This window comes from Pseudoalteromonas sp. APAL1, assembly GCF_021532475.1.
Taxonomy (GTDB): domain Bacteria; phylum Pseudomonadota; class Gammaproteobacteria; order Enterobacterales; family Alteromonadaceae; genus Pseudoalteromonas; species Pseudoalteromonas lipolytica_C.
In genome coordinates this window covers 1-57,671 of the sequence record NZ_JAKGAW010000003.1, presented here as the reverse complement: position 1 = coordinate 57,671, position 57,671 = coordinate 1, and the positions used below count along the sequence as shown (strand labels likewise).

56 protein-coding genes and 1 tRNA gene (1 of these 57 running past the window's edge) are annotated in these 57,671 nt (G+C 40.4%); 33 read left to right on the top strand and 24 right to left on the bottom strand.

All coding sequences use genetic code 11. The annotated features are described in order from the left end of the window. The 4 genes from L1264_RS02485 to L1264_RS02470 form a co-directional block, all read left to right on the top strand. A protein-coding gene (locus L1264_RS02485) for a TonB-dependent receptor (protein WP_199525911.1) crosses the window boundary here: on the top strand, positions 1-1,743 show its 3' portion. It extends 876 nt beyond the left edge of the window; only the last 1,743 of its 2,619 coding nucleotides appear in the window; the start codon falls outside the window, past its left edge; the stop codon is at positions 1,741-1,743. A gap of 70 nt (positions 1,744-1,813) precedes the next feature. Beyond that, positions 1,814-3,325 carry a glycoside hydrolase family 10 protein gene (locus tag L1264_RS02480; RefSeq protein ID WP_199525913.1) on the top strand — a complete coding sequence of 504 codons (1,512 nt, stop codon included), beginning with the start codon at positions 1,814-1,816 and terminating at the stop codon, positions 3,323-3,325. Positions 3,326-3,389: 64 nt separating this feature from the next. Further along, positions 3,390-4,142 carry a hypothetical protein gene (locus tag L1264_RS02475; protein ID WP_199525915.1) on the top strand — a complete coding sequence of 251 codons (753 nt, stop codon included), beginning with the start codon at positions 3,390-3,392 and terminating at the stop codon, positions 4,140-4,142. Between the two features lie 49 nt (positions 4,143-4,191). Next, entirely contained in the window at positions 4,192-4,425 is a 234-nt protein-coding gene (locus tag L1264_RS02470) for a hypothetical protein (protein WP_135924040.1), read from the top strand. Here the strand turns inward: L1264_RS02470 and L1264_RS02465 are convergent. The 3 genes from L1264_RS02465 to L1264_RS02455 are packed head-to-tail and all read right to left on the bottom strand — an operon-like array spanning position 4,422 to position 8,407. Beyond that, entirely contained in the window at positions 4,422-4,802 is a 381-nt protein-coding gene (locus L1264_RS02465; protein WP_135924041.1) for a diacylglycerol kinase, read from the bottom strand. The genes L1264_RS02470 and L1264_RS02465 overlap by 4 nt on opposite strands. Positions 4,803-4,822: 20 nt before the next feature. After that, positions 4,823-6,448, bottom strand: coding sequence for a phosphoethanolamine transferase (locus L1264_RS02460; RefSeq protein ID WP_425343231.1), 1,626 nt, complete (start codon positions 6,446-6,448; stop codon positions 4,823-4,825). Between the two features lie 15 nt (positions 6,449-6,463). Continuing rightward, complete coding sequence (locus L1264_RS02455) at positions 6,464-8,407, bottom strand: LTA synthase family protein (protein WP_199525918.1); 1,944 nt, start codon at positions 8,405-8,407, stop codon at positions 6,464-6,466. A gap of 174 nt (positions 8,408-8,581) precedes the next feature. Between L1264_RS02455 and L1264_RS02450 the strand changes: the two genes are divergently transcribed. From L1264_RS02450 to L1264_RS02435, 4 genes are all read left to right on the top strand, one after another. Next, entirely contained in the window at positions 8,582-9,256 is a 675-nt protein-coding gene (locus L1264_RS02450) for a response regulator transcription factor (RefSeq protein ID WP_138556989.1), read from the top strand. Then, positions 9,256-10,665: a sensor histidine kinase gene (locus L1264_RS02445; protein WP_199525920.1), complete on the top strand. Its 1,410-nt coding sequence runs from the start codon at positions 9,256-9,258 to the stop codon at positions 10,663-10,665. The genes L1264_RS02450 and L1264_RS02445 overlap by 1 nt, the downstream gene beginning before the upstream one ends. A gap of 78 nt (positions 10,666-10,743) precedes the next feature. Next, a complete protein-coding gene (locus L1264_RS02440) occupies positions 10,744-10,932 on the top strand; it encodes a DUF3185 family protein (RefSeq protein ID WP_135924046.1) in 189 nt (62 codons plus the stop codon). Positions 10,933-10,998: 66 nt separating this feature from the next. Next, complete coding sequence (locus L1264_RS02435) at positions 10,999-13,173, top strand: exonuclease domain-containing protein (protein WP_199525922.1); 2,175 nt, start codon at positions 10,999-11,001, stop codon at positions 13,171-13,173. 28 nt (positions 13,174-13,201) lie between these two features. Here L1264_RS02435 and queC read toward each other — a convergent pair whose 3' ends face one another. Next, positions 13,202-13,882, bottom strand: coding sequence for a 7-cyano-7-deazaguanine synthase QueC (gene queC, locus L1264_RS02430; RefSeq protein ID WP_281546462.1), 681 nt, complete (start codon positions 13,880-13,882; stop codon positions 13,202-13,204). 122 nt (positions 13,883-14,004) lie between these two features. Here queC and queE point away from each other — a divergent pair, with 122 nt between their 5' ends. Beyond that, a complete protein-coding gene (gene queE / locus L1264_RS02425) occupies positions 14,005-14,670 on the top strand; it encodes a 7-carboxy-7-deazaguanine synthase QueE (protein WP_135924049.1) in 666 nt (221 codons plus the stop codon). 299 nt (positions 14,671-14,969) lie between these two features. Then, positions 14,970-15,575 carry a peroxiredoxin C gene (locus tag L1264_RS02420; protein ID WP_135924050.1) on the top strand — a complete coding sequence of 202 codons (606 nt, stop codon included), beginning with the start codon at positions 14,970-14,972 and terminating at the stop codon, positions 15,573-15,575. A gap of 68 nt (positions 15,576-15,643) precedes the next feature. On the opposite strand, the gene L1264_RS02415 is transcribed toward L1264_RS02420, so the two are convergent. Further along, entirely contained in the window at positions 15,644-18,169 is a 2,526-nt protein-coding gene (locus tag L1264_RS02415) for a TonB-dependent receptor (RefSeq protein WP_425343233.1), read from the bottom strand. A gap of 264 nt (positions 18,170-18,433) precedes the next feature. Next, positions 18,434-18,913: an SsrA-binding protein SmpB gene (smpB, locus tag L1264_RS02410; RefSeq protein ID WP_063700124.1), complete on the bottom strand. Its 480-nt coding sequence runs from the start codon at positions 18,911-18,913 to the stop codon at positions 18,434-18,436. 133 nt (positions 18,914-19,046) lie between these two features. Between smpB and L1264_RS02405 the strand changes: the two genes are divergently transcribed. Then, positions 19,047-19,487: a type II toxin-antitoxin system RatA family toxin gene (locus tag L1264_RS02405; RefSeq protein WP_135924052.1), complete on the top strand. Its 441-nt coding sequence runs from the start codon at positions 19,047-19,049 to the stop codon at positions 19,485-19,487. Next, positions 19,484-19,810, top strand: coding sequence for an RnfH family protein (locus L1264_RS02400; RefSeq protein WP_135924053.1), 327 nt, complete (start codon positions 19,484-19,486; stop codon positions 19,808-19,810). The genes L1264_RS02405 and L1264_RS02400 overlap by 4 nt, the downstream gene beginning before the upstream one ends. A gap of 43 nt (positions 19,811-19,853) precedes the next feature. On the opposite strand, the gene L1264_RS02395 is transcribed toward L1264_RS02400, so the two are convergent. After that, complete coding sequence (locus L1264_RS02395) at positions 19,854-20,216, bottom strand: outer membrane protein assembly factor BamE (RefSeq protein ID WP_135924054.1); 363 nt, start codon at positions 20,214-20,216, stop codon at positions 19,854-19,856. A 117-nt stretch (positions 20,217-20,333) separates the two neighbouring features. Here L1264_RS02395 and L1264_RS02390 point away from each other — a divergent pair, with 117 nt between their 5' ends. Beyond that, a complete protein-coding gene (locus L1264_RS02390; protein ID WP_199525924.1) occupies positions 20,334-20,663 on the top strand; it encodes a GIY-YIG nuclease family protein in 330 nt (109 codons plus the stop codon). Here L1264_RS02390 and L1264_RS02385 read toward each other — a convergent pair. The 4 genes from L1264_RS02385 to ilvC all read right to left on the bottom strand — a co-directional run bounded on the left by L1264_RS02385 (position 20,652) and on the right by ilvC (position 26,304). Next, positions 20,652-21,563 (bottom strand): M28 family peptidase, encoded by a 912-nt coding sequence (locus L1264_RS02385; protein ID WP_235403610.1) that lies wholly within the window; start codon positions 21,561-21,563, stop codon positions 20,652-20,654. The genes L1264_RS02390 and L1264_RS02385 overlap by 12 nt on opposite strands. Next, positions 21,505-22,689, bottom strand: coding sequence for a tetratricopeptide repeat protein (locus tag L1264_RS02380; protein ID WP_235403608.1), 1,185 nt, complete (start codon positions 22,687-22,689; stop codon positions 21,505-21,507). The genes L1264_RS02385 and L1264_RS02380 overlap by 59 nt, the downstream gene beginning before the upstream one ends. Positions 22,690-22,773: 84 nt before the next feature. Next, a complete protein-coding gene (locus tag L1264_RS02375; protein ID WP_199525930.1) occupies positions 22,774-24,687 on the bottom strand; it encodes a methyl-accepting chemotaxis protein in 1,914 nt (637 codons plus the stop codon). A gap of 144 nt (positions 24,688-24,831) precedes the next feature. Beyond that, on the bottom strand, positions 24,832-26,304 hold the full coding sequence (ilvC, locus tag L1264_RS02370; protein WP_135924059.1) for a ketol-acid reductoisomerase: 1,473 nt from the start codon (positions 26,302-26,304) through the stop codon (positions 24,832-24,834). A gap of 146 nt (positions 26,305-26,450) precedes the next feature. On the opposite strand from ilvC, the gene ilvY reads away from it, so the two are divergent. The 6 genes from ilvY (at position 26,451) to L1264_RS02340 (ending at position 31,957) form a co-directional block, all read left to right on the top strand. Continuing rightward, positions 26,451-27,353 carry an HTH-type transcriptional activator IlvY gene (gene ilvY / locus L1264_RS02365; RefSeq protein WP_199525931.1) on the top strand — a complete coding sequence of 301 codons (903 nt, stop codon included), beginning with the start codon at positions 26,451-26,453 and terminating at the stop codon, positions 27,351-27,353. A 199-nt stretch (positions 27,354-27,552) separates the two neighbouring features. Then, positions 27,553-28,602, top strand: coding sequence for a GGDEF domain-containing protein (locus tag L1264_RS02360; RefSeq protein WP_135924061.1), 1,050 nt, complete (start codon positions 27,553-27,555; stop codon positions 28,600-28,602). A gap of 178 nt (positions 28,603-28,780) precedes the next feature. Then, positions 28,781-29,614 carry a MipA/OmpV family protein gene (locus L1264_RS02355; RefSeq protein WP_199525933.1) on the top strand — a complete coding sequence of 278 codons (834 nt, stop codon included), beginning with the start codon at positions 28,781-28,783 and terminating at the stop codon, positions 29,612-29,614. Position 29,615: 1 nt separating this feature from the next. Continuing rightward, a complete protein-coding gene (locus tag L1264_RS02350) occupies positions 29,616-30,002 on the top strand; it encodes a DUF3019 domain-containing protein (protein WP_135924063.1) in 387 nt (128 codons plus the stop codon). A gap of 14 nt (positions 30,003-30,016) precedes the next feature. Next, positions 30,017-30,709, top strand: a complete 693-nt coding sequence (locus L1264_RS02345; RefSeq protein WP_135924064.1) for a response regulator — start codon at positions 30,017-30,019, stop codon at positions 30,707-30,709. 6 nt (positions 30,710-30,715) lie between these two features. Then, complete coding sequence (locus L1264_RS02340) at positions 30,716-31,957, top strand: ATP-binding protein (protein ID WP_138556979.1); 1,242 nt, start codon at positions 30,716-30,718, stop codon at positions 31,955-31,957. Between the two features lie 243 nt (positions 31,958-32,200). Here the strand turns inward: L1264_RS02340 and L1264_RS02335 are convergent, their stop codons facing one another. The 3 genes from L1264_RS02335 to L1264_RS02325 form a co-directional block, all read right to left on the bottom strand. Continuing rightward, positions 32,201-32,416: a DUF3820 family protein gene (locus tag L1264_RS02335; protein ID WP_199525935.1), complete on the bottom strand. Its 216-nt coding sequence runs from the start codon at positions 32,414-32,416 to the stop codon at positions 32,201-32,203. A 135-nt stretch (positions 32,417-32,551) separates the two neighbouring features. Beyond that, positions 32,552-32,833: a hypothetical protein gene (locus L1264_RS02330; RefSeq protein WP_135924067.1), complete on the bottom strand. Its 282-nt coding sequence runs from the start codon at positions 32,831-32,833 to the stop codon at positions 32,552-32,554. Positions 32,834-33,116: 283 nt separating this feature from the next. After that, positions 33,117-34,688 (bottom strand): cation:proton antiporter family protein, encoded by a 1,572-nt coding sequence (locus L1264_RS02325; RefSeq protein ID WP_199525936.1) that lies wholly within the window; start codon positions 34,686-34,688, stop codon positions 33,117-33,119. 223 nt (positions 34,689-34,911) lie between these two features. On the opposite strand from L1264_RS02325, the gene L1264_RS02320 reads away from it, so the two are divergent. Beyond that, entirely contained in the window at positions 34,912-35,655 is a 744-nt protein-coding gene (locus tag L1264_RS02320; RefSeq protein ID WP_199525938.1) for a sporulation protein, read from the top strand. 69 nt (positions 35,656-35,724) lie between these two features. Next, on the top strand, positions 35,725-36,162 hold the full coding sequence (locus L1264_RS02315; RefSeq protein ID WP_138556976.1) for a GNAT family N-acetyltransferase: 438 nt from the start codon (positions 35,725-35,727) through the stop codon (positions 36,160-36,162). Between the two features lie 24 nt (positions 36,163-36,186). Here the strand turns inward: L1264_RS02315 and L1264_RS02310 are convergent, their stop codons facing one another. The 6 genes from L1264_RS02310 to L1264_RS02285 form a co-directional block, all read right to left on the bottom strand. Continuing rightward, complete coding sequence (locus L1264_RS02310) at positions 36,187-37,539, bottom strand: sodium-dependent transporter (RefSeq protein ID WP_138556975.1); 1,353 nt, start codon at positions 37,537-37,539, stop codon at positions 36,187-36,189. Between the two features lie 172 nt (positions 37,540-37,711). Further along, positions 37,712-39,001, bottom strand: coding sequence for an ATP-binding protein (locus L1264_RS02305; RefSeq protein ID WP_199525940.1), 1,290 nt, complete (start codon positions 38,999-39,001; stop codon positions 37,712-37,714). A 6-nt stretch (positions 39,002-39,007) separates the two neighbouring features. Next, a complete protein-coding gene (locus L1264_RS02300; RefSeq protein WP_135924073.1) occupies positions 39,008-39,715 on the bottom strand; it encodes a response regulator transcription factor in 708 nt (235 codons plus the stop codon). 16 nt (positions 39,716-39,731) lie between these two features. Further along, a complete protein-coding gene (locus tag L1264_RS02295) occupies positions 39,732-40,130 on the bottom strand; it encodes a DUF3019 domain-containing protein (RefSeq protein ID WP_135924074.1) in 399 nt (132 codons plus the stop codon). Beyond that, positions 40,120-40,959, bottom strand: a complete 840-nt coding sequence (locus L1264_RS02290; RefSeq protein ID WP_235383494.1) for a MipA/OmpV family protein — start codon at positions 40,957-40,959, stop codon at positions 40,120-40,122. Before L1264_RS02290 ends, L1264_RS02295 begins: the two co-directional genes overlap by 11 nt. Before the next feature lie 169 nt (positions 40,960-41,128). Further along, positions 41,129-41,932: a hypothetical protein gene (locus tag L1264_RS02285; protein ID WP_135924076.1), complete on the bottom strand. Its 804-nt coding sequence runs from the start codon at positions 41,930-41,932 to the stop codon at positions 41,129-41,131. Positions 41,933-42,047: 115 nt separating this feature from the next. On the opposite strand from L1264_RS02285, the gene L1264_RS02280 reads away from it, so the two are divergent. Further along, positions 42,048-43,199 carry a serine hydrolase domain-containing protein gene (locus tag L1264_RS02280; protein WP_199525944.1) on the top strand — a complete coding sequence of 384 codons (1,152 nt, stop codon included), beginning with the start codon at positions 42,048-42,050 and terminating at the stop codon, positions 43,197-43,199. A 96-nt stretch (positions 43,200-43,295) separates the two neighbouring features. Here the strand turns inward: L1264_RS02280 and yhbY are convergent, their stop codons facing one another. Then, a complete protein-coding gene (gene yhbY, locus L1264_RS02275; protein WP_135924078.1) occupies positions 43,296-43,592 on the bottom strand; it encodes a ribosome assembly RNA-binding protein YhbY in 297 nt (98 codons plus the stop codon). A gap of 89 nt (positions 43,593-43,681) precedes the next feature. Between yhbY and rlmE the strand changes: the two genes are divergently transcribed. The 8 genes from rlmE (at position 43,682) to L1264_RS02235 (ending at position 51,083) form a co-directional block, all read left to right on the top strand. After that, positions 43,682-44,311, top strand: coding sequence for a 23S rRNA (uridine(2552)-2'-O)-methyltransferase RlmE (rlmE, locus tag L1264_RS02270; protein WP_135924079.1), 630 nt, complete (start codon positions 43,682-43,684; stop codon positions 44,309-44,311). Between the two features lie 66 nt (positions 44,312-44,377). Next, complete coding sequence (ftsH, locus tag L1264_RS02265; RefSeq protein ID WP_135924080.1) at positions 44,378-46,318, top strand: ATP-dependent zinc metalloprotease FtsH; 1,941 nt, start codon at positions 44,378-44,380, stop codon at positions 46,316-46,318. Between the two features lie 98 nt (positions 46,319-46,416). Further along, positions 46,417-47,265, top strand: a complete 849-nt coding sequence (gene folP, locus L1264_RS02260; RefSeq protein ID WP_199525945.1) for a dihydropteroate synthase — start codon at positions 46,417-46,419, stop codon at positions 47,263-47,265. Further along, the gene (gene glmM / locus L1264_RS02255; protein ID WP_135924082.1) at positions 47,258-48,613 is read left to right on the top strand and encodes a phosphoglucosamine mutase; all 1,356 of its coding nucleotides are present in this window, start codon (positions 47,258-47,260) and stop codon (positions 48,611-48,613) included. The genes folP and glmM overlap by 8 nt, the downstream gene beginning before the upstream one ends. A gap of 69 nt (positions 48,614-48,682) precedes the next feature. Continuing rightward, positions 48,683-49,432 carry a triose-phosphate isomerase gene (tpiA, locus tag L1264_RS02250; protein ID WP_235403606.1) on the top strand — a complete coding sequence of 250 codons (750 nt, stop codon included), beginning with the start codon at positions 48,683-48,685 and terminating at the stop codon, positions 49,430-49,432. Position 49,433: 1 nt separating this feature from the next. Further along, positions 49,434-49,781, top strand: coding sequence for a preprotein translocase subunit SecG (gene secG, locus L1264_RS02245; protein ID WP_135924084.1), 348 nt, complete (start codon positions 49,434-49,436; stop codon positions 49,779-49,781). A 77-nt stretch (positions 49,782-49,858) separates the two neighbouring features. Continuing rightward, a tRNA-Leu gene (locus L1264_RS02240) sits at positions 49,859-49,943 on the top strand. Positions 49,944-50,138: 195 nt separating this feature from the next. Next, positions 50,139-51,083, top strand: a complete 945-nt coding sequence (locus L1264_RS02235; RefSeq protein WP_199525949.1) for a general glycosylation pathway protein — start codon at positions 50,139-50,141, stop codon at positions 51,081-51,083. Between the two features lie 16 nt (positions 51,084-51,099). On the opposite strand, the gene L1264_RS02230 is transcribed toward L1264_RS02235, so the two are convergent. Together L1264_RS02230 and L1264_RS02225 are read right to left on the bottom strand one after the other, a co-directional pair. Beyond that, the gene (locus L1264_RS02230) at positions 51,100-51,258 is read right to left on the bottom strand and encodes a hypothetical protein (RefSeq protein ID WP_199525951.1); all 159 of its coding nucleotides are present in this window, start codon (positions 51,256-51,258) and stop codon (positions 51,100-51,102) included. Then, positions 51,258-52,100: a VOC family protein gene (locus tag L1264_RS02225; protein WP_235403605.1), complete on the bottom strand. Its 843-nt coding sequence runs from the start codon at positions 52,098-52,100 to the stop codon at positions 51,258-51,260. The genes L1264_RS02230 and L1264_RS02225 overlap by 1 nt, the downstream gene beginning before the upstream one ends. 387 nt (positions 52,101-52,487) lie before the next feature. On the opposite strand from L1264_RS02225, the gene L1264_RS02220 reads away from it, so the two are divergent. Beyond that, entirely contained in the window at positions 52,488-54,710 is a 2,223-nt protein-coding gene (locus L1264_RS02220) for a TonB-dependent receptor (protein ID WP_199525955.1), read from the top strand. A gap of 42 nt (positions 54,711-54,752) precedes the next feature. Here the strand turns inward: L1264_RS02220 and L1264_RS02215 are convergent, their stop codons facing one another. Further along, positions 54,753-55,121, bottom strand: coding sequence for a hypothetical protein (locus tag L1264_RS02215; RefSeq protein WP_138556968.1), 369 nt, complete (start codon positions 55,119-55,121; stop codon positions 54,753-54,755). A gap of 44 nt (positions 55,122-55,165) precedes the next feature. Here L1264_RS02215 and L1264_RS02210 point away from each other — a divergent pair, with 44 nt between their 5' ends. After that, on the top strand, positions 55,166-55,732 hold the full coding sequence (locus L1264_RS02210) for a GNAT family N-acetyltransferase (protein WP_135926257.1): 567 nt from the start codon (positions 55,166-55,168) through the stop codon (positions 55,730-55,732). A gap of 64 nt (positions 55,733-55,796) precedes the next feature. Further along, entirely contained in the window at positions 55,797-57,455 is a 1,659-nt protein-coding gene (ggt, locus tag L1264_RS02205; protein ID WP_199525957.1) for a gamma-glutamyltransferase, read from the top strand. Positions 57,456-57,671: the final 216 nt, after the last annotated feature.

The following is a 57,671-nucleotide window of genomic DNA, read 5'->3' as shown; positions in this document are numbered from 1 at the left end:
GATTTTGTTTTCAATAACTTATATTCAAAGTCAGAACATGAATCATATGGCACGTATTCAAGCGGTTTTATCCTGCAAAATATTGCTAACATTGAGAACCCCGTTATCGTTGACGGTACGGTTGTCGCCGGTGATTTACCAGCACACAATAACTTGGGTTATTATGGTAATGCGGGCTACCGTGGTGAATTTAAGACTCAAGCTCATGATTTAAAAGTGACTTACAAAGCAGATGATTACACTGTTACAGGTCAGCTAGGTTACAGTAAAGCTGACGGTGAGGTGAGTGATGTTTATTCAGAGTACTATGCCAATACAAATGCGTCATTTACGTTAGAAAATGGTACGCCAGATGTGACTTTATCAGCAGACTTAAGCCCACAAGATTACCGTTTAGATTACAACCATAAAAATGACATACTCAATGACTCTGATGAGCTTTATGCGCAGTTTGATGTTGAATATTTACTAGACACTGGTTTTTTCACTGCAATTAAAGCGGGTGTAAAATACCGTGAGCATACAAAAGCTGCCAGTTTGATGAAAGCTAACTATCCAAAAGTGTCAGCAGCAGGTGAGAGCTTTAATTTGGGTATGTTTGCAAGCGATTCTACTAGCGACGGCATTTTATGGCAGTTTGATAATAACCAGTATGCAGACTGGATCTCGTCTACGAGCCCAACATCAGGTCCTTATGAGCACCTTGACTACACCTTCGACCTTGAAGAAACCGTTACAGCTGGCTACGTCAAAGCCGTGTTCGAGCACAATAAGTGGCGCGGTAATATGGGCGTACGCGCGGTTAAAACAGAGCTTGACTCTCGTTCAGTTGAGTACACAGGACGTAGTTTTGCGCCTGAAAATATTCAAGATGTATATAGCTCAAATAGCTACGATGACTTCTTACCGAGTGTAAACATTAATTATGACTTTACGGATGATGTTGTGCTTCGCTTTGCTGCGGCTAAAGTAATGTCTCGCCCTGACTACGATTTTTTATCAGCGCGTAAAAGTGGCTACTGTGCAGCGGCAACAGGCTGCAAAGGTTCACAAGGTAATCCAGACTTAAAACCTTATCGTTCGACTCAATATGATTTATCAGCTGAGTGGTACTTTAATGAGTCATCAATATTGTCATTAGCTTATTTCTACAAAGATATTGATTCGTATATCACCAATACAACGATTGAAAAGCAGTGGACATGGACAGACCCTGATACCGGCGTTGAAGAGGTTCGTGATTTCTTAGTGACTCAGCCTCAAAATGGCCTAGGCGGTGAGAATTCGGGCTTTGAAGTGAACTACACTCAAAAGCTTATGTATGGTTTTGGTATTCAAACCAACTATACATATTCAGATGCTGAACTAGAGCAAACACCGGAGCAAAAAGCCGCAGGTGAAGAAGCTGTGTTGCCAAACAACTCAGAAGATACTTTTAATGCGACGGTTTATTATGAAAACACTGCTTTCAGTGCCCGTGTTTCTTATACATATCGTTCAGAATATTTTTATACTAATTACCTTGGCTTAAACCAGTATAAGGATGGTTTTGGTCAATATGATTTAAATGTTAGCTATAACATTTCTGAAGATTTTAATCTTATTTTCCAAGCTATTAACTTAACAAATGAAGAGCAAGAAGCGACTTCAGGTAATAGCACAGGTATGCCAGATGCTAATCGTCCATTAGCAATTCATGATTATGGTCGTCGCTTCTTGATTGGCGCACAAATGAAGTTCTAATACTCATTTGAGTTTAGTGAAATTGAAGGCACAGCAACATGATTGCTGTGCCTTTTTTATGAGGTTGATCATGTATTTAAAAATTTTATCGCTATTGAGCATGTGCTTGGTTTTAAGTGCGTGTAGTTTATTGTCAAAAAATGAAACAACGTATACTGAAAAACAACTGCTTGGTACGATTTACCAACCACAGGTCGCAAGGGAGTTTCGTGCTGCTTGGGTTGCCACAGTCGCAAACATTAACTGGCCAACTGAGCCTGGGTTAGCTGTCACAGAGCAAAAACGGCAAGCGATTCAAATTCTCGATAAATTACAACAGCATAACTTTAATACTGTGATTTTTCAGGTACGCCCGCAAGCAGATAGCTTCTATCACAGTAGTCGTGAGCCTTGGTCTTATTATTTAACTGGCGAGCAGGGCAGAGCTCCAGCACCATTTTATGACCCGCTACAGTTTTGGATTGAGCAAGCACATAAGCGTGGCCTAAAGATACATGCGTGGTTCAACCCTTATCGAGCCCATCATCCTGATGGTGGTCCTGTGTCTGAACACTCTGTGGTCACACGTATGCCAGACCAAGTGGTAAAACTAAAAAATAGTACTTATTGGTTTTTACCAACCGATCAAGATGTGGTTGCTCACACCTTAAATACATTAACGGAACTTGTTAAAAATTACGATTTAGATGGTATTCACTACGATGACTACTTTTATCCTTACCCTTCTTATAATGAAGGCGAAGATTTCCCTGACGCATTACAATATCAGGCTTATGTAAAAGCGGGCGGCAAGTTAACAGTTGCAGATTGGCGTAGAGAAGCGGTCAATCAATTTGTTAAACGCCTTTATGCTCGTGTTAAAGAAACTAAACCCCATGTGTTAGTTGGCATTAGCCCATTTGGTATCTACAGACCCAATAATCCAGACTCAATTCGTGGCATGGATCAGTACGAGAAGCTCTATGCGGATGCTAAGTTATGGCTAATCGAGGGGTGGCTTGATTACTTAACTCCACAATTGTACTGGCCAATAAACCAGTACGCGCAAAGTTATCCACTGTTGGTAAATTGGTGGCAAACACAGAACACCAAACAACGTCATTTATGGCCGGGTATTAACGCACTTCGGTCGTTTGATACAGCGGGTGTCGATGAAGTGGTTAATCAGATCATGATTAACCGAGGATTTTTAGCATCGCCAGGGACTGTTTTTTGGAATGTTGCGGCGCTTGACGGTAGTCGATTAATGAGTGATGCATTAGCAAAAGGCGTGTTTCAGCACCAAGCATTAATACCGCAAACCCCTTGGATAGACATGCCAGCGGTTGAGCCATTTAAAGTTTCATATGAACGTTCAGCAAATTACATTGAGCTATCTTGGCAGCATGCAAATGAACCACAAGTAACGCAGAGCTTGGTGTATTTTAAATACGGTGACGATTGGCATTATCAGCTTTATGCAAACAATAAACATACGCTCAAAGTTGCTACAGAAAAAGAGCAACAAACATTAACAACAATTAAAGTAATAGCCGTTGACAGATTAGGTAATCAAAGTGATGCAGTTCAATTAGAATTTTAGTTGAGGCTGTACTGCGTGTCCCCTAATTTGTTACGCTTTAAAAAACTAAAAAATGGATACTAAAGTGAAAGCAGTTTTGTTAAGTGCAATCGTACTGATTGGTAGCTCTTATTCATCATGGGCTACTGCCGCAACAAAGCATATCAAAATAGTAAAACCTGTGGTTGCAGCGTTTAAAGCAGGGGATAAAGCGGCGATTGCAGAACGAGTCCACTATCCATTGCAGCGTAAAGCCCCTCTTAAAGACATTGAGAATAAGCAAATGCTTATCGATAAATTTGAGCAGGTATTTGATCAGCAATTTGTTGAGTCGATAGCTAACTCAAATATTCGTCATGATTGGGAGATGATGGGTTGGCGCGGTATTATGTTTGATTCAGGCAAACTTTGGTTAGACTTTGATGGTTCTATTTGGGCTGTGCCCTATCAATCAGATGCAGAAAAAACATTACGCGAAGCGCTTATTGAAGAGCAAAAACAAGCTTTACACGAAACCCTTCGCGAATTTACTCAGCCGATACTAACTTGGAAGACAAAAAAGCATTTAATTCGTATTGATGAGTTGGCAGAAAATCAATACCGCTATGCGGCTTGGGATATTGAACAATCAATGCTGGATGAGCCAAGATTGGTGATAACAGGGGGCACGTTAAGCTTTGATGGTAGTGGCGGTAACCATTTTTATACATTTATGAATAACGGCTATCGCTATGTGTGTCATGTTATCGTGCTAGGTACTGAACAATCTCCGACAGGGCAATTAGAAGTATTTAAAAATAATGTACAGATTTTGTCTGAGCCTGCTTTGGTTTTTTAGGTGTTTTTTCTTACTTTGAACTACACTTACTTTTTTAAAGGAGTAAGTTATGAGTACAAAATTTTGGATTTTAAGAGCCACTAGAGTTTTCACGCTGGTGGCTATTTTATTGTTTATGGTAGAAATCCTTAAAGGTCACGACACACAAAGCGCATTAAGTTTTGCGTTACTTTGGTCATTTATTGCAACGGCAATTTTTATCGCAACCCGTTTATATCACTCATCAAAAGGGCGACATTGTGCACTTTGTAATGACACCCCGGATGATAAAAAAGCCAGTTAACTTAGGTTGTAAACAAATACACCGCCCCATACTAGCGCACAAATTGTAAGAGCAATAAGTACGGCTGCTGACCCCAAGTCTTTAGCTAGGCCTGATAACGGATGAATTTCAAGGCCTATGCGGTCTATTGCTGCTTCAATTGCCGTATTGACCACTTCAGCAAACATCACAAATAGCACAGATACAAGCAGCATGATTTTCTCATACAGGGTAATTTGCCAGATAAAAACCACGGCTATGGCAAGGACCAATAGTATCAGCTCTTGTTTAAAAGCAGATTCATGTTTTGCTAACCACGTGAATGCACGTTGGGAATTTTTAAATGCAAGGCGAATACGTTTAATGCCTATGGGTTTGTTAGTGCTATCAAATTGCATAGTATGAAATCTCTATTTCGTTAGCTTTGTTTTGAGCAAGCATAAAAAATGTCTTGCTCAGGATTATATTTAGTACTTCCGACATGGGTTAAGCCAAGTAGGGTGTCAAAAATGTTATCGTGTGAAAAAGCATGGTTACGCTGTTGTTCAATACATTGGTTAAAGCGGCTATCGGCTAGCTTATTACTCCAAAACAGCATAGGCACTTGAGTTTGCTCTTTTGGCGCTAATGCATATGGAAAACCGTGTAAATACAAACCTTTTTCACCTAACGACTCACCATGATCAGAGACATATAACAGTGATTTATCATCCGCTTTACTGTCTTTAAGCAAGTTGATTAGTTTACTCAGCACTAAGTCGGTATAAGCAATGGTATTGTCATAGGTGTTTGTGAGTTGCTCGCTGCTACAATTTTGGATATCGCTACGTGGGCAGTCAGGCAAAAATTTAGTGTCTTTTTTTGGGTAGCGGCGATAGTAGGTTGGCCCATGTGAACCAATCATATGTAACACCACTAGTTGGTGCTTTGCATTACTCTTGGCAAGTGTTGCTGCTAACTCATCAACGAGTACCTCATCAAAACAGTAATGGCCATCACAAAGTGGATTGCTCTTTGTCGGTTCTATCGTTTGTGATTTAACACGTACACAAACCCCTTTGCAGCTGCTGTTATTATCAATCCATGTTACTTCAACTCCACTTCGTTGAATGATATCAAGCGCATTCTCTTGGCTTTGTGCTATACGTGAATCATAGCTGTTGCGGTCTAATCGAGAGAACATGCAAGGTACAGAAATTGCAGTTGCTGTACCGCATGAACTAACATTACTGAAATATTTTACCCCAAGCTTAGGTGTATTTTGATTGGTTGGTTTTTCATAACCTTGCAGTGAAAAATTGGTAGCTCGTGCTGTTTCGCCTACTACCATAATGGTGAGTGAGCTTTGCTGCTTAGCCAATAAATGCGGTGTTTTATCTAATACTTTGAATGGTAAAGGTGGATAAAAATAATTATCGCGCAAGTACTTATAACCTGCAGTGTAAAATGCAAAAGGAGTTATGTAGCTCGTTAATTGGCGGTTATTACGCCCTACAGAGGCATAATCTTTATAAAATGGTACCGCAATAATGGCTACAACGATAACAGCTGCAAGGTTTAATAGCGCAAAGCTTCTTAGGCGTTCGCGAAAGTGGCCAACAATCTTAAAGCGAGAAAACAAATAGGCTGGCAGCACCCCAAGCACACCAATAAAAGCGATAACTTGTACATTCAGGTATGAAAATGCCTCACCTGAATTTGTTTCTAAGACATTTTGCAACATGCTTTTATCGAAGATCACGCCATAGTTTAAAGTGGCATAAAACAGCAGTGACGAGAGCACCACGCTTGTCAAAAGTATGGGCTTTACAAAGGTGATTAACGACAGCCAACTTAGCACCATTGCCGTCAATGCCAATAAGAAAAACGGCACGGTTATTATGAATAACCAGTCGACATGCCCAGGCTTGGCTGCCGCCTCAAACACGTTATATAAAAATAAGCCGTTAAAAGCGATAACTAAATATAAAGACACTAGCCAGACAAATTGGCTGTAGCTAACGGGCCATTTTTTAGTAAAAAGTTGTTTGATTTGCATACTCATAGTCATTCCTCATCGCTATGATTTATTCGGTAAGCGATACAGCTTTTCGGTATAAGCAAGATTGCTAAATAAGACATGAGCCAGCGCTTTTTTGGCAAGGTTTAAGTCAGTGGTTGGTTTATCAATGGCAACTTGGCTTTTATTGGTTGTGTCATAACGCCAATAACTCACTTTTTGGTTTGGCATTAGTATTACCGCCTCACCATTTTCTACATAAGCAAAGTTGTCGTAATACTGCATCATGGCGCGCTCAACAGGGTATTGTTTAGTTAAGTCATAGCCAAGCATGGGAGTTGCTTGCCCTACACCTAATAAAGACAACAAAGTAGCAGGTAAGTCTATTTGGCTGACTAAGCGAGTATCGCGCTTTGCTTTCACATCACTGTTTAGGATCACAGCAGGGATATGGAAGGATTTAAGCGGTACAGGCTCTGAGCCAAACACCCGTACATCATGATCAGCAACCACTAAAAATACCGTGTCTTGCCAGTAATTTTGCGTTTTTGCCTTTGCGATGAATTTACCTAGTGCATAATCAGCGTATTTAATTGCTAGGTCGCGTTTGTAGTTTTCTGGGTCGTGGCCATCAGGTAGCGTTACTTTACCTTCTGGTATATCGAATGGGTCGTGGTTACTTGACGTAAACACAAGGCTGAAAAAAGGCTTGCCCGTTTTATTTAACTCGTTTAGCTCTTTATCAGCTTGATTAAACAAGTCTTCGTCGCTTACTCCCCAAGATGAGATAAACTCTGGGCTTTGTATGTCATTAATATCGACAATATCGCTAAAGCCATTCCCTAAGAAAAAGCTTTTCATGTTATCAAAATGGCTTTCACCGCCGTAGATAAATTGGGTGGTATAACCGGTGCGGGTTAATACATCGGCAAGAGAAAAAAAGTTGCGCTGTGATTTAGAAAGTTTTACCACAGAGCGTGAAGGGGAAGGAGTAAACCCCGTTGTAACTGCTTCGATACCACGAACAGAGCGTGTGCCAGTAGCGTATAAATTATCAAACCCCCAGCCTTGTTGATAAAGCTTATCTAGTTCAGGAGTCACGCCAATGCCACCTAATTCACCAACAAAGCGTGCGCCTAAGCTTTCTTCTAAAATGATAACTAAATTCTTTTGTTTGCCGGTGTTAAACGGCAGGTTGTTAGCAAGAGTAGGAATGCTCTCAGTGATAAATTGCTGTTTATAGGCGGCTTGCTTGACTGTTTGTAAAATTTCATCACGTGGCATGGTGCCATACAAGCTACTGGCATTTTTTTCATTGCCCATATTTTTAATAGCAAATGCGACACTGTAAGTTGAATTAAGGGCCAAGGAGTTAACCAGCGAGTCACTTGAAAAGTACACTAACGCAGGATTTAACGGGCGATGACTTACAGTACCTCTTGCGCTAATTAAACAAACTAATAAGGTGGTAACGAGTATTACAACTTGGCTAACTTTTTTAGTGTTTTGTTGTTTACTAAATGCTGCGCTTATAAAGCGATACGTAAACACACAACTTAATGTTGCAATAATTAAGCTGCTTATCATAGCCAGCAGATGGCCATTTAACAGCATAGAGAATACTTCTTGAGGATAATCTAGGTATTCGACAAATAAGCGATTTGGTCGCACATCGTATTGGTTAATAAACTCGGGTGTCGAAGCCTCAACAACCACGATTAAAGTCACAACTAGGCTGCTATAAAGAGTAAAAGCATGTTGAAATAAAGTGGTCTTACTGCGCAAAAACACGTTAGCAAGTAACATCAAAACAGCTAAGGCTGATAAGTAACCAAGACTACTTAAGTCGATTCTCAGGCCACCCATTAGCACCGCTAAGCTATCGCCATCAACGAGCCGTTGCTGTTGCCATAACAGCAAGCCAATTCTCGACAGCATAAAAACTGCCATTAATAATAAGGTAAAACGAAACAAAGGTTTTAAAACGGAGAGTTTTGCTGTCATAGTCGTACTTACTTAATCGAAACTACGGCTATAGTAGGAAGCAAAACTTAAGAAATCCTTATGGTAATCTTAATATTTTCTAAACCAGAAAAACTTCAGTAAATCTTAAGTGAATCTTAAGTTTGGTGGCGTAACCTGATGACGTAAAAGTGTTTTTACCTATTTGAGTAACATATGAAATTGTTAATTATTGAAGATTCAGTGTCATTAAGACGTAGTCTACGAATTGGCCTTGAAAACCTAGGTTTTACCATTGATGAAACTGGCGATGGTGCTGAAGGACTTAGTATGGCAATGACAGGAGATTACGAATTAATCATACTCGACATTATGTTACCCAGCATTGATGGTATTACCCTATTACAAACAATTAGAGCAAAGCAGCTCGATGTGCGTGTGCTGATTTTATCTGCCAAGCAAGAGCCTGAAGACAAAGTGAAAGGGCTGCTGACAGGGGCTGATGACTACCTAACAAAACCATTTTCGTTTGATGAGCTTCATGCAAGGTTATTAAACTTGATGCGTCGCGGTGGCTTGAAAACAATCAGTGACGTGATCCGCATCGATAACCTGGCTTTGAACTTACAATTAAAACTGTTGCAAGTCGGTGACACTGTCATCGACCTTACACCCAACGAATACAAAATTGTTGAGTGCTTATTTAGCAATCAAAATAAAGTGATTACATCAGAAAAGTTAAGTACTTATATTGCTGGACAATATGACTTGGTTTCGAAAAACTCTATTGAGGCGCATTTATCATCGGCACGTAAAAAGGTTAGAGCGGCAGGTGGTGAGTTACCTATTCAAACCAAGCGCGGCTTTGGTTACATAATTCAAGGAAGGTGATGAAATCAATTCGCAGTAAATTAGTTTTTACTCTATCCATAGCTATAACAGGGCTTGTTTTAGGTATTTTATTAGCCACAGATATTGCCGTCGACAGCTGGATAGATAATGAGTTTAACCGTGGCTTACACTCAAAAGCTGGTATGCTAATGACACTGGTGCATGAGGACGACCAAGGGATAGGTTTTAACCACCCGGGTGAGTTTATGCCAGAGTTTGATGGCCGAGTTGAACCTGAGTATTTTCAAGTGTGGACTGATGAAGGCGTACTTATTCGCTCACCAAGTCTTGATTTATTTCCAGTAAAGAGCCTTAAGTTTCAAGAACTAAAACTCGGTGAAGCGAAAATAATGACCACCCAGTTACCAGATGGTCGAGATGGACGGATCATTTATACTCGCTTTCAACCGCAGTTTGATCCACATTCGCACCACAGCTCTTATGACGGGGTGAGTAAGCCGAACTTTAAAACACTCACGCTGGCTTATGCCGCATCTTCCGAAGAAGTTGATTTTATATTATGGCTTATCGACATTATTTTTGTGGTTACCACAGTAACAGTCATTGTCTTTATTCGTTTATTTGTGCGTAAATCGGTAGACAGCTCGCTAGCGCCACTCAATAAATTAAATCGTGATATAAGTAAGCTCAGTATCGCTGATAAAAACGCAATAATTGTCGTTAAAGAACCAGTTAAAGAGCTACAGCCGATTGTAAATAGCTTAAATGCCTTTATTCAAGAAAACAGGCAGCTTTACTTTCGCGAAAAACGTTTAACCTCAGACATCGCTCACGAACTAAAAACCCCTATTGCTGAGCTAATCAACATGACCGAAGTGGCAATTCGTTTTCCTGATGAAAAAGAATTTGAAGCCGATTTTAAACCCGAGGTACTAAAAATTAGCCAACGGTTAAAAAGCATTGTGTCGAACTTATTGCTACTGCATAAATACAGTAATGAAGCTTTACCAAAACAAGACGCTTGTGATTTAAATCAGGTCATAATGCGCATCTTAGAAAAGTGCGATTTAGAGCGAGTTGAATTTGCACTTCAAGAAGATATACCGGCGATTGTTAGTAATCTATTTGCACTTGAATCAATCATCACCAACCTTGTCAATAACGCCAAACAATATAGCCCAGAAAAGAGCGTAGTGATTGTAAGTACGCAGTTGAATGACGAGGGTAAGTTGCAATTCTCTGTTACTAATGAATTAAAAGTATCCTTAACAGATGAAGATATTAGTCAGTTATTTGATCCACTATGGCAAAAAGACAGTGCCAGAACGTCTAATGATAACTTCGGTTTAGGTTTATCCATTGCCAAGGCGTTAAGTCGAGCAATTGGTGCAGAGCTTCATGTTTCGTTAAGTGGGCAAAACATAATCTTTAGTTTGATTATTACTTAAGGTTTTGCAGCTAATTATTTTATGTGCAAAACTGTTCGTACTAACATGTAATAAAAAACAACAATAAGGAACAACACAATGGGAAAAATTATAGGAATTGCTTTAATTGTTATTGGTGTAGCACTCGCGGTTTGGGGTTACAACGTGTATGACTCGGCGAGTGCGCAAATTAGCCGAACTTTTAGCGGCGATACGCCGATTGAAGCTTGGTTAGGTATGGTGGGTGGCGCAATTTGCGCGGTTGTGGGTATTTTAAAAGTTAAATAGCCTCAAATATTGAAATCGCTTAGCTAATACCCGATACTGTAATTATATACAGTGTCGGGTTTGGATATGAAAACACAATTACCAGCAAAATATTATTTAAGTCACTTCTTTGAGCTTGCTGAGTTTATTCAATCTCAGTGCAGGCATCTGCTTTTAGCAGAGCAGCAGCAATTTCTTAAAAAACTCCTTCAACTTGATGAGCAAAGCTTGTGTACTTTGCTGCGTATTTATTCTCGTAAGCCAAAAATTGTTGCATTGTCATCATTAAATTATGAAGAGATCCCTAATCTTCACGGTGCTATTTTTAAGTTAAAACAACAAGGACTGGTAGCGCATCCTAACAACGACGAATTAGATCTATTGCTTGAACATTTAACAAAGCCAACCCTGTTAACCTTATTAGCAAACGATGCGTTAATGGCAACTCAAGCTGATTACAAAAAGTCAGCCAGTAAACAGAGCTTAACCCAACTGTGTAAACAACATATCGATCGTAGCCACGCTGATTTAGAGGCATTGTTTAGTCAGTTTGTAGTTAATAGCCGAGACCAATATTATGAATATTTTGAGTTTTTATACAGTGGCCGACTGAGTGGCGGCGATATAAACCATCAAAACCGATTTGTGATGCGTGACTTAGGAATTGCAAAAGTGCGTAGCGATGTCAGCGAGAGCTTATCGCGTTTTCAAACGTTAGCCGAGGCACAAACACATTATCAATTAAACCAATTACGCATGCAGTTTAAGCAAAGCGAGTCACAAACACAGTATCAAAACTTAGCCCATGCGCTTTTAGCTATCAGCTGTGAAGATGAACTAGCCCAGAGTATTAAAAATAAGTTACTTATTCGCCTATACAAACAACTCAAAGAGCATAACTTAGCATTTGCATTTGAGTTACTTGAGCACTGTGAAGGCAGCAGTGAAGCGCAAGAGCTAGCTATTCGCCAGCGTTATAAGCAAGGAGATAAAGACTGGGTTGAGCAAAAGCTTGAAAGTATTATTCAAGACCCACTTGATGATGGCATTTTGTATTTCGCTGAAGATTTTTTACAGCGTAAATATAACAAGCAACAACGTTCACGCTTAACACAAATGCTCATGGATACAGAGCATCAATTAGAGGTTGATGATATTTACCGTGGCGATGTAGAGCAAGGAGTGTGCGAGCACTATCAACAGCTTGGTAACACGGTATTTTTTACTGAGAATAACCTTTGGTTGAGCTTCTTTACCTTAACGTTTTGGCAAGAGCTTTTTATAGAGACTCCGCACCCGCCGTGTAATGAATTTGATATTTACCCAAAGGTGTTGCAGGCTGATTGCTTTTACACTTTGCAACAAACACAAATTGAGCAAAAGCTTGCAAATTTCACTAGCAATGAAGCCTTGTATAAACATGTCTGCAAAAATGCAGGGCAGTTTTACGAAACACCTAATGGTGTTTTTATGTGGCATAGCGATATTTTAGAGCCGCTAGAGGTATTAATAAAACACAGCCCGCTTGCAAATTTAAAAGCGCATTTATTACAAATGTCAAAAACCTTTAAGCAGCTAAAAGACGGTTACCCAGACTTGATGGTGCTAAAAGGGGATAAGCTCACCTTTGAAGAAGTAAAAGCCCCTGGCGACAAACTAAGACGTAACCAACTTGTCAGTATTGAGGTGTTAAAACAGCAGGGCTTTGCAGTAAACATCGTCGCAGTAAATTGGTTTAATGATCCGAACCGTATTTATAGTGTCGTTGATATAGAAACCACGGGTGGCGTACAAGGTAATAATAAAATTACCGAAATTGCAGTTGTGCAGTTACAAGCGGGCGAAGTGATAAAGCAATGGGCAAGTTTAATCAATCCTGAGCGAAGTATTCCTGCCTTTATCACTAAGCTAACAGGAATTAATGCTGCGATGGTGCGTGATGCTCCTCGCTTTGAAGAGGTTGCCGATACACTGCGTTCACTTTTAAAAGGCAGTGTTTTTGTTGCCCATAATGTGAATTTTGATTACGGTTTTATTCGCAAAGAATACAGTGCAATCGGGCAGGGCTTTAAAATGCCAAAGCTATGTACAGTGGTTGAGTCGCGCAAAGCATTTCCAAAGCTTAAGTCTTATTCACTCGGTAATTTAGCGGCACATTTTGAATTGAATTTAACTAATCATCACCGAGCATTAGCCGATGCGACTGCTACTGCAGAGCTGCTAAAACTTATCCAACAAACACAATCAAAAAAGGCGAGTTAATCTCGCCTTTTAAACGTAAACGTTATGGTTATTCGTACTCGATAGGGTCGGTAACGTTATTTAATGCGAAAGCTTCTAAGCGTTCTTGGCAGGCACCACATTTGCCACAGGCTTTGTCGCGGCCGTTGTAACAGGTCCATGTTTGGCTGTAATCAAGACCCATTTTTAAACCGTCTGTCAAAATGTCGATTTTGGTATTGTTTAAGTACGGGCTGAAAATCTCAACAGCGTCGTAATTAGCAATACGGCAAACATCATCCATTTTTTGCACAAACTCAGGGCGACAATCAGGATAAATAGCATGATCGCCTGAGTGCGCACCGTAATAAACTTTGCTGGCTTTTAAAGACACCGCATAACCCACAGCAAGTGAAAGTAAGATCATGTTGCGGTTAGGCACAATTGTGCTCTTCATGCTTTCTTCTTCGTAGTGACCTTCTGGCACGTCAATATCGTCGGTCAGTGATGAACCACCAATCAATTGGTTGATTGCTGAAATATCAACAATTTTATGTGGAACACCTAATTTTTCACATACTTGAGCGGCAACTTTAAGCTCTTTAACATGACGCTGGCCGTAGTCGAACGACAGGGCATACACTTCGTGGCCTTGTTGCAGGGCTTTATTTAATACGGTAAACGAGTCCATACCGCCGGAATAAATAACAACTACTTTTTGCGTCATAACTGTTTTGCTCTTACTTTTGATAGAGGTTTACTTCAGGGCGCGATATACTACACGGCTCGGGCCTAAATAACAATTTTTGCCAGTGTTTTTGGTTTATCTGATGGTATGTATTTTATACCGTCGTGTCGTAAGTGAGATGTCTTTTGTACAAAATTAACGAAGTGTTTGAAACAATTCAAGGTGAAGCGAGTTTTACGGGTACACCTTCAATCTTTTTACGTTTACAAGGCTGCCCTGTAGGCTGTGCTTGGTGTGATACGAAGCAAACATGGGATGTTGATAATGTATATAAAGTGTCTCTTGATGACACGGTCGAGAAAAAAGCGGATTCTGATCATTGGGCAGAAGCATCAGCAGAGCAAGTATTAGCATTATTTAAAGAACGTGGCTATAACGCTAAACATGTGGTGATCACCGGTGGTGAGCCTTGCATGTACGACCTAAATCCAGTGTGTGAATTATTACATGCAAACGGCTACTCAACTCAAATTGAAACCAGCGGCACATTTGAGATTTTAGCGCCTGAGCAAACATGGGTGACCGTATCACCAAAGATTAATATGCGTGGTGGCTATAAAGTACTGCGCAGTGCGATGCAGCGTGCTGATGAAATTAAGCATCCTGTTGCAATGCAAAAGCATGTTGAAGAGCTTGAAGACTTATTCTTAAAAACGGGTGTGAATCCACGTTTAGTGTACCTTCAACCAATTAGTCAAAAGCAGTCAGCGACCAAACTTGCTATTGAAACATGTATTGAGAAAAATTGGCGTTTATCAGTTCAGGTGCATAAGTACTTAGGGATTAGTTAGCTTCCGATGTACTGATTAAAGATGCGTGTTGTGCTCTGTAGAATATATCTTTGAGAGGGCACGCTTTACTCTTTAGTCAGTTGTTCATTCATTAATATTCAATCGATAATGAGTAACTTAGCTAAATCAATTTTTCCGATTGGTGATATCGATATTTCCGATTGTTCATTTCTCTGTAACCTCTTTAAACTATCTTACAAAATATCAGTGCTTACTCTTGGTTTTTAGTTTTTTGGAACCATATAAAGGTAAGTATTGCTTATGCAATTGGAAATAAACTCAAATATTTGGAGATAAAAATGGGTGTATTAGTTGGCCGTCAGGCACCAGACTTTACTGCAGCAGCTGTTCTAGGTAACGGTGAAATCGTTGAAAACTTCAACCTAAAAGAAACTATCAAAGGTAAAAAAGCAGTTATCTTCTTTTACCCGTTAGACTTCACTTTCGTTTGTCCTTCAGAGTTAATCGCTTTCGACAAGCGTTTTGAAGAGTTCCAAAAGCGTGGCGTTGAAGTAATCGGTGTTTCTATCGATTCACAATTCTCACACAATGCATGGCGTAACACTGCCGTTGCTGACGGTGGTATTGGTCAAGTTAAATATGCATTAGTTGCAGACGTTAAACACGAAATCTGTAAAGCATACGACGTTGAGCACCCAGAAGCTGGTGTTGCTTTCCGTGGTTCTTTCCTAATCGACGAAGAAGGTAACGTACGTCACCAAGTAGTTAACGACCTTCCACTAGGCCGTAACATCGACGAAATGATCCGCATGGTTGACGCGCTAGCGTTCCACAGCGAGCACGGTGAAGTATGTCCAGCAGGTTGGACTGAAGGTAAAAAAGGTATGGATGCAAGCCCTGAAGGTGTTGCTAAATTCCTTTCTGAAAACGAAGGCGACCTATAATTTAGGCCTTTGTTAGCGAATTAAAAAACCCGCCAATTGGCGGGTTTTTGTTTTTAAGCTCAACGAGATTAATTAAAGCGCATTGTTAGCTTAGTATAGAAATAACGACCACGTGGGTTATGTACGCTCGATACATAGCCATATAAGTCGCCATCACCATCGCCGATTGCGAACGGAGGATCTTCATCAAACACGTTATTCACACCCACAGATAGTTTGATTTTATCTGAAAAGTTATACGCAGTTTGTAAATCAACCAGTGTTTGCGAATCAACCATACGTGATGTGTTGCTATCAAAGTCTAAGTTTCCATCAAAGTCGATGTCTGGTGTATCTTCAAACTCGCCTGTGTAGCTAACGTTCACATTGGTATTGAAGTCACCCATTTCCCAATTTGTTGAGAAAATCCAACGGTTTTCAGGATAACGGTACTCGCCTGTGTAATCGCGACCATCTTTTTTAAATTCGTTTTGGTATGCCCATTCTAAATTGAATTTTAAGAAGCCGTAATCGTTCATAGCATGAGTGTAGTTTGCCGACACATCAACACCCGATACTTCTTGCGATGAAACGTTTTCAAAGGTGCTGTAAACTTTTTGGATTACACCTAAACTTTGACCATTTTGTGGTGCCAAACGCACACACACAGTGCTGTTTTGATCGTTACAGTTGTTATCATAGATAGGGCCGAACTCTTGTTCGTCTATCTTATTATCTTGTGTAATGCTCCATACATCGATTCCAAAGCCAAACTCAGCGGTTGGTGCCCAAATGAAGCCCACGTTCCATGACTCTGATTCTTCAGCTTCAAGGTTCGGGTTACCCGCAAATTGGATATTGTAATCTAGAGCATTACAATCCTGTCCCGTTGCCTGACAACGATAAGTATCTACAAAGAACTGACTTTCTTCAGATGGACCTAAACCAATCTGTGCCAGTGAAGGAGCACGGAAACCTTGAGCCCAAGAACCACGCACAGTAATTGAATCTGTTGGTGCCCAGCGCACAGCTACTTTAGGGTTTGTTGTTGAACCAAAGTCACTGTAATCATCGTAACGACCTGCTAATTGCAGCTCTAAGTTTTCTGCTAACGGAATTGAAAACTCAATATAAGCAGCATACTGATCGCGCTCTGCTGCAGCTGATACAGACTCAGTACCAAAGATTAACCCGCGTTGGAATTGGTCATCTGGAATATCGCTCACATCTTCTTCACGGTATTCAATACCTGCAGCCATCATCACTACATCATCGCCAAAGCTAAATGCTTCACCACTGATATTTGCATCAAATGATGTCATGTGAGATTCGCCGCGGCGAACTAAGCTTGTGGTAATACGATCAATAACTGCTTGGTCATTATAGGTGCCACCGAATGGGTTATAGTTACCTGCGTCAATTTCTTGTTGTAAGAAATCAGTGCGCACCCAACCTTGGCTTCTATCACCTGTTTGCATTGATTTACTACGGCCTTTTTGAACTGCCGCTTCCCAGCTCCAGTCACTGATCTCACCTCTTAAACCAGCAACAAAACGTAACGTATCTGACTCAATGTCCCATTGACGAGGGCCTGCATCTACCGTTCTGTAGCGACCAATCTCGATATCTTGGCCAAATGGGTTATTTGGATGACTTGCTGGCACTGTTAAGCCTGCATCTTCATCAAGAGGGGTAGGGGCACCAGCTGCTTGCGATGTATTATGTTGTACAGCCACTTCTAAGAAAGCTGAAATACCGTTATCAAAGTTGTATTCAAACTGTGATATAGCACCAACACGCTCTGACGCCGGAGTTACATAACCAAATGGACCGTAGTCAAATAAACAGCTCCCACTTGCTGTGGCATTTTCTGCCGGGCATGCAGGGTCAATTGTTTTTTCGCCATCTACGTAAAAGTAGCCAGGGAAGCCACGCGATGAACGAAAATCCATGCCGCCATAAGGTTCTTGATTTGCAGTACCTAAGCGACCCATTTCATCAGAAGACAGCGCTGTGTTGTTAAAGTAGTCAATAATGATTGACGCACTGCTTTTTTCAGTACTCGTACCCCAAACTAGGCTTGCCGTTTTTTCTTCGTAGTTAGGACCATCAGTACCGCCGTAACCTAGGTTTACTTCCAGACCATTAATATCTTTCTTTAAGATGATATTAACTACACCTGCAACTGCATCAGAACCATAAATTGCTGATGCGCCATCCTTTAAAATATCGATACGCTCAATAGCAGAGACTGGGATTGAGTTGATATCAACAAATGAATTGGTAATGCTTTCTGCAAAGGCACTAATAGATACACGGCGGCCATTAATTAGTACCAGTGTTGCATCTGAACCTAAGCCACGAAGACTCACTGCAGCGGCACCATTTGCTGTTGAGTCTTGGTTATTACCGCGCGTAGAGAAAGTTCCATTACCTGCAACTGGCATACGCTCCAATAGTTGCTGTAGATTGTCGTAACCCATATTGTCGATATCAGCACGACTAATAGATTGTACCGGTGAAGGGCCTTCAATATCAGAGCGCTTAATGCGAGAACCTGTAACTTCAATACGCTCGACCTTTTCAGCTCCATCTGATTGTGCGGCAACAGACATAAAACTTGTGCCACTTAACGCTGCAATTGTAAATGCATAGAGAGGTCGCTGTATAAAGCGGTGGGTGTTCTTCATAAATTTCAATCCTTGTTTAATTGTGAAAGTATTGTGAAAATATCACAGTAAAGATTGATATCATGTAAATGATATTGTTTGAAATAGCAAAAAAGTATGGGTTTTTAGAAAGGGTATTGATTTATTTGTAAAAAGCGAGAGTTTATAAGGGATAAGAGCCTAACCTTAAGTTAGGCTCAAAGAGCAGAATTATGCTTTATGTTTCATTAGGCGTTCTTTTTCACGCGCCCAATCTTTGTTTTTTCCGTCTTCGCGTTTGTCGTGCATCTTTTTACCTTTAGCAAGGTGGAACTCCAACTTCACCCAGCATTTTTTCCAGTACATTGCAGTTGCGATTAAAGAAAACCCATCGCGTTCTGTGGCACCGATAAGACGATCGATTTCACGCTTATTTAAAAGTAACTTACGATAACGAAGAGGATCGCAAATCACGTGAGTAGAAGCACTATTGAGTGGCTGAATTTGACTGCCAAGTAAAAATGCTTCGCCGTTTTTAATATGAATATAAGTCTCAGAGATGTTTACTTTACCAGCTCGGATACTTTTTACTTCCCAGCCCTGTAGTTCAACCCCTGCTTCGAACTTATCGTGTAAAAAATACTCATGGCGCGCTTTTTTGTTAAGCGCGATGGTATTACTTGTCGATTTAGATGATTTTTTCTTAGCCATAGTGGCTCATATTATACGTAAAAACAGCGTTTTTACATCGCTTTTTTAAGGCTTTGCATAAATTTTCACGCTACTAAAATTTGGGGAAATAGCCAAAGCTTGCTAAAATTCGCCGACACAGTTGGGAGTGAATATGCCGCAGATAGAAAAAAGTGCGCTGGTAATGTACAGCAGTAAAGAAATGTTTGATCTTGTGAACGATGTAGATGCGTACCCAGAGTTTTTGCCGCATTGCTCTGATGCGAAGATAATTGCACAACAAACCAGCGGCATGACAGCAAGCTTAGAGATCTCGAAAGCAGGTTTGAAAAAGTGGTTCACCACCGAAAATACCTTTATTGATGAGCAAACGGTTACGCTACGCTTAGTGGATGGGCCGTTTAAAAAGCTACAGGGTAAATGGCAGTTTTTACCTCTAGATGAGCAAGCATGCAAAGTGCACTTACATTTAGAGTTTGAATTTGCCAGTAAACTAATTGAGCTTGCTTTTGGTAAAATATTTAACGAAGTTGCTAAAAATATGGTGAATGCGTTTACTCAGCGCGCGAAAACTGTTTACGGAGCACGCACATGATTACTGTTGAAGTTGTATATGCGCTACCTACCACAGCGACAAGTTTACTTGTTGAAGTACCAGTAGGGACTAGTGCAGAGCAGGCGGTGATAAAGTCAGGTATTTTTGACAAATGTCCTGAAATCGATGCTAACAATTTAACATTAGGGATCTGGAATCGAACCTGCAAATTAAATCAGCAGGTTAAGGATGGCGACAGAATAGAGATTTATCGCCCATTAATTGCAGATCCAAAAGATGCACGCAGACGCCGAGCAGAAAAAGCAAAAGAAGAAGGCCGAGCAAACAAAGTAACGGGCGGTCGCCCTTTAAATAAAGCATAACAAAAAGGGTAGCTAAGCTACCCTTTTTGTTAAGTGTGATTCGTTACTCTTGCTCGAGCGGTGTATTGAATTCACTTGGCTGTTCATAATCACCTGAAAGTGAAACCAGTTTATCGTTTTCAAAGTTAAGCGTTAGTGATTTACGCTGTTCGTTACTACGACCAATATTAAATACATAAAGATAATGCCATGTATTATTGTCGAATGAATCTTCAGCTACTGGTTTACCAAGTACATAAAGAACTTGTTCGCGTGTCATATTGACGCGAAGTTTATCAACGTCAGATTGTTCTAAAAAGTTACCTTGTGGAATATTGATACGGTAAACCCAGCTTGAACACCCTGCTGTAGCACTTAAAGTAAGGGTAAGTACTAACCAAAAAGAAAAAGTTTTAAACGACTGCATTATTTGTTTGAATCCTTATTTTTTATACACTGCATGATACCGATTAGTCACAGAAGGTAAAACCCTTTTCAGTAATTGTTTTTACTGAAATGCGATTAACAATCACGAGGCATAAATTTGACCACAGATAATACAGAAAGTTTACCCGATCCAATAAAAAACAGCGATAACTCAGATGCTTCATGGCATTTGTATATTGTTCAGACTCGTTTAGGGCATTGGTATACGGGGATCAGTACCAATGTGCAAAAACGTTTTGAAGCCCACCAAGCTGGCAAAGGTGCGAAAAATTTAAAAGGCAAAGGGCCGCTTAAATTAATTTACCAACAGCAAGTGGGTAGTCGCAGTGAGGCAAGTAAATTGGAGTGTCGCGTAAAAAAGCTCACTAAGGCGCAAAAAATACAGTTTGTAGCCACATCTAAATTACCTACTAAGTTAGTCGGTTAGCTTTTCCATAAATTCAGCTATTTTTTGAATAGCGTGTTCATATAAATCGAAATTGATGTGTGCAATCGTATCAGTGCTTTGATGATGGTGCTTATCATGACCCATACCAAAGTAAATATAAGGAATGTCAGCTTTAGCAAAAGAGTAGTGGTCACTTGCCTTAAGCCAGTTAACTTTTAAATCAAACAAACGGTTTAAATAGTGCGAAGAACTTGTTGCTATAAACCGTATTTTCTCGTCAGACAGTGAGTTTATGGCGTTTTTGTACTGCGATTGATGATTTAAAAATGCGATCATACGCGGTTTGTGCTGATTAACCACCAACATGTCTAAGTTAATTTTCAGCTTTACGTCGCTAGGATTTAATGTAGAAACGAAGTAATCACTACCATGTAAGCCATTTTCTTCTGCATCTGTAGCAACAAACACAAGCTTATATGGGGATGTTTTCTCAGCAAAAATGGCTGCTATATAAAGAAGGGCTGCAACACCACTGGCATTATCATTAGCTCCAGGGTAAAGACGACTGCCTTGTAAACCTAAGTGATCGTAATGTGCGGTTAACACGATTAATTTGCACGATTGGCAGCTGTTTGGCTGAACGGCAATAATGTTACTAGCTTGGGGTTGCTGGTAAAAGGTGCCCAAGTAGTGAAAGTCTTGGCGTTGAATTTGATAACCAAGGTCGCTAAATCGCTGGGTAATATATTCTGCAGCCCGCTTAGCACCAACAGTATTCGTTTTTCGGCCATAAAACTGGTTTGAAGTAAGAGTCGCTATATCGTGTTCAAGCTGTTTCTGTGAGCTTGCATTGACTTGAAAACAGCAAAAGTAAATTAAACTAGTCGTGATAAGACAGTTTTGCAGTATGTGAACGAAGCGCGCGTAGCTTGCTTTCATAGCGTTTTTTATCTTCCTCAAAGTCAGCTTTATCGTTAGCCATGGTTAAATATTTTTTAGCCAGTTTTAAATCGCCAAGTTGATAATAAGTTCGTGCTAAACCAAAATCGGTATCATGTAATTTTGGGTCAAGCTCACGGGCTTTTCTGTAATGCTTGATAGCATCTCTATAGCGTTTTGTTGTATAGGCATCATTGCCAAGCGAAATATGATAATACGGGTTTGCTTGGCGTTTTTTGTCGAGCATAGCTAAAATTTCGCGACCTTGCTGTACTCTGTCAGTTAAATTATAAAGCCGAGCTAAATTGCCAAGAGCAGTGTTGTTGTCTGAGTTTAAGGTGATTGCATATTGATACGCTGTTTCTGCACGCTGAAAATCATTGTTAAGCCTAAAAAGTACCCCAAGATTTCCCCATGCACCAGAGTATTTATAGTCCGCATTAATCGCAGCTAAATAATAACTGTAAGCAAGGTCATAGTCATTTTTCAGCATTGCTGAAACACCTTTGTTGTTGTAGAACATTGCGGTGATTCGGGCTTTATTAATGTTAGTCGTTCTAAATGCTTCTTGGCGACTATTCGGATCAAAGTCGATAATAATTGCCCGTTCTTGTGGGTAAATCACCTTATGATTTACGGATGCTTTGTTGCTTTCTTTTACTTTTAAGTTTATGTGGCCTGTTAGCAAATTAAAGCCGTTATTGAGGGCCCAATATTCAGGTATATGAACTTGTTGAAATTGCCCTTCGAGTCCGAGGTGCTCAGCTAAGCTGTAGGCTAATATTGATAGCGATAAACAGTTTGCATTTAAATTGGCATAGCTTTGACCTGCCGTAAGTGTTGCACCTGATTGATATGAAAGTGACGAGTCTCCATTTTTAAGCAAAAAATAAAGTAACTTTTTGGCATTTTGTAACGTTCGAGCTTCTTTAGGAAAGGCAGTGTTGAGCTGCTCTTTAATTTGAGGGGTTAATGCAAATATCTGCTCTTGGCTTTCGACCTCAGATACAATGAATTCGTTGGCTTGTGTTAACGACAGCGGTGGGGGAACTAAGTTAGTTTGTGTACTATTGCAAGCGGTTAAAAAACTTAGACTCGATATTAAAGCAACGGTAATTGTTTTCATCTGACCCTCTAAATTCATGGCCTAATACTATTTAAGTATAGGCCGTGAATAAAAAAGGGTCAGTGTTATCTGTTACAAAACATGTCAGCGTTTATCAAATGTAGCAACAAGGTCATCTAAGGTTTGTGCGCTACTTGCTAAATCTTTAATCGCTTGCTCTGTATCAATTTGCTCACGCATCACGGTATCGCTGATATCACTAATTTGCTCAATGTTGCGGCCTACATCAGCTACCACGTTACTTTGCTCTTCAGTAGCGGTCGCAATGAGTGTTGCCATATCATTGATTTCATTAGCTGCATCATTAATGGCATTGAGTAATTCTACTGAACTTTGCATTGCTTCAACGCTAACCTGAGCCTGTGATTTCGAGTGATTTATATGATTTACCACTGAGTCAGAGGTACTACTTAGTTCACTGATCATGGTTTGAATTTCAGTTGTTGATTGTGAAGTTCGGTTTGCAAGTGCTCTTACTTCATCTGCCACAACAGCAAAACCACGGCCATGCTCACCAGCTCGTGCGGATTCAATAGCCGCATTAAGAGCCAGTAAATTTGTTTGCTCTGAAATACCTCTGATTGAGTCAACGATACTAGCAATGGCTTGTGTCTTATGTGCCAGCTCATTCACTTGCTCTGTAATATTATCGATATCGGTCGCCAGTTCTATTATCGCTTCTTTACTTTGTGTGACCTGAGTGTGGCTTTGCTTAGTATTATCTTTGCTGCTTTGTGTTAACTTGGCAGTATTTGCAGCACTTGAGGCTATCTCTTGCACGGTAGCGCCCATTTCATTAATAGCAGCAGCAACAGAAATAGTTTGCTCTTTTTGATTATCAAGCGCTTCAGAGTTCTTTTGCGCTTGTTTAAAAACATGAGAGGCACTTTGTCTTATTTCGCTACTTTCTTGTGCAACTTGGCTGATAGCGGTTTCTATCTTAGAAATAAATTGATTGAAACCAGCTGATAAATTAGCAAGTTCAGGCTGCTCTGAGTCAGGTAGTCGGTATGCTAAATTAGCATCACCTGAGCCTAAACGAGTAAACAGTTCAGCCATTTTTGAAAGAGGAGATGACAGTGTGCGTGCTAATAATAAGCCTGCAAAGCTCGCTATCAGTGCAATAACAATAGCAAAGCTTATAATTTGCCATTGTAAAACTTGAATGCTCGAAAATACTTCATGTTTTGGTACCTGAGCGATAACAAATAGATCTGTATTTTTGATTGGACTTGCAGCAACTAAAGTGGCTTCACCATTAAGCTCGATTTCTTGTAGGTTGAAGTCTTGGTTTGTTAAGAGTGTGTTTGTAATACCCGGCGAGTAGATACTATCAAGTTTTGCTTTCGCGACTTTACCAGCATCTTTATGCAGCTGGATTAACCCATTTTTGTCAGCTAAAAATACAAACCCTGTTTCTTCGATTTGGAAGCGCTTTAGCATTGCTTGCATATCGTCAATGCTTTTTGCAAGGCCAGCTAAACCAATGCCATTGGTTTGCTGGTGGTTTACAAACATTTTCACATCAGTTGGTGATTCTTGATAGATACTAATAGAAAACGGCTGCGTTGTGTTAGTAAACGCAAAAAACCAACCATCTTGATCTTTAGTTAAAACTCGCAAGAAACCGTCTTGATTCCAGTATTGTGCCGTTTCACGATTAGCCCAAGAAGCGGTTGCTAAATCGTATTGCTTAACGAGGCGGTTAAGCTCTTTTAGCAGTGTTTTATCATCAGTATTGCCTGAACGCGCCCACTCTAATACAAATTCGTTACTAGAGAGTTGCTCAGCGGCGCTGATCATTTGATTTATATCGTGAGTAATATAATTATCAATTGCTTGCAGCTTGCTAGGTAGCTCAGATTCAATCATTCGTTGTTCGATGATTTGTTTTGCACTGTATAGAGCTGTTGCGCCAATGAGAGCGGCAACAATTAATGCAATTGCACTGCCTAGCAGTGTTATCTTTTTAGTAATGGTGAGTTGATTTAACGCCATGAAAGTGTCTTAGTTTACAACATTTAAGTCAGTAATTTTAGCATACACTTTGCAGATGACGAATCAATGTAGGAACAAAAAAAAAGCCCAAAGCATATTAGCAATTGGGCTTGGTTTCTAACAAGCGAAACTTACTTTCCAGGGTTAAACAATTTTCTTCATTGCTGACATATAACCACGTAGCTTGCTACCTACTACCTCAACTGGGTGCTCACGTAGTGCTTTGTTTACAGCAATCAATGCTTGGTTATCTACTTGATTACTTGTTGTATCTAAGCCTTTACCAATTACATCTGTGTCGATGTTTTTCATAAAGTCTTGTAATAGCGGTAAACACGCATGGTTGTATAGGTAACAGCCGTATTCTGCTGTATCTGAAATTGTTCTGTTCATTTCGAATAGCTTTTTACGCGCAATGGTATTTGCGATAAGCGGCGTTTCGTGTAATGACTCATAGTAAGCTGACTCTGCGATAATACCTGCAGCAGTCATGGTTTCGAACGCAAGCTCTACACCAGCCTTAACCATTGCAACCATTAAAATACCTTGGTCGAAGAACGTTTGTTCGTTGATTTCTTGATCTGTATTTTGTTGCTTTTCAAATGCTGTTTCAGCTGTTTCAGCACGCCATGCAAGTAATTTTGCATCGTCTTCAGCCCAATCAGCCATCATGCCACGAGAAAACTCACCGCTGATGATATCGTCCATATGCTTGTTATAAAGCGGACGCATAATTGTTTTTAGCTCTTCGGCTAGTTCAAACGCTTTTATTTTTGCTGGGTTTGACAGGCGGTCAAGCATGTTAGTGACGCCACCGTATTTAAGAGCTTCGGTGATTACTTCCCAACCGTATTGAATTAATTTAGATGCGTAGCTTGGATCAATGCCTTTTTCGACCATTTTATCAAAACAAAGTAGTGAACCTGTTTGCAGCATACCGCATAAAATTGTTTGCTCGCCCATTAAGTCAGATTTTACTTCTGCAATGAATGATGACTTTAATACACCTGCACGATGACCACCGGTGCCAACAGCGTATGCTTTAGCTTGTGCAAGACCATGACCTTGAGGGTCGTTTTCAGGGTGAACAGCAATAAGAGTAGGTACACCAAAGCCACGCTTGTATTCTTCACGAACCTCAGAGCCAGGGCATTTTGGTGCAACCATGATAACTGTTAAGTCTTCACGAATTTGCATGCCTTCTTCAACGATATTGAAACCGTGTGAATATGCTAGTGTTGCGCCTTGCTTCATTAAAGGCATGATTGCAGTAACAACAGAAGTATGTTGTTTATCTGGTGTTAGGTTTAGTACTACATCTGCTGTAGGAATAAGTTCTTCGTATGTACCAACAGTAAAGCCATTTTCAGTTGCGTTTAAGAATGATTGACGACGCTCGGCAATAGCTGACTCACGTAATGTATAAGAAACATCTAAGCCTGAATCACGTAAGTTCAAACCTTGGTTAAGGCCTTGAGCACCACAACCGACAATAACGAGTTTTTTTCCTTTTAAAGCATCAACGCCTTCAGAGAACTCTGAAGGATCCATAAATTCACACTGCGCTAATTGCGCTAACTGCTCTCTTAAAGGAAGAGTATTAAAATAATTCGCCATTGTTAGTGTCCTATAAAAAACTAATTTGTTAGAAAACAAAGAGCCAATCTGTTGCCCCTTGTGTGAGTTAACAGTATGCAATTTTTTGCCTTGCGTAAAATGATATATTTGAATTAAAGTGTTTCATAAAATGAAATGGTGGGTTTATGGATCACAAACATCTACATTACTTTTTGGCTTTAGCTAAGACGCTACATTTCGCCAGAGCGAGTGAGCTTTGTCATATTAGTGCGCCTACGTTAAGTCGAAATATTAAACAGCTCGAAGAAGAAGTCGGAGTGATGTTATTTAATCGGGATAACCGCTCTGTAAAATTAACACGAGAAGGTGAGTCTTTTATTGAGTACGCTAATGCGACATTGGCCAGTTGGCATCGTTTTAAAGCAAATGTCCAAGAGCCCCAGCAACATATTTATGGCAATGTCAGCATATATTGCTCTGTGACTGCATCGTATAGCTTTTTACATCAAATATTAGAACAGCTTCGCATGCAGCATCCTTATATAGAGATCACCTTAAATACCGGCGATCCCGCGTTAGCTATTAACCGAGTATTAGATGGCCATGAAGCAATGGCAATCGCAGCAAAGCCAGCAAAATTACCTGGGCAAATTGCTTTTACCAGTATTGGTTATTCTCCTTTGGTATTAATTGCACCAAAAATTGTCTGTCCGATCAGCGAAAAGCTTGCAAGTGCTGAGCAGATTGATTGGTCTGCTTTAGAATTTATTGTTGCTGAGCAAGGTTTATCAAGGCAGCGCCTAGAGCAATGGTGGCGAAAAAATAATATTCATGGCCGTATTTATGCTCAGGTGGCAGGGCACGAAGCAATGGTTTCTATGGTGAGCTTAGGTTTAGGTATTGCTATGGTTCCTAAAATCGTTCTAGATAATAGTCCATTAAAAGACAAGGTGCAGATAGTTAGTGATGCAGAGCAAAGTATTGATGGCTTTGAAATAGGTTTAGCAGTGCTAAACAAAGAGCGCCACGATCCTGCTTTAAACGCTATTTGGAGTATTGCACAATCAATGACACAACAGGCAATCTAATATTTTAAGATGATACAATTGAAAAGTAGTTGTTAGTGAGCGGTTTGGTGGATTTTATATTAGTTATTTAGTATTGGTTTAGAAAAAAGTATGTCGTGTTTTATGCTGTTTTTTTATACTTCAAGCGGTTTTTATATTGATTTTTTTTAAGCGATTGCTAACGTGAATCTAAATAATAATATCAGGATTGCAAAGATTTATGACCCTGTCAGCACAAGCCGGACATTCTTTAAGTTTTTCAAGTCACTGTTTAAAACAAGCCATCCCTTTGATGGTTAAGTATAAAATACCTATTACGCCACTCAATTATGCGCTGTGGTATTGCTATGTTAGCGAAAAGAATCACGAGCTCAGTCAAGAATTAGACACTATTATCAATAAATATAATACCTGCAGTACTGAGCAAGCCAATTACTTGTTTAACAAATACCTTTCAAATGATGACATGGCTTTGTTTTATCAGCTATCTGATGGATTTAGTGATGTTGTTGGTAAGGTCCATCATGATATTAGCGAGGCACTAACTTATTCTGCAGAGTTTGATTCGGTTTTAAAAGAGTGTCGTGACAAACTTAATGAGGCCGATATAAGCCAAGAGAGTGGCTTTGATGAAGTTCTTCTGTGTGTTGAGCGTTTGAGTGACAAATCTGCTGCCTTACAAAATCGTGCTCAGGACTTTCAAAATCAACTTGCGCATGCTTACTCAGAGATCACTGAATTAAAACAAGAGCTCATTAAATCTCAAAGTAAGGCTGAAAGAGATCCCCTGACAGGGCTGTTCAATAGAGGCAAGTTTGACGAAGATGTGGTTCAGTTTTGCCAAGCACCTGATATTTCTGGGGTTGCCGTACTTGTTATGGTTGATATTGATCATTTCAAATCATTTAACGACACTTTTGGTCATCAAAAGGGTGATCAAACATTGCGCGCTGTTGCAACTAAATTATTAAAACATGTCTCGAGTGTCGGGCAAGTATACCGCTATGGTGGAGAAGAGTTCTGTTTTACAGCACATTTTGCCACAATCAGTGATATGACCAATTTTACCCAACAGTTACGTCAAGCTATAACTAAGTTACAGATCAAAGACCCTAAATCTGAGACTATCTTAAGACACGTCACTGCAAGCTTTGGTGTTGCGATTAAATCTAAAAATAGTCAACCAGAACAACTTATTGCAATTGCGGATAGGGCTCTTTATTTAGCTAAAGAACATGGCCGAAACCGCGTCGAAATTATCGAAGAGTAACCAGCATAAACAGAGTTTATCGATATTTGTATCAAATTTGTGAATAGTTGTAACCTAGCAAGGACAGTTTGTTCACATCTTGATAGTATGCAGTTATTAGAAAATCTTTTTGGTCGTAACAACAATAATGAAGTCTCAAGCGATCAGGATGTGCGCAGCGATATATGCTTTGACTGTCATGTTAGTGAATCAAGCGTATGCTGATGATTCAACTCGCACTGAACGTGAAAGCCGCAAGGCAAACCAAGAAATAGAAACCAATCAATGGCATATCAGTATTAATACTGGTATTGGTGCTATTACAAATCCATTACACGGTGGCGATAACTTACCCTTAGTTTTGCTCCCTGAAGTTGCCTACTATGCAGATAAGTGGTTTTTTGACAATGGCCGATTAGGTTATTCTCTTTTAGAGAGTAACTCTCATGTGCTTAATGTTGTCACTGAGTTTAACCCCGAAACTCGCTTTTTTATCGATTTTCATCCAAGCAATGTATTTGCGCTAAATTCATCTAGTAGCTTTATAGTCGAGTCAACAAGCAGCAATGAATTAAGCAGTAAAACAGTATCTGTTGATGATATTCGCCATCGACGTTGGGCGCTCGATGCAGGTCTTAGTTATCATTACATTCAAAATAACCACGTCTTTTCTGTGCAAGCACTAATGGATGTTTCTGGTGTTTACAATGGAATGCGAAGTGCGCTGCAATGGCAGTCTCATTATCAAGTAGGTAACCTCAGTGTTGCACCAAGTCTCGGTATTTGGTACAAATCAGCCGGCCTTAATGATTATTTTTATGGTTTATCGGCTGAAGAGACCTCATATGGGGAAATTGATGTTGGCAGTAGTTGGCAACCTTATGCTAAAATCGACGCCCGTTGGCCATTGAGTGAGGCTAACTCTCTTCGTTTTCATTTAGCATATTATGACTATTCAGCCGTGGATGACAGTCCGCTTTTTGAACACACGTATTCAATGACTGCTTTTATAGGATTCAATCATATTTTTTAATATGAAGTATTTTGTTTTTAGTCTGTGTGTGTTTGCAGTAGTTACTTGGCCGTTCCCAAGCCATGCGCAAGCGACTCAGTTTGATATCTCACCTAAAGTGTGTGTTGTGCTACAACAGCATGAGTTTTGTGATCTTGATTTAAAAATTAGCTGGCAAATAGCGCAGCCTCAAGATCTGTGTTTATACCAAAATGAGCAGCAGATACAGTGCTGGCAAGGTCTTCGCAAAGGGGTGTTAAACCATAAAGCGCGGGTTCAGGTTGAAACAATATACTCCTTAGTCAATCCGCATACGGGGAGCGAAATTGCAACCGCAAAAGTCGAAGTGCAAAGCACTGAAGCAAAAACAAAGAGACGAAGATTGCGCTCACCGTGGAGCTTTTTTTAATTCAGGAGCAACCAATGGCAAAGATTTTACTTGTTGAAGATGATCTAGGCTTACAGCAGTTAACCAAGGATTACCTTCAGCATAATGGGTTGGATGTTGCGGTCCTTGAACGCGGCGATGAAGTATTCGATTATTTAGAGAATAACCCAGTTGATTTAATGATATTAGATGTCATGTTACCAGGCAAAGATGGTTTTAGTGTTTGCCGTCAAGTACGTGATAAATTTAATCTACCCATTTTAATGCTCACCGCCAAAGGCGAAGATTTTGACCAAGTGATTGGGCTTGAACTTGGTGCTGACGATTATGTTATTAAACCTGCAGAACCGCGTGTTTTACTTGCACGCATTAATGCATTATTGCGCCGAGGCCAAGCTTCAAATAAAGCACCTGAAGAGCTCACGTTTGGTGATTTAAGCATTGATAAAACCAGTCGCATTGTTACACTTAAAGGCAACGAAATTACACTTACATCTCATGAGTTTGAGTTACTATGGTTACTCGCTTCAAATGCTGGTGAAGTGTTAAGCCGTGAACATGTTCATCAACATATGATTGGTCGTCAGTATGATGGCTTAGACCGTACCGTTGATGTTCGCGTATCTCGGATCCGCAAGAAACTAGGTGATAATAGTGACAAACCATATCGTATCAAAACTGTTTGGGGCCAAGGTTACCTTTTCGTATCTGATGCATGGGACATGTAATTATTAATGGGGAAACTATTTGCTAGCTTATATTTATATATAATAGTTTCTCTGTTTTTAGTTAGTGGGGTCATAGAACAGTTATGGCCCTATGAAGACACACAGCAACATATTGCACTTGATCAAGAATTTGGCAAATCACTTTGGCTTCTCAGTCAAACAGAAGATGGTTTAACAAAACTAAAGCAAGAGTTTAATAGCGAGATAATCAATCGTAGCGATCTTGCCCTTCCTGAAAACCTGAAAACGCAACTCAATGAAAAGCATTACCTCTATGTGTTTAATCATGACCAGCGTGTAGTTTGGTACGTAGCACTGAATGATGCGCAATTGTTGCATATAGGCCCTTTATCTGTAGCCAACCCTAGCTTTAGTTCCGTTTGGCCTTACTTTTTATTGTTAACTGTGATTGGCTTACCTGTTGGGCTATGGAGCTTTTTACTTTGGCGAGACTTTAATAAGTTAACGCTTGCATGTGAAGCTGTGGGTGGGGCACAGGATTTTGAATTACAAGATGCATCTAAATCCTTTTTTCTTCCTATTACCGATACCTTAAATGCGTTGCAAGAACGTATTCAATATCTTTTAGCAGCGCAGCAAGAACTAACTTCGTCTGTTTCTCATGAATTTAGAACACCACTTGCGCGCTTAAAGTTTGCAGTGGCGATGCTAGAGGAACAAATTGAGAATGAGAAATCGTTTATCTATATTGATAATATGCAGGCAGATATTGCTGAGCTTGAAGCCTTGGTTTCTGAAATGCTCGAATATGCACGACTTGACTCTCATCAACCCAGTTTAAAAAGCCATTCTTGTGATTTAACCGCATTAGTTAATAGTGTGGTAAATAAACTTGAGTTTGCTACAGACATTGATATTGCAGTTAATGCGCCGTCACAGCTTTATTATAATTGTGATGAGCATTTTATTGCGCGCTGCATTCAAAACTTACTCGGTAATGCACAAAAATATGCGCATCATAAAATAAATTTGATACTTGAAGAACACCCAGATGCCGTTCAAATAATAGTTGAAGATGATGGCCCAGGTATTGCTCAGTCTGAATGGCAGAGCATCTTAAAGCCCTTTACACGATTAGATAAAAGCCGTGATAAGAAAACAGGGGGTTTTGGGTTGGGGCTTGCGATAGTGGCTAAAATTGTCAGCTGGCATCGAGGACAACTACAGGTGTGTGACTCAACGCTCGGTGGTGCGAAATTTGTTATTCGATTATTTAAAGATAAATAAATCTCAAAAACCTTATACCAATCCACAATGGCCGGGAACAACTTAATGACGTAATTGTTACCTTGTTATAAAGGCGGGGTTATTGCCACAACTATGTTTACTTAAGTAACTGGCTATTACCTTGACTAAATGTCACAGATATAAAAAAAGCGCCTGAGGCGCTTTTTAAAGGTTAAAACCAAAAATAAACAAGTAGCAAAGTAATAGACCATACTAATTTATAAAAGTTCTCAAAAAATTTAATTATTTTTCATCTAATAGTGGTATTAGCATTTTTTCAAGACCATTGAGTTTTACTTCGTATATCATCGCAAGTTGTGCCCCTAATTGACCCTCAGGAAATCCCTGCTGTTTAAACCACACTAAATATGGCTCGGGTAGGAGCAGCAATGGTCGACCTGCATACTTGCCAAAGGGCATCTTTGTATTTATGGCACGTTTGAGTAGTGCTGGATCCATCTTATTCTCAGATTTGTATAAAAGGGAGATGATACGGTAAAACAAGGAGAGAAAATAGGCTGTGACGGGCAAGAAACAGCCTATTTAGTGAGGGAGGTAGGCCCTCTGAAAATATTCACTAATTTCTAATAACTATTAGTGAAGTTGATATCGACGTTTTTTTGTAAAACCAAGCTGTTTGAGTTTAAGCAGAATATTAGGGTCATCAATTCTATCGGGTGTGTCGATTTCACGAAGAAAATGATCGCTTGGTACTTGATAAACATCTAGCATCTTGTTGAATAGCACAGCTCTAATATCCGTTGCTGTCATACCATTTTGCTGTAACTCATCAAGCCGCTGTTGTATATCTACAAGTTTCCCGGAACGTGCATCATCCGTGTTTGCTAAAAACTCACTGGTAAACTTATCTTTCATTTAAATAACCTCAATCCATTTAACTACAGTGTATCAAAAAGGCGCAAAACCACAGTGAAGTTAAACGTTTTTGTGTTAAAAATAGATACTTAGCTTAGTACCTTGAGATTGATTCTACTCTTTTTTTAGTAGAGATTGCTATTGTTGATGTAAAGCTTTGTAAATAGCGTTGACCTAGTAAGGGGACGAGGGTTTAAAGGTAAGAAAATAGGCTTGGCAACTAACTGAATATAGTGAAATAATTCTCGGTTCCATTTAGAGGAACCGAGAATTATTTTTTACATTATGAAAAAAGTTTTTGTTTTACATGCTCCGCAAAGCCACTACCGGCCTCTAAATAGAAGTTGTAAGTAGAGTCAACCCCCATATCTTCTAATTCTTTTTGTTGGTCAGGGTAATTTGCTATCGCCGTTACTTGACCTTGATAACCTGAAGCCCGAAGTTGCTCCAAGGCAAAAATATTTTGCATATGCTTAGGCATTGCCAACATAACCATACCAACATGTGAATGGTTTACTCGTTGCCAAAAATCAGGGTCAGTTGCGTCGGCAAGTAATACTCGACGACCACGTTGAATATGTTTCTCTACCACATCGGGTTTTATATCGATACCAGCAACAAGGTTTGGATGAGTTTGACTAATTGTTTCATAAGCACCGGTTCCAATCCGACCCATACCAAATATCACAATCTTAGTATCGTTAAGGTTAACTGGCAGCTCTTCTGCAAGCCGAGTATCACTTTCCAATTTAAGTAACCAGCGCTCAATTTTAACGTAGATTTCATTCGAACGTTTGTTGAGCGGGGATGCCAAAATAAAGGTGATCGAAACAGCAATTGCCATTACTGCAAGCCATTCTGAAGTGATCATATTGCTTGATGCTGCAACGGCACAAACAATAAGCCCAAACTCACTGTAGTTTGCAAGGCTAAAAGCACTTAACAAAGATGTACGTGCGCGCAGTTTGAATGCATTAGTTAATACATAATACAGCGCCACTTTTATCGGTAATACGAAAACTAATACCAGCGCAACAAGTACTGCGTGGCTAGTTAGCTCTGCATTCAAACCAATATTTAAGAAAAAACCAACGAGTAATATATCTTTTAGATTAAGAAGAGACTTTGATAATTCACCCGCTTTTTTATGTGCAGCGAACATCATGCCTATTATCAATGCACCTAAATCACCTTTTAAGCCTGCAAATTCAAAAGCGTGATAGCCAATAACAAGGGCAAAGAAAAAGCCAAATAAAGGTAATAACTCACCGTGCTTTGATCGGTTTAATACCCAAAACATAACTGGGCGTAACAGAGGTAAAGCAACTAATAGCGCCAGCGCCCAAATGTTCGGCGCTTTTCCTGTGCTAATGGCCAAGAAGATCACCGCGAAGATGTCTTGCATAACCAGAATACCGATGGAGATTTTACCGTGCAGACTGGCCATCTCGCCGCGCTCTTCAAGTACCTTCACAGCAAACACTGTACTTGAGAAACTAAAAGCAAAGCCCACTAACAATGCGCTTTGCCATGTAAGCTCGCTGAATAAAGGCAGTGCAATTGCGCCAAGCAGCAGCATGAAAGCACTGAACAGTGTACTACTAATTACAATATGTAACGAAGCAGGGGCCCACACCTGAGGCTTGATTAAATTAGCCACTTTTAGTTTAAGGCCAATACTAAATAGCAGCAGGGTAACACCTAAGTTTGCAAGGGTATTGAGTAATTCTGTTGTTTTATAGCCATATAAATTAAGCGCGAAGCCTGCTAACAAAAAGCCAATAAGAGGAGGAAGCTTTAACTGGTAAACAGCAAAGCCACAGACAAACGCAGTAGCAAAGTAGATTAATTCCATAATTATTCTTGTAACTTCATTTGTTAGCAGTGTAGCGAAATATTTCTTATTGGAAAACAATATCGAAGCAGAAGAGTTTAAAAAATAAACACATTTGCGCTATTTATTGATTAATCCGTCAAAAGCACCATTTTTTCGCTGACAATAGCTTTTAATTGTGGTTAAGATGCAATAACGAAGGAATTTAAGTCGTCTTTTATTAAAGTTGGCTTAAGGAGAAAAGATGTTTAAGAAAATCCTTGCATCAGTAGGTATTGGTGCAGCTAAAGTTGACACTGTACTTGAGACAGAGCACTTGCAACCAGGTCAAAAGTTCAACGCTATGATTGTGATCAAAGGCGGTGATGTTGATCAAGAAATTGCTGGTTTAGATTTGGCGCTTATGACGCGTGTAAAAGTTGAAAGCGAAGAAGGTGATTATTTTACCAATCATGTCATTGAAAAATGGCGTATTCCAGATATTGGTATTGTCGGTGCCGGTGCAGAAAAGCATATCCCGTTTGAAGCACGACTACATTCTGAAACCCCAATAACAGAAATCAATGCCGGCTATAATCAATCCCATGTCTGGCTTGAGACAGGTTTAGATATTGATTTAGCACTCGACCCAACGGATCGTGATGCCTTACACATTTACCCTAATGATGCTGTTAGTACATTAATGGAAGCAATGGATAGGCTTGGTTTTAATTTAGTAAAAGCAGATGTTGAAAAAGGTTATTTGCGCGCACCTACTTTTCAATCTCATTCAGGCTGCTACCAAGAGCTTGAATATCGACCAAACAGTCGAAGCTTATTTGGCTTACAAGAGATTGAATTATCATTTGTGCCTGAAGCTCATAAAACACATGTGCTAATTGAGCTTGACCGTGCCTTTAGAGGTGATGGTTATGTGGATTTAACTATTGAGCATGATCACGTAAATCTATCCCAGTTATGTGACCAGCTTGAACGATTATTTGCTTAATGACTAACGACTGAATAGTTAGTTAAAACCCAGCTAAGGCTGGGTTTTTTGTCTTCGAAAAGGAGCGTTATGTATATTGTTAAAAGTTATGACGAACTCAGTAAAGATGAGTTGCTCGCAATTTTACGTGCAAGGGTAGACGTATTTGTCGTAGAGCAAAACTGTCCTTACCCGGAAATTGACGATGTTGATAATGATGAATTAACTCAGCACGTATTTTTATTCAGAGAGCAGCAACTTGCAGCCTATGCACGTTGTTATAAGAAAAATGAGCAGTATAGTGCATTTGGTCGTGTGCTGGTTGCGCAGCAATTTCGCGGTGAAGGGTTAGCGACTAAACTCGTGCAAATGGCAATTGATACCTGTCTAGAACACTGGCCTGATAAAGCAATTATGATTGGGGCTCAATGCTACTTAACAGGGTTTTATCAGCAGTTTGGCTTTGAGAATGTGGGTGATGATTATTTAGAAGATGGTATTCCACATCAAGATATGTGTCTGAGGTAGCCAAATGGCTACCTCAGCAATGTGTTAACTTAACAGTGAGTTTGCAAACACGAGTGAGATGGCAAGTGGGCAAATGAATTTTATATACCATGGCCATACTTTCCAGAAGAAGCTATTCGCAACATCAGGGCAGCCTTGCTGAATTTCTTTTAATAAAGATGCTCTATGCCAGATCCAGCCTACAAAAATACAGCACATTAAACCAAGAACTGGTTGGCCAATTTTAGTGGTTAAAGTTATTACAAAGCCAAATAGTGTCCCTAGGTTAAACACAATCGTAAAACTTATCAGTGCAATAATACCGCCGATGATCCAAGTTGCTTGCACACGCTTCAAAGCAAAGCGTTCAACTGCATAAGACACAGGGGCTTCTAGCATTGAAATTGATGAAGTTAATGCGGCGATGCTCATCAAAGCAAAGAAAGCAAAACCAACAAAAATACCCACATCTCCCATACTTGTAAACAGGGCAGGTAACACCTGAAACACCAAGGTATCTTCAGAAAGTAATGCGCCTTCAGGCGAAAATATCTGTACGCCTTGTGCCTGTGCTACATACATTGCAGGGATAATTAATAAACCGGCTACAAAAGCAATAAACACGTCAATAAGCGTTACATATGCACCTAGCGATACAAGGTTTTCTTTTTTACTGATGTATGAGCCATAAATAATCATCACACTTGTACCGAGCGATAGTGAGAAGAATGCTTGACCTAAAGCATTAACAAGTAGCTCGGGATTTAAAATTGAAGAAAAGTCAGGCACTAAATACGCTTTTAAGCCAGCAATAGCCCCATCTTGCGTCATTACATAAATGATCAGCATGAACAAAATGCCTAGCAATGCAGGCATTAAGCGCTTTGACCACTTTTCGATGCCGTTTTCTACACCTTTCGAAATAATAGACACGGTCAAAATGATAAAAGCAGCTGTGAATATTAAGTTTCTTGATAGTGACTGCTCACTTAACCAAGTGCTTGCTTGGGCTTGTCCAGATAACTGTGCGACAGGCTCTAAAGTAGCACTTAGCATCCAGCCTGCAACAATAGCATAAAAGCTTAAGATAAGGCCCGCACAGATAATGCCACCAAACCCAACCATAAATGCAAATTTCTTTTGCCACTGATGATTAGTCACTTTTCTAAGCGAACTGACAGCATTAGCTTGCCCATGACGACCAATAACTAGCTCTGCCATTAATGCAGGATAAGCTAAACAAAACGCCAGTACTAAATAGGCAACCAAAAAAGCGGCACCGCCATTACTTGCTGTTTGTGTTGGGAAGCCCCAAATGTTTCCTAGGCCAACGGCAGAGCCCGCTGCAGCCATTATAAATCCAAAGCGGGAGCTGAACTCCCCACGTGATGCGCTCATATTATTTTACTTCTCTATCTTTGACGGCGCTGACAATCTACTTGAATTAACATCAAATAAAAAGAGTTAATCTAGGTCAAATTCGTTCTATGTATTGTTATCTTTGAAGTCAGCGTACATTTCGTGCAATTGTTCTCTACAATACGAGACAATTAACATAATTGAAACATGTTTAAAGGCTTTTATTTTGAATTGAAAGAGTAAAACAAGCGCCTCCGAGCTGTTTGCTCTTTGTAACGCTGACAGTGCCGTGGTGCCAGTCAGCAACTTTAGCGACAATGGCTAAACCTAGTCCATAACTTTCACCATCTCGATTACGATGAGTCTGCTCTTGGAAAAATGGACTGAATACTTTATGCCAGTTTTTTGGATCTATTCCCGGACCATCATCTTCAATTGTAAAAATAACCTGATTTCCAGCTTGTTTAGCGGAAATCAGAATTTCTGATGTCGCAAAATCACAAGCGTTGCTCAATAAGTTAACGATTGCTCTGGCTAACCAGTGTAGATCGGCACATACAGAGCCAGGTTCGATTTGTTGCTGAATGCGAAGCTGACGTTGCTCCAGTTTAGGTTCTAGTTGGTGAACTAAAGTAAGGGTATAACTATCAAGATCTGACTCATTAAAAGTGAGCTGATTTGCTTTTTGTTCTAGTGTGGCAAAAGCAAGATAGCTTTTTAGCATCGACTCCATTTGATCAAGATCTTGCTCCATACGGGCAAGGTACTCCAGACGTTTTTGTTCGTTTGGACTATCTTGTGCTGCCTCTAACCCAAACCGTAAACAGGCAATAGGTGTTCGTATATCATGCGATAAACTTGACGCCATCAACTTGTTTTCTTCAAGTAGCTTTTCTATCTGGCTTGCCATGCGGTTAAAGGTTAGCTCGACGTCCTTGATATAGGTAAAATGTGATACATGAATGCGGCTTTTCAAGTCACCTTTAGCAAAACGTTGCGCCGCGTCATTTAACACCGATAAGCGCTTAGCTAATGGAGTAATGATAAAACCCATGAACACACAAAGCCCAGCATAAAAAAGCATAGTTAGTAACACATCGTTACCTTGTTCATGGCTATGGTCTTTCATTAAGCGCATTTTTAAATGGTGTGACCCTAAGTTTGGTTCACTGTAAAGCAAGTAATAACCTTGTTGATCTTCGAGAATTAGCCCGCTTGGTTGCGTAATTTGTGCAAGTAATGATTGAGGTAAAGCAAGCGATTGAGTTGGCCTGTATTCCAGCTGAACAGTAAAGTCATCATTAAGTTGCTTGATAGCTTGTTGGCGTTGGCTGGGTGAAATTGCTGCTAATTGTTTTGCAAAACCTTTTATCATTTGGGTTTCGCTATAAAAAACGTCATGAGGCGTTTGGGTTTGCTGACTGAACGCATCAATAAGCCAACCCAAAATGATAATTGAAAGGAGTGCACTGCCTAATAAGGAAAGGTAAAACTTTTTCACACGCGTTTACTGCCACGCTGTCGAAACAAGCAAATAGCCTTTGCCCCAGATCGTTTTAATTTTTTCTGGGTGTTGTGGATCATCATTAAACTTTTTACGTAAAGACGAGATGAGCACATCGACACTTCTGTCTAAGCCATCATACTCTCTGCCTTTCGTCGCCTTAAACACGGCGTCTCGTGATACCACTTGGCCTGCATTACTGGCAAGGTAATGTAATAATAAATATTCTGCACTTGAAATATGAACTTCATCTTCGCCAAAGTACACAGTACGTGATTCTGTATTGATAGTGAGTTTACCAACATTGATTGTGGTACTTTCTTTACTGGTATCTTGCGAGTCAGTTTTAGAGCGCAATGCGGCTTTTATGCGCGCGAGCAGAGCACGAGGACGCACAGGCTTCATCATGTAATCACTAGCGCCTACTTCAAGACCAATCACTTCATCCATTTCTTCGTCCCGTGCTGTCAGCATGATAATAGGAGCCTGATAGAACTGCCTTAAATCACGACAAACACTAATGCCGTCTTGTCCGGGTAGCATTATATCGAGTAACACTAAGTCAGGAGCTGTTTTACGTACCTGCTCAACAACGAGGTCGCCTCGTGAACAAATAGTGGTTTTATAACCTTGTTCAATTAAGTATTCGGCGACCCAATTGGCGAGTGAAATATCATCTTCAACTAATAATATTGTTCCGTAATGTTCCATTATTTACTCCAAACGGTTAGAACAGTCGCCAACGGCGTTTCTTTTGACGATTTTTATAAACCCACTGTAATTGTATTTCAGTGGTGGCAACGACTTTGCCGTTGTCACTATTAATAAGTTCAAAGCCAATCGTTTCTGCTGAGTCGAATTCGTAGCGAAATAAACCCTTTTGTTGCATCAGCCAGCATTGAATGATGTGTTTGCTTTGTTCGTTACGTAAGCAATAGTTGCCTATGCTCTGTTGTTGCCAACTAATGTCTACATCGGCGTAACAGCTTCTGCCCTCACGAAGTGCAACACAGGTGTCAGGTAATGCAACCAAAGCATTAGCTTTAGTATCAACGGATTGTTGTTCTTGCGCATGTAATGAGGCAGAAAACCCGAACGCTATGATGAAATAATACTTAAAAGACATAGCGCACGCCTACCTTGGCTTTATGCTGATACTGTTGTGAAATAATAGGGCTTTGGTGAATATCACTAGAAAACCAAGTAGACAGCCAGCCTGTTAAGAACACCCAATGTCTGTTAAGCGGATATTCGGCATGAAATTCAAAGATCAGGCTATAAGAGGTATCAGGGCGATAAACAGGGCGGTTTGCAAGTGCTTCTGATTCTGAAATACCAAAATAATAATTAGTAAAGTCTTCAGAATAGGCACTTAAGCCAACACCAGAACGAAACTCCCAGTTTCGCCATGGAATAATTTGGCTATAAAACGAATTCATTACCCAGCCATTATGTGTGCCGGAAACATCTTGTAAATACTCAAATGAAATTTGCGAGTTTTCAAAGCGGCGAGATAAACGCAAGCCAACATCAAAATCGTAATTTCTATTTTTTATCCCTGCTAGTTCATCGATGACATCGTCACCATAAAAGGCGAGACCCGTTTCATCAAAACCAGACTGAATGTTTGTACCGACTAAATCAAGACCCCATTCAAACTTGTCAATCAAGCTATAGCCCATAGTTAGGCCACCACTTAATTGGCTTTGGTCATAATCGAGGTAAAACTTTTCATACGATATTGCAAGGTGAATGTCTGGCTCAAAACCATCATTGTATGAATCCATGCCCACTAGGTAAGAGTCTTCGATGTAATAACCCGCTCCAATGCCCCAGTCCCAAGCAAAGCCTTGGCTTGGCTCCAAAGTGTTGTCAGCATAATAGCGATTACTGGCATGGCTTGATGCAGCGAAAAACCACAAGCAAAGTACTAAAATGGTGGCGTAAACTCGCAATGTCTCATCCTTGTTTCGAAAAAGTAATGTCGTAAGAGGATATAGTATATTGTTATCGAGTTCCTGTAATCTGTAAAAAAATGTAGGTGTGGGCTTAGATGTGTAAGAAAGTGTTACGAGTACTAAAAGATAGGCTGTTTGTTTATGGGTAAAACAAACAGCCTAGATGTTATTGTACTTTAATTTTATCGAGCAGGATGCTGCTGAGGTAATATTGCATCATAGGTGTTAGAGCACTAATTTCAGTGCGATTACACGGACCTTGTTGCTTAGTTAATGAACTCATACGCATCACAGTTTGGTAAGGCGGTACCTGTACTTTTTTGTTAATGCGCTCTAGACGAGCTTGTTCAGTATTTTGTGCATGAATAAAGCTGGCAACTTCTAGCTCATTTTTAATAGTTTGCTGTTGCTCTACACGATAAATAAGAGGCTCACGGTGAAAGCTCGCGCTGTCGATTGAAGATTTTGCAAACCAGACCACATCTCCGGTCTTTTTATGCGTTAGACGCATGCTTACTTGTGCCAAAATAGTCGCGCATTGTTGAGTTGGATATTGCGCAGCAACATCTGCAAACAATGGAAATGCTTTATCGGGCTTAACTAGCTGATATTCAGTATCATCAACCAAATCTAAATCAAGCTGATGAATCGACAAAGCGTAATCAGCTTCATCACCTTCTATTACTTTTAATTGTTTTTCGATTAAAGCATCTGAAATTTGTTTATAAAGAGTGTCAGTAACACTCGTTTTGTCGGCAATAATAGTAACAGTCTGATTCTTTTTAACGGCATGGGCTGGCAATTGAACAGACTTAACTTTAGGAGCTTCGTGCTCTGTTTGATACTCAATTTGAAAGTATTGGCTTTGCAGTGTCGGTTTTTTTGGCATAGTTAAAAGCGGTGCTGGTTCTGGTTTTAAAGCGCAACCAACTGAGATAAAACAAAAAATCAAAACAAAAAGAAAGCGCATATAGTATAATCTACCCATAAAAAATAAAGATTAAGCGTATTGTACGTTAGTCGAAGCAAAAGTTCATGATATTATGTTATGAGAAACTTCCTAAACGAATTTAAAAAAATAACTAATGAAGTACAGTTTACGTTTTATTCCTTTCTTTTTTCTCCTTCTTATTCAGCTTTTTTCAAGTCGGAATGCACTTGCTAGTGATCAGCAATGGCAAACATTCGTCAATGATTATAATAAATATTTAACCCGCAAGTTAACAAGTAAAGGTATTCCTGGCGGTTCATTGGCGATTGTGAAGATAGGAGAAGAGAATTTCATCAAAGGGATTGGGCGAACAAAAATAAAGGATGGTCGCAGGGTAAACCAACATACTCGGTTTCGTTTAGCTTCGGTGTCAAAAACTTTTGCAGGTTCACTTACTGCAAAACTTGCGGCACAAGGCGAATTTAATATTGATGATCCAATTAGTAAATTTATTCCTGAGTTTTCAAATACCGTCTACAAAGATGATTTAAAAATTTATCATATATTGAGTCATTCAAGTGGCTTGGTGCCAAATGCCTACGATAACTTAATTGAGTCACGGATGAGTTATCCCGACATTGTTGAACGTTTATTAGCAGTAGAACCAATTTGTAAGCCTAGTGAGTGCTATGGCTATCAAAATGTGATGTTTAGTTTAATTGATTCAGTAATTTTAAAATCAACTCAAATGGATTATTCCCACTGGATCACTGAATATATTTTTGCGCCACTAAAAATGAATGATGCCAGCGTTGGTTTTGAAGGCATGGTAAAAGATGAAAACTATGCGCATCCACATGTGCGTGGCAGAAAGCGTTGGTATACATCACGTTTAAAGAAAAATTATTATAAGGTGCCAGCGGCAGCAGGTGTAAATGCAAGCGCCAGTGATATGGCAATATGGCTAAACGCCCAATTAGGGCAATTCCCTGATGTGCTGCCACTGGATGCGCTGATCAAACAAACACGCCCTTATACGCATACCAAAAAGGAAACTCGCCGCAGAGTATGGCGAGAGCACGTAAATGATGCTTTTTACGGATTAGGGTGGCGTATTTATGACTATGATGACGAAGTACTTTATTACCATAGTGGCTGGGTGCAAGGTTATCGTAGTGATCTTGTGGTGTTTCCACATTTGAATATTGGCTTTAGTTTAGTGTTGAATGCCGAAACGGGTTTGATTAATGAATTAACTACTGAGTTCATTAATCGGGTACTTAAGTACACTCGTGCAGAAAAATAGCAAGCGACTCATGTTTGGTTACAAAATAAAATCGATTCAGAAATAGAAAAGCCAGCGAGTAACGCTGGCTTTTATTTTTAAATTGCCGATACGCACTTAGCCGCGTGGTAATTGAATTTTTTTATCTTCGCTTTGACGATACAGTACAATTGTGTGACCAATTGTTTGAAGCTTCTCTGCTTTAGTCTCGCGAACAATCGCATCAAAAATCAATGCTTTAGTTTCACGATCATCAGTAGGTACCTTAACCTTGATTAATTCGTGAATGTCTAAAGCGCTGTCAATCTCAACCAAAACACCTTCGGTTAAACCGTTAGCACCAAGTAATACAACAGGTTTTAAACTGTGTGCTTGACCTTTTAAAAACTGCTTTTGTTTGTTCGATAATTTCATGTTGTTACAAATTTTGCTGAATATGGCTTGAATTAAGGGTATTCTAACGCCATCTAGAGAATATTACTAATTAGTTACGTATTAATTTTATGGCAAATAAAAAACATTCAGCCAGTTCTAAGCGTTGGCTGAAGGAACATTTCGACGATCCTTATGTTCACGAAGCGCAAAAGAAAGGCTGGCGTTCTCGTGCGGTATTCAAATTAGACGAAATTCAAAACAAAGATAAATTAATCAAACCATCAATGACGGTGGTTGATTTAGGTGCGGCTCCAGGTAGTTGGTCACAATACTTAGCAGAAAAAGTAGGTGATAATGGTCAAGTTATTGCGTGTGATATCCTACCAATGGATTCGCTAGCAGGTGTCGACTTTTTGCAAGGCGACTTCCGTGAAGAAGCTGTGCTTGATGCGTTATTAACTCGTATTGACGGAAAAAATGTTGATGTGGTGTTTTCTGACATGGCACCAAATATGAGCGGCAATACATCTGTTGACCAAGCTGGTAGTATGTACCTAGTAGAACTCGCGTTGGATATGTGTCACCAAGTTTTAAAGAAAAACGGCGCATTTTGTGTCAAAGTATTCCAAGGCGAAGGATTTGATCAATACTTGCAGGATGTACGTAATAGCTTTAAAGCGGTAAAAATTAGAAAGCCCGATGCTTCGCGTGCCCGTTCTCGGGAAGTTTATATAGTGGCGACAGGCTACAAACTGTAGTACAGTTGTGCAGCGTTAAGTTGAATTTAAATTAATTGGATACAAGAGGTTAACCCCTTGAGCGATATGGCGAAAAATCTAATACTCTGGCTGGTCATTGCAGTAGTGCTAATGTCAGTGTTTCAGAGCTTTAATGGTGGTGATCAAGTTGATCGCCAAACAAGTTACACTCAGTTTGTAAGCGATGCTCGTAGCGGCGCTATTCAAGAAGTTTCAATCGAAAGCACAACAGGTACTATTACTGGCACCAAAACAAACGGTGAGCGCTTTCAAACTATCATGCCAATGTATGATAAAGACATTTTGAACGATTTATTAAAAAGCAATGTCAATGTGAAAGGTGTAAAGCCTGAAGAGCAGTCTTTCCTCGCCAGCATTTTAATCTCTTGGTTCCCAATGTTACTGCTTATTGGTGTATGGATTTTCTTCATGCGTCAAATGCAAGGTGGTGGCGGTAAAGGCGCGATGTCTTTCGGTAAGAGTAAAGCGCGCCTGATGAGTGAAGACCAAGTTAAAACTACTTTTGCTGATGTTGCTGGTTGTGACGAAGCAAAAGAAGATGTAACTGAGCTGGTTGACTTCTTACGTGACCCATCTAAATTCCAAAAGCTAGGTGGTAGCATCCCGAAAGGCGTACTAATGGTAGGTCCTCCGGGTACAGGTAAAACGTTACTTGCAAAAGCCGTTGCAGGTGAAGCAAAAGTGCCGTTTTTCACAATCTCAGGTTCAGATTTCGTAGAAATGTTCGTTGGTGTTGGTGCATCACGTGTACGTGACATGTTCGAGCAAGCGAAGAAAGCCGCACCGTGTATTATCTTTATCGACGAAATTGATGCGGTAGGCCGTAAACGTGGCGCCGGCATGGGTGGTGGTCACGATGAGCGTGAGCAAACACTTAACCAAATGCTTGTAGAGATGGATGGTTTTGAAGGTAACGAAGGTATTATCGTTATCGCAGCCACCAACCGCCCTGATGTATTAGACCCAGCGTTATTACGTCCTGGTCGTTTTGACCGTCAAGTTGTTGTTGGTTTACCAGACATTCGCGGACGTGAACAGATCCTAAAAGTACATATGCGTAAAGTACCACTAGGTGACAACGTAGAAGCGGCTGTAATTGCACGTGGTACGCCAGGTTTCTCTGGTGCTGATCTTGCTAACTTAGTTAACGAAGCTGCGCTGTATGCTGCACGTGGTAACAAGCGTGTTGTAAGCATGGCAGAGTTTGATGCAGCAAAAGATAAAATCATGATGGGTGCAGAGCGTAAGACCATGGTGATGAGTGAGCAAGAAAAAGAAATGACTGCTTACCACGAAGCGGGTCACGCGATTGTTGGTCGCATGGTGCCTGAACATGACCCTGTGTATAAAGTATCGATTATCCCTCGTGGCCGTGCACTGGGTGTTACTATGTACTTGCCAGAGCAAGATCGCGTGAGTCACTCAAAAGAGCTGCTGGAGTCAATGATTTCGAGCCTTTATGGTGGCCGTATCGCTGAAGCTTTAATCTATGGCGAAGACAAAGTAACAACGGGCGCAAGTAACGATATTGAACGTGCAACTGATATTGCTCGTAAAATGGTTACTCAGTGGGGTCTAAGTGAAAAGCTAGGTCCATTACTTTATGCTGAAGATCAAAACGAAATGTACATGGGTGGCGGTGGTAGCCGTGCTATGAGCATGTCAGATGAAACAGCTAAAGTTATCGATAGTGAAGTGCGTTTGTTCTCAGACCGTAACTACCAACGTGCTGAGCAAATATTAAAAGATAATATCGACATTCTTCATGCGATGAAAGATGCACTTATGAAGTACGAGACGATTGATGCTGGTCAGATTGATGACTTAATGGCTCGTAAGCCAGTTCGTGAACCTCGTGATGTTCATGACCGTCGTCCAGATGACAAAAAATCTTCGGCTCCGAAAGTAGAATCGGCACCCGAAGAGACAAAAAGCGAAGATTCAGTAAAAAAGGATGAAACAAACCTTGATGACAAAGCTGAATAATCGCTAAAATAGAAAAAGCAAAAGCCCCGCATGCCGGGGCTTTTTTGTAGCAGAAAACAATACTGTATTTTTTGCCATGGAAGCAGTAAAGGTGATCGATGACCGCTATTAAATTACCCCGAGGTCGCACTTTACACCTCGACGACCCTATTGTAATGGGGATTTTAAACGTAACCCCTGACTCTTTCTCAGATGGCGGCAATTACTGTCAGCTCGACAGCGCTGTCAAACAAGCGCAAGCTCTTCTAAATCAAGGCGCAAAAATTATTGATATTGGTGGTGAATCCACTCGCCCAGGCGCACCTGATGTGTCTTTAGATGAAGAGCTAAAACGCGTAATCCCATTGGTTAAAGCACTTAGGCAAAGTAGCGATTGCATTATTTCTATAGATACCAGTAAAAGCGAAGTGATGCGTCAAGCGATTATTGCCGGTGCTGATATCATAAATGATGTAAGAGCGTTGCAAGAACCTGGGGCTATAGATGTACTTGCTGAGTACCCAGATGTGGCTATTTGTTTAATGCACATGCAAGGGCAGCCACGAACTATGCAAAGTAATCCGGTATATACTGATTTATTTGCAGACATAAATCGTTTTTTTGCCGAGCGTATTGCAGCATGCGAGCAAGCGGGTATTCAGAAACATCGAATTATACTGGATCCAGGTTTTGGATTTGGAAAAACACTGGCTCATAACTATCAAATCCTTGATAAGTTTGATGAGTTTAATCAATTTAATCTACCAGTGTTAGCAGGCTTATCACGCAAATCAATGATAGGTAACTTATTAAAAAGAGACACGAGTGAGCGTTTAGCAGGTAGCTTAGCGGGAGCATTAATTGCGGCCCAAAATGGCGCTAAAATTATTCGTGTACATGATGTATTAGAAACAGTCGATGTGCTTAGCGTATGGCAAGCATGTAAGAAAGGAATTACAAATGAGTAAAACAAGAAAATATTTTGGCACGGATGGCGTTCGTGGCATGGTTGGGGAGTTTCCAATCACCCCTGAATTTGCTTTAAAACTAGGCTGGGCTGCTGGTCGTGTACTATCAAAAATTGGCACCAAGAAAGTTATAATTGGTAAAGATACTCGTATCTCAGGTTATATGCTGGAAACATCGCTTGAAGCAGGTTTAATTGCGGCGGGTATTGATGTTGTTCTTTTGGGCCCTATGCCGACACCTGCTGTTGCTTATTTAACCCAAACATTCCGTGCTGAAGCAGGCATTGTAATTAGTGCATCGCATAATCCATATCATGATAACGGTATTAAATTCTTTTCAAGCAGAGGCTTAAAGCTACCTGATGAAGTTGAGCTTGAAATAGAAGCTATGATGGATGAGCCTATGACCTGTGTTGCCTCAGACAAACTAGGTAAAGCTCGTCGTTTAGAAACAGCGGATGGTCGCTATATTGAGTTTTGTAAAAGCCAATTTCCACAAGGCCTGTCATTAGAAGGGTTAAAAATTGTGCTTGATTGTGCCAATGGCGCTACATACCACATTGCTCCTTCGGTAATGCGTGAGCTAGGCGCAGAGGTTATCTGTCATGCTTGCGAGCCAAATGGGGTAAATATCAACTTAGAGTGTGGTGCAACCCATGTTGAAACTCTTAAACGCAAAGTATTAGAACATAATGCTGATGTGGGTATTGCTTATGACGGTGATGGTGACCGCGTAATGATGGTTGATCATAATGGCAGAGTTTTTGATGGTGATGATATTGTTTACATCATTGCATGCCAAGCTGCTAATGACGATATTCTAGGTGGTGGTGTTGTTGGCACCGTTATGTCAAATATGGGCCTAGAGAATGCCCTAAAAGCGCGCGGCATTGGTTTTGCTCGTAGTAAAGTGGGCGATCGCTACGTGATGGAGCTTTTACAAGAAAAAGGCTGGAAAATTGGTGGTGAGAGTTCAGGACACGTATTGAATTTAGACCTGATCAGTACGGGTGATGGTATTATCTCGAGCTTACAAGTACTCGCAGCTATGGTCGCGCAAAATAAAACATTACAAGATCTAGGCGCTGGCTTTACAAAATATCCAATGAAAATGATCAACGTACGTTACCCTCAGGGCACAGATCCAACACAAGCTCAGGCTGTTATCGATATGGTTGCTGAAGTTGAAGCGCAACTAGGAGATACAGGACGAGTGTTACTACGAAAATCAGGGACTGAACCTGTTGTTCGCGTGATGGTTGAAGCTGAGCAAGAGAAAATTGTCCTTGATAGTGCTCAAAAAATTGCCGCAGTTGTTGAATCTGTGAGCAAACAAACCGTGGTATAACAATAACCTCTTGTAACTTAGGGCAAGTCGAGTTAGTATCTTGCCCGCTTTCTAATGTGGAGTGGAAATATGGCAACACGTAAGCCGATGGTAGCAGGTAACTGGAAAATGAACGGCTCATTAGAGCTTGTTGAACAGCTATCTAGCGCTATTAAAGATGTTCAATCGGATGAACTTGATATTGTGGTTTTTCCACCATTCCCATTAATTAACGCTGTAACTCGGCAAGATGTTGTGGTTGGTTCACAAACTGTTTCTGAGAACCAAGCAGGTGCATTTACCGGTGAAGTAGATGCGCAACTGGTTAAAGACTTAGGTGCAACATACACACTTGTTGGACACTCTGAACGTCGTAGTATTTATGGCGAATCAGATGAGGTTGTGGCAGATAAATTTGCTCGTGCGCAAGATGTTGGTTTAACACCGGTACTATGTGTTGGTGAAAGTGAACAGCAACGTGAAGCAAATGAAACCGAATTAGTAGTTGCAGCACAAATTGATGCTGTAATTAACAAATTAGGTGTAGCAGCACTGAAGAATTCTGTGGTAGCATACGAGCCCGTTTGGGCCATTGGCACAGGTAAGACTGCCTCACCTGAGCAAGCGCAAGCTGTTCATAAGTTTATCCGTGAGAAAATTGCTTCTTTAGATGATGACTTAGCGCAGCAATTAACCATCTTATATGGTGGTAGCGTGAATGAAAAAAATAGCGAATTATTATTTGCACAACCAGATATTGACGGTGGCCTAATTGGTGGCGCAAGTCTAAAAGCAGACTCATTTACTGCAATCTGCGAAAGTGCAAAAGGGACCGTATAAGATGTACGAAATTTTATTAGTAGTTTATTTAATTGTTGCTTTAGCTCTAGTTGGTATGGTTTTAATCCAACAAGGTAAAGGCGCAGATATGGGTTCATCATTTGGTGCAGGTGCTTCTGCAACCGTGTTTGGCTCATCTGGTGCTGGTAACTTCATGACTAAAACAACCACAATCTTAGCAACAATTTTCTTTGTGCTAAGTATTGTTCTAGGCAACCTAACAGCTGGTCAAATTAAAAAGACTGATGAGTGGGAAAACCTAGAAGCTGCGCCAGCTGTTGAAACTGTTACTCCTGCACAAAACGATGTGCCGGTAACAGAGGAAAAGAGCTCTGACGTACCAAATTAATTGGCTTAGGCTAATACCTGTTAAGCTGTTTTCATTCCTCAAGTAAACAAAAAGCTTAACAACATACAGAATTGTATGCGGATGTGGTGGAATTGGTAGACACGCCATCTTGAGGGGGTGGTGGCTTCGGCCGTGGGGGTTCAAGTCCCCCCATCCGCACCAAAATTAAAAAGCCGTAACACAGTGTGTTACGGCTTTTTTCGTTTTAGTGCTTTATACAACACACGATGCACTTTTTTAGTGCCATTATTCTAATTTTATATCGTCATTTTTTATATCAAGCTGATTATTATCGTTTTTTAAACTTGGAGCACACCTTGCTTACTTAGTTGTATCTATTCTCTTAAGGATACAAAGATGGCGAGAATGAGTTATCTCAGTGCAATTGAGCGATATGAAGAACAACAGTTGCTGATACACAATTTACTACTGTCTATTTTAGCGAGTGTGCAAGCTTCAATTACCAACGAACAAGACTATCAGCAACTTGTAAAACAGTATCCGTTCTTAGAGTTACAGTATTGCTTAAATGAGCAAGGTATTCAGCTCGGTGATAATGTCTGCTTTAAACGTCAGTACAAGAAGCATTTGGCGCATAAAGGAGCAGGGCAGGATTTAAGCGCTAGACCTTATTTTTTATTAGTGTCGAGCACTCCTGAGGCACATTTCACCTCTCCTTATATCTCGACAGCAACTAGGCATTTATGTATTTCTGCAATTAAACCGGTCGAAAAGAAACAAGGGGGCCATTATTTTCTTGTGATAGATGTCTGCTTAACTGAGCTGGTTGAATTTATTATGGGTGATACTAAACGTGCAAGCATGACCGCTTACTTTAAAGCTGGCTACGGCTTAATTGTTGGTTGTTTGTTTTGTTTAGTCTTTTATTTACTCTATCAAGTATTCATCGGTATGCTAGAACTGTTAATGAGTGAGCAACCTCATTCTGATCCATTAAAACCTTTTACAATCATCATTTTCGTTACTCTTGCATTAGCCATTTTTGATTTAGGAAAAACAATTCTCGAGGAAGAAATTTTGATGCATAAAGATATCTTCCGCCATAGCTCGACTCGCCGCACTATCACGCGTTTTATTTCAACTATTCTGATTGCAGTATCGATTGAGGCATTATTAACTATGTTCAAGGCTGCGCTTGGTCAAACTGAGTATGTTATTCCTGCTGTGCTGATGATGTTTGCTGTGGCGGGGCTGTTATTGGCTTTAGCTATTTATGTTTATTTAGGTGCAAAAGCTGAAGACGTGCTTTCGCACGTCCAGCGTTTAAAGATAAAGCATTAATTAAGGGCGGAGACTTTTATTTTTGAAGCGTCCCGCCAATGCCAATACTTGGGTTTACATAGACAGGCCCAACTTTAAAAGGGGCATTAATATCAAGGCTAGCATAAGGTGTGCATGCATTTAGTAGCACTAAGGTGGCTGCTACCGTGGCTATTTTTAGAATGCGTTTTTTCATTACATTTGCTCCTGAATTACAATACCTGCGCCAGCAGGATCACGAATAATGGCTACACTGCCATTTCGCACTTGTTGAGTCGGCGCCATAAGAGCTACACCACCTGCGGCTTTTACTTTAAGGAGTGTGTCGGAAATATTGGCAACTTTAATGTAGTTAACCCAGGTATTGCCAATGTTAGTGTCAGGCTTTTTAACAAAACCAATAGCCGGTTTATTATCGGCTGTTAGATATTTATAGTTATTCTCACCCAGTGTTTTGGTCTGAACAGAATAATTGCCAAGCGATTGATAAAAAGACTGACTTTGCTCAGGGTTGTCAGTCCAGACTTCTTGCCATATCCAACGATTATCACTGTATGTAGCAGCTGGGTCACCATTAACTGTGTTGATCAAAGAAAATACCGCGCCTTGCGGATCTTCTAATACTGCTATGCTGCCTCGTCCTTTAATTTCTGTACTAGCAATTAAAACTTTACCGCCAGCTGAGACTGTTTTTTCGCTTATTGCAGCGATATTGTCAGTACTTAACATGCTCAGCCAATGACTGGCATTTTGCTTATTATCAAGCTCAGCCATACCTGCAATTAATTGACCGTCTGAGGTAGCGAGTAAATAGCTGTCGTTAACCTGCTTAAACTGCCAACCAAACACATCGCCATAGAAGGCTTTAGATTGTGCTAAATCAGGGGTAATAAGATCGTGCCAAACTACATGACCAATATGCTTGGTACCTGTATCGCTAATAGCAGGTAGTTCGCTAGAGGTGAGTTGACAGCCTGTAAGTGAAATCGCAGTGGCTGCGGTTAAAATGGCAACACGCAAAGGGGTAGGTAATTTCAAAGTTTGCTCCTTGCAAAATGGGGTCAACTAAAAGCATAGACTATTTATTGTTTGTTATTAAATCAAAAGTAAGAGGAGTTAATGAAGATTTAATTGCTTTTAGCTAAGCGCTACAGGTTTACTTTCTAAAAATTTTAACCTTGTCTGTTTGCATGCAACTGAATGGTGAGATCAAGGAAGGAGTTGTTTTGGGTAAAATTATGCTATTTGTAATACATATTAAGGAGGATGTTATTTAAAATTAATAAAAAATAAAATAATTATACATGTTTTCACAAAACTGACATATAATACCCTTCCAGAGGAAAGATGCTTATAGCTAAGCGTCTTTTTTTATGCCTGAAATTTATGGGCGAAATACACACACGGTATCCTTTGGAGTTTTAATTGAAATTACGTCATCTCTCACAGTTAACTGTGGCCATTGTTGCTGCATTATCTACTTCAGCGTTTGCTGAGCAAGAAAAAACCTCTGCTAAACAAGATGCTTTCGAGAAAATCGAAGTAACAGCGCGTAAGCGTACAGAAAGCATTTTTGAGTCGCCAACAGCGGTGACATCAATCGGTGAAAACCTGATTGATAAAGCAAACATGAGCAACCTAGAAGACATTGGTAAATACGTACCTAACCTAAACATCACCCGTTATGGCGTTGGTAATGCGGCCCATGCATCCGTGTTTATTCGTGGTATTGGTTTACAAGACCACGTGATCACAACCGATCCGGGCGTGGGTGTTTACCTAGACGGTGTTTACCTTGGTCGCCAAATGGGCTCAAACTTATCATTACCAAATGTTGAGCGTGTAGAGGTGTTACGTGGTCCACAAGGTACTTTGTACGGTCGTAACACATTAGGTGGTGCTGTAAATATTATTACTAAGCAACCAGGTGATGATGGCATTGTAACGACAACGGCAAAAGTAGGTAGCCGTGGCCGTTTAGCGGGTGACGTTTACTTTAATAACAGCCTCACCGACACTGTAAGCATGTCTGCAAGCGTGTCTTATAAGCAACGCGATGGTGTAGGTGAAGCGATTAACCTTGCTAACCCAGAAAAAGAAATCGGTGAAGAGCAAGAGTTAAGCGGTCGTATGGCGCTTAAATGGCAAGCAAGCAGCGACTTATCTTTTGTGTTCTCAATTGATGGTGTTGATAACGAATCAGGCCAATCACCCTACACAATTGAATTAACAGCGCCACTGGATCCGAATGACCCATTCAATGGTGATTTCCCATTACTAACAGAAGATATGTTACCAAGCGATCCTGATGATTTAGCATCAACGGTAGCTGGTATTGAGTCGACAGCTTACTCAGGCTGGGGCACGTCTTTAACCGCTGATTGGGACATCAATAATACCTACACAGCTAAGTTTATCACTAGCTACCGTAGCTCAGAATATGAAGGTGGTCTTGATGATGACGCTGTAGCTCTTAACTTATCTGAATTCCCTGAAGAAGGTGGTGCAGATCAGTATTCATTCGAAATCCAGTTAAACGGTAGCTTCGATAACATGGACTTTGTGTCTGGTTTGTACTTCTTTAATGAAGATGGCTTCACAAGTTCTGGTCCGTTCGTATTTAGCCCATTCAACACACCAGATGGCCTTTTAAATGATGGTACTACCGCGTCGTTTGGTGATTACGGTTACTTTGATATCAACCAAGAGACTAACTCATACGCGGCTTATATCAATGCAAGCTATGACCTAAGCGACGATTTAACGGTGGGCGGTGGTCTACGTTATTCGAAAGATAAAAAAGAAGCCGATGCCTTGTTCCCAACGTTTGCGACACGTAAATACGTAAGTGCTGATTTTGATGCAGTAACATGGGATTTAAATGCGTCGTACCAGCTTAGCAATAACATGAACGTGTATGGCCAAATCCAAAAAGGTTATCAAACAGGTGGTTTCCCACCGCGTCCATTTGGTGGTCCTGATCAATTTGTTTCTTTCGATGAAACCAAAGCTATTAACTACGAACTAGGCCTTAAAGGTCAGGTACATGAAGATGTATCTATGATGCTTGCTGTGTTTGTTACTGACTACACAGACCTTGCATTACCATTCTCAGATCCAACTGCAGGTGGCGGTTTCGTTACTATCGTAGAAAATGCGGGTGAATCTAAAGCACAAGGTATCGAGCTTGAGACAACAATTGCATTTACTGATGACTTTACGCTACGTAGTGCTATTGGTTACCTAGATTCAGAAATCACAGAAGTAGATGACGGTGTATTAGGTATTGGTAAAGGTGATTCACCAGCACTAACACCACGTTGGACTGTGATGGTCGCACCTTCTTATTTCATTGATTTAAGTAACGGTGGCACAGTGGCAGTAAACGCAAACTACTCTTACCGTAGCGATATGCAAGGTCAATCAGTTTTCAACCAAAGTGAACACATTGATTCACGTGAATTAGTTGGCTTTAACATCTCTTACTTAAATCCGAACGGTGACTTTGAAGTGACTCTTTACGGTGAGAACGTGTTAAACGAAGTTTATGATGTAGGTCGCTTACAACAATCTGGCTTTGTTGGCGTGATGCGCAGCAACGACCGCAGCGAATTTGGCTTAAAATTCAAAAAAGAATTTGAGCTTTAATTACTAACAAAAAAGGGGCAAGTAAATACTTGCCCTTTCTTTTTAATTATTTTTCTCTTGTTCGCGCTTTTCGCGCGCTTCTCTTAATTCTTCAGCCAGTTCTTTTGCTTTTTGCTTGGTTTTTTCGGTAAGTTCACCTGCTGCTTCTTTGCTTTCAATCCATGCGTCTAAGGCAATCTCTTTACCGTCGTCATACATGTTTAAGCCCATTTTTTTACTCTCTTCGAGTAATTCTTGCAGCGAGTCATCATTAAACTCATTGGTGGCGTCTTTTACGTCGCCCCAAGCGTCATTAAGAGCTTGCTTTACTTCTTCTTTTGCTTCGCTAGCATCTTTCTTTGCTTGCTCGGCATCGTCACATCCTGTTAAGGCTATACAGCCTAATAAAACTAAGCTTGCTAATTTTTTCATAATTTTCTCTAATGGTTATCCAACTCCACAAGCAGTATAAACAAATAAAAATGAACATAGCTAGAACAACACGTTTAAGTTTTCGATTAATGGATGGCAATGATGCCGAGCTTTTATATGAGCTCGATAACGACCCAGAGGTAATGAAATATCTAACTCGTGGCAAAATATCCAGTATGCAGACTATCAAAGAGGTATTCATTCCACGCTTGGATGCATATCGTAATGAGCAAAAAGGGTGGGGGCTTTGGCAGGTAAATATCATCGAGAGCAATACATTTATCGGCTGGGTATTAGTACGGCCTATGGGCTTTTTTGAACAGCCCGATTACAGTGATTTAGAAATTGGTTGGCGCTTTAAACAAATGAGCTGGGGTAAAGGTTATGCGTCTGAGGCAGCATTAGCTGTTGCCCATGCGGTATGTCAGGATCCAACAGTTAAATCGCTCTCAGCGACAGCACTGAAGGATAACATCGGCTCTATTAAAGTGATGGAAAAGCTGGGGCTTAAATTTATTAAAAACTATAACCATACAGATGAGCACGGCCAATTACCTGCGGTGCTCTACTCTTGTCCAAAAGAGCAATTAACACCATTTGAACACAACTGATTGACCCAACCAGCTTTAACATGCGTAAATGGGTGAAAGTTTCATCAATAAAAAAGGAAGTTCTATGACTCATATAGTTAAGTATGCAGCGCGATTATGTTTCGTAGCCGTATTATTTTGTCATCAGTCACTACTTGCTAAGCAAGCAGCTGTGGCTATGCCTGATAGTTACAGCAGCGACACCGCTCGTGCCATTTTAGAGCAGGGTGGTAATGCAGTTGATGCAGCAATTGCTGCACAGTTCGTATTAGCAGTTACTTTACCTGAAGCCGGTAATATTGGCGGTGGCGGTTTTATGCTGATCCAAAAAGATGGCAAGGGTGATTTTATTGATTACCGTGAGACGGCTCCAGCTGCTGCACACAGAGATATGTATCTTGATGAAAAAGGAAATGTCATCGATAACATGTCGGTATACGGTATTCACGCAAGTGGTGTACCGGGCAGTGTTGCAGGTATGTGGCTTGCGCATCAAAAGCACGGCAGTTTAGAGTGGAAGACTCTGCTAGAGCCTGCAGTTAAGTTAGCTGAGCAAGGTTTTGTGGTTCATCCAAAATTAGCCGCTAGTATTGAGCGTTACATTGCGCGAATGGCTAAGAAGTCGGTTAACATTAACTTTTCAGATTACTTTGCTGATGCCAAAGCAAACAAGGTTTTCAAGCAGCCAGAACTTGCCGCCACATTAAAGCGTATTCGTGACCAAGGTAAAGCAGGCTTTTACGAAGGTGAGACAGCGAAAATCATTGCGACGTTTATGAAGCAACATGGTGGCATTATTACTGAGCAAGACTTAAAAGCTTATGAAGCTAAATCGCGTACACCAATTAAGGGTAACTGGCGTGGTTACGAAGTGCTCACATCGCCACCGCCAAGTTCAGGTGGTATTGCTATTTTACAGTGGCTAAAAATGTACGACCTTGCAAAGCCAAAAGGAACACTTGAGCACAATTCAACAACCTATGTCCATATTTTGGCTGAAGTAGGTAAACGCGTATTCGCCGACAGAGCTGAATATTTAGGCGACCCAGATTTTTATGAAGTGCCAAAAACTGCATTGCTTGCAGATGATTATCTCGCCAAGCGAGCAAGTACAATTCGTCCAGATGCCATTTCAACTACCGAGAACATCAAACCTGGTTTACACGAAAGTGAACAAACAACGCACTTTTCTATTCTCGATAAGTGGGGCAATGCGGTAGCGAATACCACCACGATAAACTTGAGCTTTGGTAGTGGCGTTGTTGTTTCTGGTGCAGGGTTCATTTTGAATGATGAAATGGATGACTTTAGTGCCAAGCCAGGTGTGATGAATGTATTTGGTGCAATTGGTGGTAAAGCTAACGAAATTCAACCACATAAACGTATGCTAAGCTCAATGACACCGACCATTCTACTTCAAGATAACAAAGTTAAAATGGTAACTGGTTCGCCGGGCGGTACCACGATTATTAGCTCTGTGTATGAGTCTATTTTAAATGCCATTGAATTTGATATGACCGCCGAACAGGTTGTAGATAGTCCTCGTTTTCATCACCAATTATGGCCTAAAAATGTGATTAGATACCACACAGGTCTTGAACCAAAGGTTGTTAAAGCCCTTGAGAAAATGGGTTATACACTTGATGAGCGCCATTTTGGTGATTTACATGTGATCATTAATAAAGACGGTAAATTAGATGCAGCCTCTGAAGCATCTGGCCGCGGTAAGGCGATGGTGTTTTAATTTCACCTTAAACCAGACACAAAAAAGCACCCTCGGGTGCTTTTTTGATTTGATTAGTTGTTTAACCAATCGCTGGAATAAGCCCCGCCATTTGTAAACCTTGAGCACTAATAATAAGCACACCAAACAGGGCGGCCAGTGCTAAACCAATATTACCGCCTTTAACTTGGTAACCCGCATCTGGTTTGCTGCTTCGTTGCTTATAGACCATAGCAA

Coding starts and splice junctions, on each gene's coding strand:
- L1264_RS02480 (WP_199525913.1), top strand. CDS start 1,814: ATGTATTTAAAAATTTTATCGCTATTGAGCATGTGCTTGGTTTTAAGT.
- L1264_RS02470 (WP_135924040.1), top strand. CDS start 4,192: ATGAGTACAAAATTTTGGATTTTAAGAGCCACTAGAGTTTTCACGCTG.
- L1264_RS02465 (WP_135924041.1), bottom strand. CDS start 4,802: ATGCAATTTGATAGCACTAACAAACCCATAGGCATTAAACGTATTCGC.
- L1264_RS02460 (WP_425343231.1), bottom strand. CDS start 6,448: ATGAGTATGCAAATCAAACAACTTTTTACTAAAAAATGGCCCGTTAGC.
- L1264_RS02455 (WP_199525918.1), bottom strand. CDS start 8,407: ATGACAGCAAAACTCTCCGTTTTAAAACCTTTGTTTCGTTTTACCTTA.
- L1264_RS02450 (WP_138556989.1), top strand. CDS start 8,582: ATGAAATTGTTAATTATTGAAGATTCAGTGTCATTAAGACGTAGTCTA.
- L1264_RS02445 (WP_199525920.1), top strand. CDS start 9,256: ATGAAATCAATTCGCAGTAAATTAGTTTTTACTCTATCCATAGCTATA.
- L1264_RS02440 (WP_135924046.1), top strand. CDS start 10,744: ATGGGAAAAATTATAGGAATTGCTTTAATTGTTATTGGTGTAGCACTC.
- L1264_RS02435 (WP_199525922.1), top strand. CDS start 10,999: ATGAAAACACAATTACCAGCAAAATATTATTTAAGTCACTTCTTTGAG.
- L1264_RS02420 (WP_135924050.1), top strand. CDS start 14,970: ATGGGTGTATTAGTTGGCCGTCAGGCACCAGACTTTACTGCAGCAGCT.
- L1264_RS02415 (WP_425343233.1), bottom strand. CDS start 18,169: ATGTCTGTTGCCGCACAATCAGATGGAGCTGAAAAGGTCGAGCGTATT.
- smpB (WP_063700124.1), bottom strand. CDS start 18,913: ATGGCTAAGAAAAAATCATCTAAATCGACAAGTAATACCATCGCGCTT.
- L1264_RS02405 (WP_135924052.1), top strand. CDS start 19,047: ATGCCGCAGATAGAAAAAAGTGCGCTGGTAATGTACAGCAGTAAAGAA.
- L1264_RS02400 (WP_135924053.1), top strand. CDS start 19,484: ATGATTACTGTTGAAGTTGTATATGCGCTACCTACCACAGCGACAAGT.
- L1264_RS02395 (WP_135924054.1), bottom strand. CDS start 20,216: ATGCAGTCGTTTAAAACTTTTTCTTTTTGGTTAGTACTTACCCTTACT.
- L1264_RS02385 (WP_235403610.1), bottom strand. CDS start 21,563: ATGAAAGCAAGCTACGCGCGCTTCGTTCACATACTGCAAAACTGTCTT.
- L1264_RS02380 (WP_235403608.1), bottom strand. CDS start 22,689: ATGAAAACAATTACCGTTGCTTTAATATCGAGTCTAAGTTTTTTAACC.
- L1264_RS02375 (WP_199525930.1), bottom strand. CDS start 24,687: ATGGCGTTAAATCAACTCACCATTACTAAAAAGATAACACTGCTAGGC.
- ilvC (WP_135924059.1), bottom strand. CDS start 26,304: ATGGCGAATTATTTTAATACTCTTCCTTTAAGAGAGCAGTTAGCGCAA.
- ilvY (WP_199525931.1), top strand. CDS start 26,451: ATGGATCACAAACATCTACATTACTTTTTGGCTTTAGCTAAGACGCTA.
- L1264_RS02360 (WP_135924061.1), top strand. CDS start 27,553: ATGACCCTGTCAGCACAAGCCGGACATTCTTTAAGTTTTTCAAGTCAC.
- L1264_RS02355 (WP_199525933.1), top strand. CDS start 28,781: ATGTTAGTGAATCAAGCGTATGCTGATGATTCAACTCGCACTGAACGT.
- L1264_RS02350 (WP_135924063.1), top strand. CDS start 29,616: ATGAAGTATTTTGTTTTTAGTCTGTGTGTGTTTGCAGTAGTTACTTGG.
- L1264_RS02345 (WP_135924064.1), top strand. CDS start 30,017: ATGGCAAAGATTTTACTTGTTGAAGATGATCTAGGCTTACAGCAGTTA.
- L1264_RS02340 (WP_138556979.1), top strand. CDS start 30,716: ATGGGGAAACTATTTGCTAGCTTATATTTATATATAATAGTTTCTCTG.
- L1264_RS02335 (WP_199525935.1), bottom strand. CDS start 32,416: ATGGATCCAGCACTACTCAAACGTGCCATAAATACAAAGATGCCCTTT.
- L1264_RS02330 (WP_135924067.1), bottom strand. CDS start 32,833: ATGAAAGATAAGTTTACCAGTGAGTTTTTAGCAAACACGGATGATGCA.
- L1264_RS02325 (WP_199525936.1), bottom strand. CDS start 34,688: ATGGAATTAATCTACTTTGCTACTGCGTTTGTCTGTGGCTTTGCTGTT.
- L1264_RS02320 (WP_199525938.1), top strand. CDS start 34,912: ATGTTTAAGAAAATCCTTGCATCAGTAGGTATTGGTGCAGCTAAAGTT.
- L1264_RS02315 (WP_138556976.1), top strand. CDS start 35,725: ATGTATATTGTTAAAAGTTATGACGAACTCAGTAAAGATGAGTTGCTC.
- L1264_RS02310 (WP_138556975.1), bottom strand. CDS start 37,539: ATGAGCGCATCACGTGGGGAGTTCAGCTCCCGCTTTGGATTTATAATG.
- L1264_RS02300 (WP_135924073.1), bottom strand. CDS start 39,715: ATGGAACATTACGGAACAATATTATTAGTTGAAGATGATATTTCACTC.
- L1264_RS02295 (WP_135924074.1), bottom strand. CDS start 40,130: ATGTCTTTTAAGTATTATTTCATCATAGCGTTCGGGTTTTCTGCCTCA.
- L1264_RS02285 (WP_135924076.1), bottom strand. CDS start 41,932: ATGCGCTTTCTTTTTGTTTTGATTTTTTGTTTTATCTCAGTTGGTTGC.
- L1264_RS02280 (WP_199525944.1), top strand. CDS start 42,048: ATGAAGTACAGTTTACGTTTTATTCCTTTCTTTTTTCTCCTTCTTATT.
- yhbY (WP_135924078.1), bottom strand. CDS start 43,592: ATGAAATTATCGAACAAACAAAAGCAGTTTTTAAAAGGTCAAGCACAC.
- rlmE (WP_135924079.1), top strand. CDS start 43,682: ATGGCAAATAAAAAACATTCAGCCAGTTCTAAGCGTTGGCTGAAGGAA.
- ftsH (WP_135924080.1), top strand. CDS start 44,378: ATGGCGAAAAATCTAATACTCTGGCTGGTCATTGCAGTAGTGCTAATG.
- folP (WP_199525945.1), top strand. CDS start 46,417: ATGACCGCTATTAAATTACCCCGAGGTCGCACTTTACACCTCGACGAC.
- glmM (WP_135924082.1), top strand. CDS start 47,258: ATGAGTAAAACAAGAAAATATTTTGGCACGGATGGCGTTCGTGGCATG.
- tpiA (WP_235403606.1), top strand. CDS start 48,683: ATGGCAACACGTAAGCCGATGGTAGCAGGTAACTGGAAAATGAACGGC.
- secG (WP_135924084.1), top strand. CDS start 49,434: ATGTACGAAATTTTATTAGTAGTTTATTTAATTGTTGCTTTAGCTCTA.
- L1264_RS02235 (WP_199525949.1), top strand. CDS start 50,139: ATGGCGAGAATGAGTTATCTCAGTGCAATTGAGCGATATGAAGAACAA.
- L1264_RS02230 (WP_199525951.1), bottom strand. CDS start 51,258: ATGAAAAAACGCATTCTAAAAATAGCCACGGTAGCAGCCACCTTAGTG.
- L1264_RS02215 (WP_138556968.1), bottom strand. CDS start 55,121: ATGAAAAAATTAGCAAGCTTAGTTTTATTAGGCTGTATAGCCTTAACA.
- ggt (WP_199525957.1), top strand. CDS start 55,797: ATGACTCATATAGTTAAGTATGCAGCGCGATTATGTTTCGTAGCCGTA.